62 protein-coding genes, 1 pseudogene and 1 riboswitch (2 of these 64 running past the window's edge) are annotated in these 54542 nt (G+C 72.9%); of the genes and pseudogenes, 51 read left to right on the forward strand and 12 right to left on the reverse strand.

Annotated elements, in window-relative coordinates; genetic code table 11:
• From tuf to truA, 34 genes are all read left to right on the forward strand, one after another.
• Positions 1 to 1101: the 3' portion of an elongation factor Tu gene (gene tuf, locus GA0070622_RS06355; RefSeq protein ID WP_091570050.1), read on the forward strand. Its footprint begins 93 nt before the window's first position; 1101 of the gene's 1194 nt are visible here — the last part of the coding sequence; its start codon lies off the left edge, out of view; the stop codon is at positions 1099 to 1101.
• A 355-nt stretch (positions 1102 to 1456) separates the two neighbouring features.
• The gene (gene rpsJ, locus GA0070622_RS06360; RefSeq protein ID WP_007073037.1) at positions 1457 to 1765 is read left to right on the forward strand and encodes a 30S ribosomal protein S10; all 309 of its coding nucleotides are present in this window, start codon (positions 1457 to 1459) and stop codon (positions 1763 to 1765) included.
• An 11-nt stretch (positions 1766 to 1776) separates the two neighbouring features.
• Positions 1777 to 2442 carry a 50S ribosomal protein L3 gene (gene rplC, locus GA0070622_RS06365; protein ID WP_091570055.1) on the forward strand — a complete coding sequence of 222 codons (666 nt, stop codon included), beginning with the start codon at positions 1777 to 1779 and terminating at the stop codon, positions 2440 to 2442.
• Entirely contained in the window at positions 2439 to 3104 is a 666-nt protein-coding gene (gene rplD / locus GA0070622_RS06370) for a 50S ribosomal protein L4 (RefSeq protein ID WP_091570060.1), read from the forward strand. The genes rplC and rplD overlap by 4 nt, the downstream gene beginning before the upstream one ends.
• Positions 3101 to 3403, forward strand: a complete 303-nt coding sequence (gene rplW / locus GA0070622_RS06375) for a 50S ribosomal protein L23 (protein ID WP_091317975.1) — start codon at positions 3101 to 3103, stop codon at positions 3401 to 3403. Before rplD ends, rplW begins: the two co-directional genes overlap by 4 nt.
• A gap of 12 nt (positions 3404 to 3415) precedes the next feature.
• Entirely contained in the window at positions 3416 to 4255 is an 840-nt protein-coding gene (rplB, locus tag GA0070622_RS06380; protein ID WP_091570064.1) for a 50S ribosomal protein L2, read from the forward strand.
• A 12-nt stretch (positions 4256 to 4267) separates the two neighbouring features.
• Positions 4268 to 4549 (forward strand): 30S ribosomal protein S19, encoded by a 282-nt coding sequence (gene rpsS, locus GA0070622_RS06385; RefSeq protein ID WP_007073032.1) that lies wholly within the window; start codon positions 4268 to 4270, stop codon positions 4547 to 4549.
• 40 nt (positions 4550 to 4589) lie between these two features.
• Positions 4590 to 5042, forward strand: coding sequence for a 50S ribosomal protein L22 (rplV, locus tag GA0070622_RS06390; protein WP_091570068.1), 453 nt, complete (start codon positions 4590 to 4592; stop codon positions 5040 to 5042).
• Positions 5042 to 5923, forward strand: coding sequence for a 30S ribosomal protein S3 (gene rpsC, locus GA0070622_RS06395; RefSeq protein ID WP_091570073.1), 882 nt, complete (start codon positions 5042 to 5044; stop codon positions 5921 to 5923). The genes rplV and rpsC overlap by 1 nt, the downstream gene beginning before the upstream one ends.
• 3 nt (positions 5924 to 5926) lie before the next feature.
• Positions 5927 to 6352, forward strand: a complete 426-nt coding sequence (gene rplP, locus GA0070622_RS06400) for a 50S ribosomal protein L16 (RefSeq protein ID WP_073834927.1) — start codon at positions 5927 to 5929, stop codon at positions 6350 to 6352.
• Positions 6352 to 6588 carry a 50S ribosomal protein L29 gene (rpmC, locus tag GA0070622_RS06405; RefSeq protein WP_013288628.1) on the forward strand — a complete coding sequence of 79 codons (237 nt, stop codon included), beginning with the start codon at positions 6352 to 6354 and terminating at the stop codon, positions 6586 to 6588. The genes rplP and rpmC overlap by 1 nt, the downstream gene beginning before the upstream one ends.
• Complete coding sequence (gene rpsQ / locus GA0070622_RS06410; RefSeq protein ID WP_091570077.1) at positions 6585 to 6866, forward strand: 30S ribosomal protein S17; 282 nt, start codon at positions 6585 to 6587, stop codon at positions 6864 to 6866. The genes rpmC and rpsQ overlap by 4 nt, the downstream gene beginning before the upstream one ends.
• A gap of 97 nt (positions 6867 to 6963) precedes the next feature.
• Entirely contained in the window at positions 6964 to 7332 is a 369-nt protein-coding gene (gene rplN, locus GA0070622_RS06415; RefSeq protein ID WP_007073026.1) for a 50S ribosomal protein L14, read from the forward strand.
• Positions 7329 to 7649 (forward strand): 50S ribosomal protein L24, encoded by a 321-nt coding sequence (rplX, locus tag GA0070622_RS06420; RefSeq protein ID WP_172836497.1) that lies wholly within the window; start codon positions 7329 to 7331, stop codon positions 7647 to 7649. The genes rplN and rplX overlap by 4 nt, the downstream gene beginning before the upstream one ends.
• Positions 7649 to 8218: a 50S ribosomal protein L5 gene (gene rplE / locus GA0070622_RS06425; RefSeq protein WP_091065804.1), complete on the forward strand. Its 570-nt coding sequence runs from the start codon at positions 7649 to 7651 to the stop codon at positions 8216 to 8218. Before rplX ends, rplE begins: the two co-directional genes overlap by 1 nt.
• A gap of 1 nt (position 8219) precedes the next feature.
• A complete protein-coding gene (locus GA0070622_RS06430) occupies positions 8220 to 8405 on the forward strand; it encodes a type Z 30S ribosomal protein S14 (protein ID WP_007073023.1) in 186 nt (61 codons plus the stop codon).
• A 98-nt stretch (positions 8406 to 8503) separates the two neighbouring features.
• Entirely contained in the window at positions 8504 to 8911 is a 408-nt protein-coding gene (gene rpsH, locus GA0070622_RS06435) for a 30S ribosomal protein S8 (protein ID WP_013288624.1), read from the forward strand.
• Positions 8912 to 8927: 16 nt separating this feature from the next.
• A complete protein-coding gene (rplF, locus tag GA0070622_RS06440; RefSeq protein ID WP_091570082.1) occupies positions 8928 to 9470 on the forward strand; it encodes a 50S ribosomal protein L6 in 543 nt (180 codons plus the stop codon).
• Positions 9467 to 9856, forward strand: a complete 390-nt coding sequence (gene rplR, locus GA0070622_RS06445) for a 50S ribosomal protein L18 (protein WP_091570085.1) — start codon at positions 9467 to 9469, stop codon at positions 9854 to 9856. Before rplF ends, rplR begins: the two co-directional genes overlap by 4 nt.
• A gap of 33 nt (positions 9857 to 9889) precedes the next feature.
• The gene (gene rpsE / locus GA0070622_RS06450) at positions 9890 to 10504 is read left to right on the forward strand and encodes a 30S ribosomal protein S5 (protein ID WP_013288621.1); all 615 of its coding nucleotides are present in this window, start codon (positions 9890 to 9892) and stop codon (positions 10502 to 10504) included.
• The gene (gene rpmD / locus GA0070622_RS06455; protein WP_013473693.1) at positions 10504 to 10686 is read left to right on the forward strand and encodes a 50S ribosomal protein L30; all 183 of its coding nucleotides are present in this window, start codon (positions 10504 to 10506) and stop codon (positions 10684 to 10686) included. Before rpsE ends, rpmD begins: the two co-directional genes overlap by 1 nt.
• Entirely contained in the window at positions 10686 to 11129 is a 444-nt protein-coding gene (gene rplO, locus GA0070622_RS06460; RefSeq protein WP_091570089.1) for a 50S ribosomal protein L15, read from the forward strand. Before rpmD ends, rplO begins: the two co-directional genes overlap by 1 nt.
• A gap of 234 nt (positions 11130 to 11363) precedes the next feature.
• A complete protein-coding gene (secY, locus tag GA0070622_RS06465) occupies positions 11364 to 12689 on the forward strand; it encodes a preprotein translocase subunit SecY (protein ID WP_091570092.1) in 1326 nt (441 codons plus the stop codon).
• Complete coding sequence (locus GA0070622_RS06470) at positions 12690 to 13343, forward strand: adenylate kinase (RefSeq protein ID WP_091570097.1); 654 nt, start codon at positions 12690 to 12692, stop codon at positions 13341 to 13343.
• Positions 13344 to 13438: 95 nt separating this feature from the next.
• Positions 13439 to 14290: a type I methionyl aminopeptidase gene (gene map, locus GA0070622_RS06475; RefSeq protein WP_091570100.1), complete on the forward strand. Its 852-nt coding sequence runs from the start codon at positions 13439 to 13441 to the stop codon at positions 14288 to 14290.
• Positions 14291 to 14723: 433 nt separating this feature from the next.
• Positions 14724 to 15359 carry a DUF1707 SHOCT-like domain-containing protein gene (locus GA0070622_RS06480; protein WP_245666133.1) on the forward strand — a complete coding sequence of 212 codons (636 nt, stop codon included), beginning with the start codon at positions 14724 to 14726 and terminating at the stop codon, positions 15357 to 15359.
• 260 nt (positions 15360 to 15619) lie between these two features.
• Complete coding sequence (gene infA, locus GA0070622_RS06485; RefSeq protein WP_007073013.1) at positions 15620 to 15841, forward strand: translation initiation factor IF-1; 222 nt, start codon at positions 15620 to 15622, stop codon at positions 15839 to 15841.
• A gap of 92 nt (positions 15842 to 15933) precedes the next feature.
• Complete coding sequence (rpmJ, locus tag GA0070622_RS06490) at positions 15934 to 16047, forward strand: 50S ribosomal protein L36 (protein WP_012184307.1); 114 nt, start codon at positions 15934 to 15936, stop codon at positions 16045 to 16047.
• A gap of 151 nt (positions 16048 to 16198) precedes the next feature.
• Entirely contained in the window at positions 16199 to 16579 is a 381-nt protein-coding gene (gene rpsM / locus GA0070622_RS06495; RefSeq protein WP_013288614.1) for a 30S ribosomal protein S13, read from the forward strand.
• 18 nt (positions 16580 to 16597) lie between these two features.
• Entirely contained in the window at positions 16598 to 17005 is a 408-nt protein-coding gene (gene rpsK / locus GA0070622_RS06500; protein ID WP_014440747.1) for a 30S ribosomal protein S11, read from the forward strand.
• A 14-nt stretch (positions 17006 to 17019) separates the two neighbouring features.
• Positions 17020 to 17646 (forward strand): 30S ribosomal protein S4, encoded by a 627-nt coding sequence (gene rpsD, locus GA0070622_RS06505; RefSeq protein ID WP_091570104.1) that lies wholly within the window; start codon positions 17020 to 17022, stop codon positions 17644 to 17646.
• A 95-nt stretch (positions 17647 to 17741) separates the two neighbouring features.
• Positions 17742 to 18764 carry a DNA-directed RNA polymerase subunit alpha gene (locus GA0070622_RS06510; protein WP_007073009.1) on the forward strand — a complete coding sequence of 341 codons (1023 nt, stop codon included), beginning with the start codon at positions 17742 to 17744 and terminating at the stop codon, positions 18762 to 18764.
• 34 nt (positions 18765 to 18798) lie between these two features.
• Positions 18799 to 19359: a 50S ribosomal protein L17 gene (gene rplQ / locus GA0070622_RS06515; RefSeq protein WP_091570109.1), complete on the forward strand. Its 561-nt coding sequence runs from the start codon at positions 18799 to 18801 to the stop codon at positions 19357 to 19359.
• 73 nt (positions 19360 to 19432) lie between these two features.
• Positions 19433 to 20266: a tRNA pseudouridine(38-40) synthase TruA gene (gene truA, locus GA0070622_RS06520; protein WP_091570112.1), complete on the forward strand. Its 834-nt coding sequence runs from the start codon at positions 19433 to 19435 to the stop codon at positions 20264 to 20266.
• A gap of 58 nt (positions 20267 to 20324) precedes the next feature.
• On the opposite strand, the gene GA0070622_RS06525 is transcribed toward truA, so the two are convergent.
• The gene (locus tag GA0070622_RS06525; protein WP_245666134.1) at positions 20325 to 21473 is read right to left on the reverse strand and encodes a hypothetical protein; all 1149 of its coding nucleotides are present in this window, start codon (positions 21471 to 21473) and stop codon (positions 20325 to 20327) included.
• Between the two features lie 126 nt (positions 21474 to 21599).
• Here GA0070622_RS06525 and GA0070622_RS06530 point away from each other — a divergent pair, with 126 nt between their 5' ends.
• From GA0070622_RS06530 to GA0070622_RS06545, 4 genes are all read left to right on the forward strand, one after another.
• Entirely contained in the window at positions 21600 to 22205 is a 606-nt protein-coding gene (locus GA0070622_RS06530; protein ID WP_091576944.1) for a class I SAM-dependent methyltransferase, read from the forward strand.
• Between the two features lie 41 nt (positions 22206 to 22246).
• Positions 22247 to 23926, forward strand: coding sequence for an ABC-F family ATP-binding cassette domain-containing protein (locus GA0070622_RS06535; protein ID WP_091570116.1), 1680 nt, complete (start codon positions 22247 to 22249; stop codon positions 23924 to 23926).
• Complete coding sequence (locus GA0070622_RS06540) at positions 23923 to 24720, forward strand: nucleotidyltransferase domain-containing protein (protein WP_091570120.1); 798 nt, start codon at positions 23923 to 23925, stop codon at positions 24718 to 24720. The genes GA0070622_RS06535 and GA0070622_RS06540 overlap by 4 nt, the downstream gene beginning before the upstream one ends.
• Positions 24721 to 24988: 268 nt before the next feature.
• A complete protein-coding gene (locus GA0070622_RS06545) occupies positions 24989 to 25951 on the forward strand; it encodes an aldo/keto reductase (protein WP_176710427.1) in 963 nt (320 codons plus the stop codon).
• 613 nt (positions 25952 to 26564) lie between these two features.
• Here GA0070622_RS06545 and GA0070622_RS06550 read toward each other — a convergent pair.
• Positions 26565 to 27476, reverse strand: coding sequence for an endonuclease domain-containing protein (locus tag GA0070622_RS06550; protein ID WP_091576947.1), 912 nt, complete (start codon positions 27474 to 27476; stop codon positions 26565 to 26567).
• A gap of 119 nt (positions 27477 to 27595) precedes the next feature.
• Positions 27596 to 27707: riboswitch (TPP riboswitch) on the forward strand.
• Between GA0070622_RS06550 and GA0070622_RS06555 the strand changes: the two genes are divergently transcribed.
• From GA0070622_RS06555 to thiC, 7 genes and pseudogenes are all read left to right on the forward strand, one after another.
• On the forward strand, positions 27702 to 28328 hold the full coding sequence (locus tag GA0070622_RS06555; RefSeq protein WP_091570130.1) for a thiamine phosphate synthase: 627 nt from the start codon (positions 27702 to 27704) through the stop codon (positions 28326 to 28328). (Overlaps the previous riboswitch by 6 nt.)
• Positions 28322 to 29452 (forward strand): glycine oxidase ThiO, encoded by a 1131-nt coding sequence (gene thiO / locus GA0070622_RS06560; RefSeq protein ID WP_176710428.1) that lies wholly within the window; start codon positions 28322 to 28324, stop codon positions 29450 to 29452. The genes GA0070622_RS06555 and thiO overlap by 7 nt, the downstream gene beginning before the upstream one ends.
• Positions 29443 to 29643: a sulfur carrier protein ThiS gene (thiS, locus tag GA0070622_RS06565; RefSeq protein ID WP_013288601.1), complete on the forward strand. Its 201-nt coding sequence runs from the start codon at positions 29443 to 29445 to the stop codon at positions 29641 to 29643. Before thiO ends, thiS begins: the two co-directional genes overlap by 10 nt.
• 4 nt (positions 29644 to 29647) lie before the next feature.
• Positions 29648 to 30421 (forward strand): thiazole synthase, encoded by a 774-nt coding sequence (locus GA0070622_RS06570; protein ID WP_091570139.1) that lies wholly within the window; start codon positions 29648 to 29650, stop codon positions 30419 to 30421.
• A 62-nt stretch (positions 30422 to 30483) separates the two neighbouring features.
• Positions 30484 to 31080 (forward strand): annotated as a pseudogene (locus GA0070622_RS06575) (thiamine phosphate synthase); the annotation flags it as partial.
• A gap of 194 nt (positions 31081 to 31274) precedes the next feature.
• On the forward strand, positions 31275 to 32063 hold the full coding sequence (thiD, locus tag GA0070622_RS06580) for a bifunctional hydroxymethylpyrimidine kinase/phosphomethylpyrimidine kinase (RefSeq protein WP_091570148.1): 789 nt from the start codon (positions 31275 to 31277) through the stop codon (positions 32061 to 32063).
• A 17-nt stretch (positions 32064 to 32080) separates the two neighbouring features.
• Positions 32081 to 33673 carry a phosphomethylpyrimidine synthase ThiC gene (gene thiC / locus GA0070622_RS06585; protein ID WP_091570151.1) on the forward strand — a complete coding sequence of 531 codons (1593 nt, stop codon included), beginning with the start codon at positions 32081 to 32083 and terminating at the stop codon, positions 33671 to 33673.
• 38 nt (positions 33674 to 33711) lie between these two features.
• Here the strand turns inward: thiC and GA0070622_RS06590 are convergent, their stop codons facing one another.
• The 4 genes from GA0070622_RS06590 to GA0070622_RS06605 all read right to left on the reverse strand — a co-directional run bounded on the left by GA0070622_RS06590 (position 33712) and on the right by GA0070622_RS06605 (position 38590).
• The gene (locus tag GA0070622_RS06590) at positions 33712 to 36411 is read right to left on the reverse strand and encodes a hypothetical protein (protein WP_091570154.1); all 2700 of its coding nucleotides are present in this window, start codon (positions 36409 to 36411) and stop codon (positions 33712 to 33714) included.
• Positions 36412 to 36486: 75 nt separating this feature from the next.
• The gene (locus GA0070622_RS06595; RefSeq protein WP_091570158.1) at positions 36487 to 36795 is read right to left on the reverse strand and encodes a cupin domain-containing protein; all 309 of its coding nucleotides are present in this window, start codon (positions 36793 to 36795) and stop codon (positions 36487 to 36489) included.
• Complete coding sequence (locus GA0070622_RS06600) at positions 36792 to 37742, reverse strand: LLM class F420-dependent oxidoreductase (RefSeq protein WP_091570161.1); 951 nt, start codon at positions 37740 to 37742, stop codon at positions 36792 to 36794. Before GA0070622_RS06600 ends, GA0070622_RS06595 begins: the two co-directional genes overlap by 4 nt.
• 2 nt (positions 37743 to 37744) lie before the next feature.
• Positions 37745 to 38590 carry an ABC transporter ATP-binding protein gene (locus GA0070622_RS06605; protein ID WP_245666136.1) on the reverse strand — a complete coding sequence of 282 codons (846 nt, stop codon included), beginning with the start codon at positions 38588 to 38590 and terminating at the stop codon, positions 37745 to 37747.
• A 287-nt stretch (positions 38591 to 38877) separates the two neighbouring features.
• On the opposite strand from GA0070622_RS06605, the gene GA0070622_RS06610 reads away from it, so the two are divergent.
• Both GA0070622_RS06610 and GA0070622_RS06615 read left to right on the forward strand, forming a co-directional pair.
• Positions 38878 to 39906, forward strand: a complete 1029-nt coding sequence (locus GA0070622_RS06610; RefSeq protein WP_091570164.1) for an ABC transporter substrate-binding protein — start codon at positions 38878 to 38880, stop codon at positions 39904 to 39906.
• 102 nt (positions 39907 to 40008) lie between these two features.
• Complete coding sequence (locus GA0070622_RS06615; protein WP_091570168.1) at positions 40009 to 40851, forward strand: ABC transporter permease; 843 nt, start codon at positions 40009 to 40011, stop codon at positions 40849 to 40851.
• Positions 40852 to 40904: 53 nt separating this feature from the next.
• Here the strand turns inward: GA0070622_RS06615 and GA0070622_RS06620 are convergent, their stop codons facing one another.
• A complete protein-coding gene (locus GA0070622_RS06620) occupies positions 40905 to 42086 on the reverse strand; it encodes an ABC transporter substrate-binding protein (RefSeq protein ID WP_091570173.1) in 1182 nt (393 codons plus the stop codon).
• Between the two features lie 447 nt (positions 42087 to 42533).
• Between GA0070622_RS06620 and GA0070622_RS06625 the strand changes: the two genes are divergently transcribed.
• The 4 genes from GA0070622_RS06625 (at position 42534) to GA0070622_RS06640 (ending at position 47049) form a co-directional block, all read left to right on the forward strand.
• Entirely contained in the window at positions 42534 to 45620 is a 3087-nt protein-coding gene (locus GA0070622_RS06625) for a sensor histidine kinase (protein WP_091570178.1), read from the forward strand.
• A complete protein-coding gene (locus tag GA0070622_RS06630; RefSeq protein WP_013288588.1) occupies positions 45617 to 46024 on the forward strand; it encodes a roadblock/LC7 domain-containing protein in 408 nt (135 codons plus the stop codon). Before GA0070622_RS06625 ends, GA0070622_RS06630 begins: the two co-directional genes overlap by 4 nt.
• A 64-nt stretch (positions 46025 to 46088) precedes the next feature.
• Complete coding sequence (locus GA0070622_RS06635) at positions 46089 to 46451, forward strand: DUF742 domain-containing protein (RefSeq protein ID WP_030501578.1); 363 nt, start codon at positions 46089 to 46091, stop codon at positions 46449 to 46451.
• Positions 46432 to 47049, forward strand: coding sequence for a GTP-binding protein (locus GA0070622_RS06640; RefSeq protein ID WP_091570183.1), 618 nt, complete (start codon positions 46432 to 46434; stop codon positions 47047 to 47049). Before GA0070622_RS06635 ends, GA0070622_RS06640 begins: the two co-directional genes overlap by 20 nt.
• A 13-nt stretch (positions 47050 to 47062) precedes the next feature.
• Here the strand turns inward: GA0070622_RS06640 and GA0070622_RS06645 are convergent, their stop codons facing one another.
• The 5 genes in view from GA0070622_RS06645 to GA0070622_RS06665 are tightly spaced (each overlapping or abutting the next) and all read right to left on the reverse strand, a layout consistent with a single transcriptional unit that may run on beyond the window.
• The gene (locus GA0070622_RS06645; protein WP_091570188.1) at positions 47063 to 48151 is read right to left on the reverse strand and encodes a uroporphyrinogen-III synthase; all 1089 of its coding nucleotides are present in this window, start codon (positions 48149 to 48151) and stop codon (positions 47063 to 47065) included.
• Positions 48151 to 48498, reverse strand: coding sequence for a nitrite reductase small subunit NirD (gene nirD, locus GA0070622_RS06650; RefSeq protein WP_091570192.1), 348 nt, complete (start codon positions 48496 to 48498; stop codon positions 48151 to 48153). Before nirD ends, GA0070622_RS06645 begins: the two co-directional genes overlap by 1 nt.
• A complete protein-coding gene (gene nirB, locus GA0070622_RS06655) occupies positions 48495 to 51014 on the reverse strand; it encodes a nitrite reductase large subunit NirB (protein WP_091570196.1) in 2520 nt (839 codons plus the stop codon). Before nirB ends, nirD begins: the two co-directional genes overlap by 4 nt.
• Positions 51011 to 52594, reverse strand: coding sequence for an FAD-dependent oxidoreductase (locus tag GA0070622_RS06660; protein ID WP_091570200.1), 1584 nt, complete (start codon positions 52592 to 52594; stop codon positions 51011 to 51013). Before GA0070622_RS06660 ends, nirB begins: the two co-directional genes overlap by 4 nt.
• On the reverse strand, positions 52591 to 54542 hold the 3' portion of the coding sequence (locus tag GA0070622_RS06665) for a molybdopterin oxidoreductase family protein (protein ID WP_091570205.1). 157 nt of this gene lie beyond the right edge of the window; the window shows 1952 of its 2109 coding nt (coding positions 158-2109); the start codon falls outside the window, past its right edge; its stop codon occupies positions 52591 to 52593. The genes GA0070622_RS06660 and GA0070622_RS06665 overlap by 4 nt, the downstream gene beginning before the upstream one ends.

Raw genomic sequence — 54542 nt, forward strand, 5'->3', positions numbered from 1 at the left:
ATCACCAAGGTCCTGCACGACCAGTTCCCGGACCTGAACCCGTACACGCCGTTCGACGAGATCGACAAGGCGCCGGAGGAGAAGGCCCGCGGCATCACGATCTCCATCGCGCACGTCGAGTACCAGACCGAGGCGCGTCACTACGCGCACGTCGACTGCCCCGGTCACGCCGACTACATCAAGAACATGATCACCGGTGCCGCGCAGATGGACGGCGCGATCCTGGTGGTGGCGGCGACCGACGGCCCGATGCCGCAGACCCGCGAGCACGTGCTGCTGGCCCGTCAGGTCGGCGTGCCGTACATCGTCGTGGCGCTCAACAAGAGCGACATGGTCGACGACGAGGAGCTCCTGGAGCTCGTCGAGCTCGAGGTCCGCGAGCTGCTCTCCTCGCAGGAGTACCCGGGTGACGACCTGCCGGTCGTCCGGGTCTCGGCGCTGAAGGCCCTCGAGGGCGACCCGGAGTGGACCGGGAAGCTCATGGACCTGATGAACGCCGTGGACACCGCGATCCCGCAGCCGGAGCGCGAGACCGAGAAGCCGTTCCTCATGCCCATCGAGGACGTCTTCACGATCACCGGCCGTGGCACCGTGGTGACCGGTCGCGCCGAGCGCGGCATCCTCAAGCCGAACGAGGAGGTGGAGATCGTCGGCATCCGCGAGAAGTCGATGAAGACCACCTGCACCGGCATCGAGATGTTCCGCAAGCTGCTCGACGAGGCCCGCGCGGGTGAGAACGTCGGTCTGCTGCTGCGCGGCATCAAGCGCGAGGACGTCGAGCGCGGCATGGTCGTCATCAAGCCGGGCACCACGACCCCGCACACGGAGTTCGAGGCGACGGTCTACATCCTCTCCAAGGAGGAGGGTGGCCGCCACACCCCGTTCTTCCAGAACTACCGCCCGCAGTTCTACTTCCGGACCACGGACGTCACCGGCGTCGTCACGCTGCCCGAGGGCACCGAGATGGTCATGCCGGGCGACAACACCTCGATGTCGGTGAAGCTGATCCAGCCCATCGCCATGGAGGAGAACCTGAAGTTCGCGATTCGCGAGGGTGGTCGTACGGTCGGCGCGGGTCGCGTCACCAAGATCGTCAAGTGAGCTGGGTAACCCCGATTAGCGTCGCCGCCGGTCGTGCGGCATACTAGTCAGGTTGCGTAACGACGGTCGGTCGCCCGCGTCCGGTTGAGGCTGGACCTCCGGGAGTCAGACTGTCTCGCGTTGGGTGGTTGACCGCCATCGGCGGTCAACCACCCTCGCGCGGCGTTCAGGTCGCGGTCCCCGCGATCGGCGCCATGACCCACCGCGTGGTCAGAGAATCGCTCCGGAGTCCCGGGGCGGAGCCTGGCCCACGGGCGCGACACGCCCGACCGCGGGGGTCGGCGGAAGTGGGCCTGTGCCAGCCGGTACAGGCGCCCGCAACACAGCGGCATCGAGAGAAGGAACAGAAGCCACCATGGCGGGACAGAAGATCCGCATCCGGCTCAAGGCCTATGACCACGAGGTCGTCGACTCCTCGGCTCGGAAGATCGTCGAGACGGTGACGCGTACCGGGGCGCAGGTCGCTGGCCCGGTGCCGCTGCCCACGGAGATCAACCGTTTCTGCGTCATCCGCTCGCCGCACAAGTACAAGGACTCGCGCGAGCACTTCGAGATGCGCACGCACAAGCGTCTGATCGACATCATCGACCCGACCCCGAAGACGGTCGACTCGCTCATGCGCCTCGACCTGCCGGCTGGCGTCGACATCGAGATCAAGCTGTAGGGATCGATCAAATGGACAGGCAAGTCAAGGGGATCCTGGGCGCCAAGCTCGGCATGACCCAGGTCTGGGACAACAACAAGGTTGTCCCCGTGACCGTGGTGCAGGCCGGCCCGTGCGTCGTGAGCCAGGTTCGTAGCGCCGACAAGGACGGTTACTCCGCGGTCCAGCTGGCGTACGGGGCCATCGACCCGCGCAAGGTCAAGAAGCCGGTCGCCGGGCACTACGCCAAGGCGGACGTCGCGCCGCGCCGGCACATCGTCGAGCTGCGCACCTCGGACGCCGCGGACTACTCCGCCGGCCAGGAGGTCACGGTCGAGGAGTTCCCGGCCGGCGTCGTGATCGACGTGACCGGCAAGACCAAGGGCAAGGGCTACGCCGGCCCGATGAAGCGGCACGGCTTCCACGGCCTGCGCGCGAGCCACGGTGTCGAGCGCAAGCACCGCTCGCCCGGCTCGATCGGCGCCTGCGCCACCCCGGGTCGCGTCTTCAAGGGCACCCGGATGGCGGGCCGGATGGGTGGCGTGCGCTACACCGTCCAGAACCTGACCGTCCAGGCGGTCGACACCGAGAACAACCTCCTGCTCGTCCGTGGCGCCATTCCCGGCCCCAAGGGCGCGCTCGTCCTGGTCCGTACCGCGGCCAAGGCGAAGGTGAAGAAGGGCGGTGCGGCCAAGTGACCACCGTTGACGTCCTCAACGTCGAAGGCGGCAAGAGCGGCTCCGTCGAGCTGCCGGCCGACATCTTCGACGCGCAGGCGAACATCGCGCTGATGCACCAGGTCGTGGTGGCTCAGCTCGCGGCGGCCCGGCAGGGCACGCACAAGACCAAGACCCGCGGCGAGGTCTCCGGTGGAGGCAAGAAGCCGTACAAGCAGAAGGGCACCGGTCGTGCCCGCCAGGGTTCGACCCGCGCGCCGCAGTTCGCCGGCGGTGGCGTGGTCCACGGCCCGGTGCCGCGCGACTACAGCCAGCGCACCCCGAAGAAGATGAAGGCCGCCGCCCTGCGTGGCGCCCTCTCGGACCGGGCCCGCGCCGGCCAGGTGCACGTCGTCGAGGCGTTCGTCTCGGGCGAGAAGCCGTCGACCAAGGCGGCTCTGACCACGCTGGCGAAGCTGACCACGGCCCGTCGGGTCCTGGTCGTGCTGAGCAGCACCGACGAGCTGAACTGGGTGTCGCTGCGGAACCTGCGCAACGCGCGGGACAGCCGGGTGCACCTGATCGAGGCCGGCCAGCTCAACACGTACGACGTGCTGGTGGCCGACGACGTGGTCTTCACCAAGGAGGCCCTGGACGAGTTCCTGGGCGTTCCCGCCGAGACCACCGAGGAGGGTGGCAAGTGAGCACGATCGCCGATCCGCGCGACATCATCGTCGCTCCGGTCGTCTCGGAGAAGAGCTACAGCGAGCTGAACCGCAACTGGTACACCTTCCTGGTGCACCCGGACGCCAACAAGACCGAGATCAAGATCGCTATCCAGCAGATCTTCAACGTCCGCGTCCTGACGGTCAACACGCTCAACCGTGAGGGCAAGCGCAAGCGCACCAAGACCGGCTTCGGTCAGCGCAAGTCCACCAAGCGGGCGATCGTGAAGCTGGCTGACGGAGACCGTATCGAGGCCTTCGGCGGCCCGGTCAGCTGAGGGGTGTAGACAATGGCTATCCGTAAGTACAAGCCGACGACGCCGGGCCGGCGTGGCTCGAGCGTTGCCGACTTCGCCGAGATCACCCGGTCGACGCCCGAGAAGTCGCTGCTGGCTCCGCTGCCGAAGAAGGGCGGACGCAACGCCCACGGCCGGATCACCACGCGGCACCACGGTGGCGGCCACAAGCGCCAGTACCGTCTGATCGACTTCAAGCGGGTCGACAAGGACGGCGTGCCGGCGAAGGTCGCCCACATCGAGTACGACCCGAACCGCACCGCGCGCATCGCGCTGCTGCACTACGCCGACGGCGAGAAGCGCTACATCCTCGCGCCGAAGGACCTGAAGCAGGGCGACGCCGTGGAGTCGGGCCCGGGCGCCGACATCAAGCCGGGCAACAACCTGCCGCTGCGCAACATCCCGGTCGGTACCACCATCCACAACGTGGAGCTGCGTCCGGGCGGCGGCGCCAAGCTGGCCCGCTCGGCCGGCGTCGGCATCCAGCTGCTCGGCCGTGAGGGCGCGTACGCGACCCTGCGTATGCCGTCCGGCGAGATCCGGCGGGTGGACGTGCGCTGCCGCGCCAGCATCGGCGAGATCGGCAACGCCGACCAGTCGAACATCAACTGGGGCAAGGCCGGCCGGATGCGGTGGAAGGGCAAGCGCCCGACCGTCCGTGGTGTCGCGATGAACCCCGTCGACCACCCGCACGGTGGTGGTGAGGGTAAGACCTCCGGTGGTCGCCACCCGGTCAACCCGCAGGGTAAGCCCGAGGGCCGCACCCGTCGTAAGGGCCAGCCGAGCGACCGGCTGATCGTCCGCCGCCGCTACGCCACGCGTAAGCGCGGCTGAGGGAGATAAGACATGCCTCGCAGCCTGAAGAAGGGCCCGTTCGTCGACGACCACCTGCTCAAGAAGGTGGAGACGCAGAACGACAAGGGCTCGAAGAACGTCATCAAGACCTGGTCGCGACGCTCGACGATCATCCCGGAGATGCTGGGTCACACGATCGCCGTGCACGACGGACGTAAGCACGTCCCGGTCTTCGTGACCGAGGCCATGGTCGGGCACAAGCTCGGCGAGTTCGCGCTGACCCGCACGTTCAAGGGTCACGAGAAGGACGACCGGAAGAGCCGCCGGCGCTGACGCCGCGGGCATACGGATAGAGGAACAAGGGGTTACAGCGATGCCAGGAAAGGGCGACGCTCCGGTGCTTCCGGGCGCGCGGGCGGTTGCGCGGCACGTGCGCATCTCGCCGATGAAGGCGCGCCGGGTGGTCAACCTCGTCCGCGGCCTGCCCGCGAAGGAGGCGCTCACGGTGCTGCAGTTCGCGCCGCAGGCGGCGAGCGAGCAGGTGTACAAGGTGCTCGCTAGCGCGATCGCCAACGCGGAGAACAACGAGCGGCTGGACCCCGATGCGCTGCTCGTCAGCGAGGCGTTCGTCGACGAGGGCCCGACGATGAAGCGGTTCCGGCCGCGGGCGCAGGGCCGGGCCTACCGGATCCGCAAGCGGACCTGCCACATCACCGTGGCGGTCGAGGCCGTGGCTGCGGCCGCGCCGAAGAAGTCGGCCAAGAAGGCCGCTCCGGCCAAGCAGGCCGAGCCGGCGCAGCAGAGCACGACGGAGGGTGCCGAGTAATGGGTCAGAAGGTTCACCCCACCGGGTTCCGGCTCGGCATCTCGACCGACTGGAAGTCCCGCTGGTTCGCGGACAAGCTCTACAAGGACTACATCGGCGAGGACGTCAAGATCCGCCGGATGATGTCCAAGGGCCTCGAGCGCGCCGGGATCTCCAAGGTCGACATCGAGCGCACCCGGGACCGGGTCCGCGTCGACATCCACACCGCCCGGCCGGGCATCGTCATCGGCCGTAAGGGTGCGGAGGCCGACCGGATCCGCGGCGAGCTGGAGAAGCTCACCGGCAAGCAGGTCCAGCTGAACATCATCGAGGTGAAGAGCCCCGAGTCGGACGCGCAGCTGGTCGCCCAGGGCGTCGCCGAGCAGCTGTCCAGCCGGGTCAGCTTCCGTCGGGCCATGCGCAAGGCGATGCAGTCCGCGATGAAGAACCCGGTCTGCAAGGGCATCCGGGTGCAGGTCTCGGGTCGTCTCGGCGGCGCCGAGATGAGCCGGACCGAGTTCTACCGCGAGGGCCGGGTCCCGCTGCACACGCTGCGGGCCAACATCGAGTACGGCTTCTTCGAGGCCCGTACCACGTTCGGCCGGATCGGCGTGAAGGTCTGGATCTACAAGGGCGACGCCGTCCCGGGCCGCGAGGCCCCGGCCGAGGCCGCCCCGTCGCGCGGCCCGCGCCGTGACCGTGGCGACCGGCCGGACCGGCCGCGCCGTGGTCGGTCGGGCTCGTCGGGTACGACCGCCGGTGGCACCGAGGCCGGCCGCGCTGCCGCGACCACCATCGCGCAGCAGGCGGAGACGCCGGCCGGTGAGCCGGTCGACAGCAGCGCTGTCGCCGCAGCCGCCTCGGCTCCGAACCAGCCGGCAGAACAGCAGCAGGAGGGCTGACAGATGCTGATGCCGCGCAAGCCCCCGAAGGGCTTCCGCAAGCCGCACCACCCGGACCGCCACGGCGCGTCCAAGGGCGGTAACCGGGTGGTGTTCGGCGAGTTCGGGATCCAGGCTCTCGAGCCGGCGTACGTGACCAACCGTCAGATCGAGTCGGCGCGTATCGCGATGACCCGTCACATCAAGCGTGGCGGCAAGGTCTGGATCACGATCTTCCCGGACCAGGCCCTCACCAAGAAGCCGGCCGAGACCCGGATGGGTTCCGGTAAGGGTTCGCCCGAGTGGTGGGTCGCCAACGTCAAGCCGGGGCGGGTCCTCTTCGAGATGTCCTTCCCCAACGAGCAGATCGCGCGAGAGGCGATGCGTCGCGCGATCCACAAGCTCCCGATGAAGTGCCGCATTGTTACGCGCGAAGTGGGTGAATCCTGATGGCAGCGGGCGTCAAGCCTTCCGAGCTGCGTGAGCTCTCCGAGGAGGAGCTGGTCACGAAGCTGCGCGAGGCCAAGGCGGAGCTGTTCAACCTCCGCGTGCAGGCCGCAACCGGGCAGCTGGACAACAACCGGCGGCTGCAGGTCATCCGTCGGGAGATCGCCCGGATCTACACGATCATGCGTGAGCGTGAGCTGGGTCTCTCGGCCGCGCCGACTGAGGTGACTGCATCATGAGTGAGAACACCACCACCACCGCCGCCGCGCGGTCCCGCCGCAAGGTCCGCGAGGGCCTCGTGGTCAGCGACAAGATGGACAAGACCGTCGTGGTCGAGGTCGAGGACCGGGTCAAGCACGCGCTGTACGGCAAGATCATGCGCCGTACGAGCAAGCTGAAGGTGCACGACGAGCAGAACTCGGCCGGCATCGGCGACCGGGTCCTGATCATGGAGACCCGGCCGCTCTCCGCCACCAAGCGGTGGCGGCTCGTGGAGATCCTCGAGAAGGCCAAGTAGCGAAGGCTCGAGCTCGGCCGGTATCGGTCGGGCGCAGGTTCCGCCAGGCTCCGGCCGCCCCCGGCGGCCGGAGAACCGGCAGACATAGGAGATAGACGTGATTCAGCAGGAGTCGCGACTGCGCGTCGCCGACAACACGGGTGCCCGGGAGATCCTGTGCATCCGGGTTCTCGGTGGCTCCGGTCGGCGCTACGCGAGCATCGGCGACGTCATCGTGGCCACGGTCAAGGACGCGATCCCCGGTGCCGGTGTGAAGAAGGGCGACGTCGTCAAGGCCGTCGTCGTTCGGACCGCCAAGGAGAAGCGGCGGCCGGACGGGTCGTACATCCGCTTCGACGAGAACGCCGCCGTCATCATCAAGGACGGTGGGGACCCGCGCGGTACCCGCATCTTCGGCCCGGTGGGCCGGGAGCTGCGGGACAAGCGGTTCATGAAGATCATCTCTCTCGCGCCGGAGGTGTTGTGACCGTGAAGGTCAAGAAGGGCGACACGGTCGTCGTCATCGCCGGCAAGGACAAGGGTGCCAAGGGCAAGGTCATCGCGGCCTACCCGCGGCAGGACAAGGTCCTGGTCGAGGGCGTGAACCGGGTCAAGAAGCACACCCGCATCAGCACCACCCAGCGTGGCGCCAAGACCGGTGGCATCGTCACCCAGGAGGCCCCGATCCACGTCTCGAACGTGATGGTCCTGGACTCCGACGGCAAGCCGACCCGCATCGGCTACCGGATCGACGACAACGGCCAGAAGGTCCGCATCGCGCGTAGCACCGGTAAGGACCTGTGATGACCACGGCTACCGAAACCAAGACCCTGCCGCGCCTCAAGGAGCGGTACCGCAACGAGGTCGTGGCGAAGCTGCAGGAGCAGTACGCCTACGGCAACCCCATGCAGGTGCCCGGCCTGGTCAAGATCGTCGTCAACATGGGTGTCGGCGAGGCCGCTCGGGACGCCAAGCTGATCGACGGCGCGGTCCGCGACCTCGCCACGATCACCGGTCAGAAGCCGCTGGTCCGGCGGGCGACCAAGTCCATCGCGCAGTTCAAGCTCCGCGAGGGCATGCCGATCGGCGCGAAGGTCACCCTCCGCGGCGACCGGATGTGGGAGTTCCTGGACCGGCTGCTGTCGATCGCGCTGCCGCGTATCCGTGACTTCCGCGGTCTGGACGGGCGCAAGCTCGACGGGCACGGCAACTACACGTTCGGTCTGACCGAGCAGTCGGTGTTCCACGAGATCGACCAGGACAAGATCGATCGCCAGCGGGGCATGGACATCACGGTGGTCACGACCGCCACGACCGACGACGAGGGCCGGGCGCTGCTCAAGCTCCTGGGCTTCCCGTTCAAGGAGAACTGAGATGGCCAAGAAGGCGCTGATCCTCAAGGCGGCCGCGAAGCCGAAGTTCTCGGTTCGCGCGTACACCCGCTGCCAGCGGTGCGGGCGTCCGAAGGCGGTCTACCGCAAGTTCGGTCTCTGCCGGGTGTGCATCCGGGAGATGGCCCACCGCGGTGAGCTGCCCGGCGTGTCCAAGGCTTCCTGGTAATAGCCCGGCGCGCTCCGGCGCGTCAGCTGAACTGTCTCTTCGCCGTAGGCCCCGGGCCTGGCCCGGGGAACCCCGGCGAGAAAGGTTGACGAGTTTTCATGACGATGACCGACCCGATCGCAGACATGCTCACGCGTCTGCGTAACGCCAACCAGGCGTACCACGACCGGGTGACGATGCCCTACTCGAAGATCAAGGCGAACATCGCCGAGGTCCTCAAGGCCGAGGGTTACATCGCCACCTGGTCGGTCGAGGAGCCCGAGGAGGGCGCCGTCGGCAAGCGACTGGTCGTCGAGCTGAAGTACGGCCAGAACCGCGAGCGGAGCCTGGCCGGCATCAAGCGCGTGTCCAAGCCCGGTCTCCGGGTGTACGCCAAGTCGGACGGGCTCCCGCGGGTGCTCGGCGGGCTGGGCGTGGCGATCATTTCGACGTCCCAGGGGCTGCTCACCGACCGGCAGGCCCGCAAGCGGAGCGTTGGCGGGGAAGTCCTCGCCTTCGTCTGGTAACGGGAGACAGGTAGAAATGTCGCGTATTGGACGTAAGTCGATCCCGGTGCCATCCGGCGTCGACATCACGATCGACGGCCAGACCGTCAAGGTCAAGGGCCCCAAGGGCGAGCTGAGCCACGTGCTGGCCGAGCCGATCACGGCGGAGCGGGGCGAGGACGGCGCGCTGCACGTCAACCGGCCCAACGACGAGCGCAGGGCCAAGGAGCTGCACGGCCTGAGCCGTACGCTGGTGGCCAACATGATCGTCGGTGTGACCGAGGGCTACCGCAAGAGCCTGGAGATCGCCGGCACCGGTTACCGCGTGACCGCCAAGGGCAAGGACCTGGAGTTCGCGCTCGGGTTCTCGCACCCGGTGCTCGTGCCGGCGCCGGACGGCATCACGTTCACGGTGGAGCGGCCGACGCTGTTCCACGTGGCCGGCATCGACAAGCAGCAGGTCGGCGAGGTCGCCGCCAACATCCGGAAGATCCGCCCGCCGGAGCCCTACAAGGGCAAGGGCGTGAAGTACCAGGGCGAGGTCATCCGCCGCAAGGCTGGAAAGGCAGGTAAGAAGTGAGCGCCACGCTGCTCAAGCGCCGCCGCGGCGTCGCCGCCAAGCGTGCCGTCGGGCGTGCGCGTCGGCACTTCCGGGTCCGCAAGAACGTCAACGGCACGGCCGAGCGTCCCCGCCTGGTCGTCACCCGCTCCCTGCGGCACATGGTCGCCCAGGTCGTCGACGACACCAAGGGTCACACCCTGGCGTCGGCCTCGACCATGGACGCCTCGCTGCGCGGCGCCGAGGGCGACAAGAGCGCCCTGGCCGGCAAGGTCGGCGCCCTGCTCGCCGAGCGCGCCAAGGCCGCCGGCGTCTCGAAGGTCGTCTTCGACCGCGGTGGCAACCGGTACGCGGGGCGGGTCGCCGCGCTTGCCGACGCCGCCCGCGAAGCCGGGCTCGAGTTCTAGAAACCCCGTCACGAGAGAGAAGGAAGGCTGCTGATGCCAGGTCAACAGCGCCGTGGCGGCGGGTCCGGTGGCAACGAGGGTGGTCGCCGCGACAACCGCCGTGAGGGCGGCCGCGGAAACGCGCCCGTCGAGAAGACCCCGCACCTCGAGCGGGTCGTCGCGATCAACCGCGTCGCCAAGGTCGTGAAGGGTGGTCGTCGCTTCAGCTTCACCGCCCTGGTGATCGTGGGCGACGGCGACGGCACCGTCGGTGTGGGCTACGGAAAGGCCAAGGAGGTGCCCGCGGCGATCGCCAAGGGTGTCGAGGAGGCCAAGAAGCACTTCTTCAAGGTGCCGCGGATCGGTCAGTCGATCCCGCACCCGGTGACGGGTGAGGACGCGGCCGGTGTGGTGCTGCTCAAGCCGGCCTCGGCCGGTACGGGTGTCATCGCCGGCGGTCCGGTACGCGCCGTGCTGGAGTGCGCGGGCATCCACGACGTGCTCTCCAAGAGCCTCGGCTCGTCCAACCCGATCAACATCGTGCACGCCACCGTGGCGGCCCTGAAGGGGCTCGAGTCCCCCGAGCAGGTCGCGGCGCGTCGTGGTCTGCCGGTCGAGGACGTCGCGCCGGCCGCCATGCTGGCGTCGCGGGCGGGGGTGGCGTCCTGATGGCACGCCTGAAGGTCACCCAGGTCCGGTCCGAGATCGGGACCAAGAAGAACCAGCGTGACTCGCTGCGTTCCCTCGGTCTCAAGCGGATCAACGACGTGGTGGTCAAGGAGGACCGGCCGGAGATCCGCGGCATGATCTTCACGGTCAACCACCTCGTGAAGGTCGAGGAGGTCGAGTAATGACGATCAAGGTGCACCACCTGCGTCCGGCTCCGGGTGCCAAGACCGACAAGACCCGTGTGGGTCGCGGTGAGGGCTCGAAGGGCAAGACCGCCGGCCGTGGTACCAAGGGTTCGAAGGCCCGCAAGAACATCTCGGCGGCGTTCGAGGGTGGGCAGATGCCCATCCACATGCGCCTGCCGAAGATGAAGGGCTTCAAGAACAAGTTCAAGGTCGTGTTCCAGGTGGTCAACCTGGACCGGCTCGCCGAGCTCTTCCCGAACGGCGGCCAGGTCGGCCCCGTCGAGCTGGCCGAGGCCGGTGCGGTCCGCAAGGGCCACCCGGTCAAGGTGCTCGGCACCGGCGACCTCGGCGGTGTGTCCCTCCAGGTGACGGCGCACGCGTTCAGCGCGTCGGCCAAGGAGAAGATCACCGCGGCCGGTGGCTCGGTCACCGAGCTGTAAGGCATGTTCGTGGCGCCCGCTCAGTTGTTCGCAACTGGGCGGGCGCCATGGTCTACCGGCGACGTGTGCGCCGGGTAACATCGGATTCGTTTTATGTAGCCGGGCACATCTGCCCGGACCGGGATCGGGCTGTTAGAGTCCGTTCCCAGCCATGGATACCGGGCGCTCGCCCGGCACCCACCCCGCCCCGCCAGGGATCGTCACCGGCGGCCCGCGTCGCGCAGGAGGAAGAAGTTGCTGTCCGCCTTTCTCAGTGCGTTCCGTACGCCTGACCTGCGCAAGAAGCTGCTGTTCACAGTAGGCATCATCGCGGTCTACCGGCTGGGCGCCACGCTGCCCAGCCCGGGCGTCTCGTACGGCAACGTGCAGAAGTGCCTCGACACCATCCAGGGCAGCACCGGCGTGCTCAACCTGCTGGATCTCTTCTCCGGCGGCGCGCTGCTCCAGCTCTCGGTCTTCGCGCTGGGCATCATGCCCTACATCACCGCGTCGATCATCCTGCAGCTGCTGACGGTGGTGATCCCGCGGCTGGAGCAGCTCCGCAAGGAGGGCCAGGCCGGCCAGGCGAAGATTACCCAGTACACCCGCTACCTGACGCTGGGCCTGGGCATCCTCCAGTCCTCGGCGTTCGTGGCGCTGGCCCGCTCCGGGCAGCTGTTCAACAACCAGTGCGACCAGTTCCCGATCGTGCCCAAGGGCACCGGCATCCCGGACTGGCTGACGCTGACCATCCTGGTCATGACGATGACCGCCGGCACCGGCGTGGTGATGTGGCTCGGTGAGCTGATCACCGACCGGGGCGTCGGCAACGGCATGTCGGTGCTGATCTTCACCTCGATCGCGGCCCGCCTTCCCAGCGAGGGCTGGAAGATCAAGACCACCAAGGGCTGGGGGATGTTCCTCCTCGTCATCGCCCTGGTGCTCCTGGTCATCACCGCGGTGACCTTCATCGAGCAGGCGCAGCGCCGGATCCCGGTGCAGTACGCCAAGCGCATGATCGGCCGGCGGATGTACGGCGGCACCTCGACCTACATCCCGCTCAAGGTGAACCAGGCCGGCGTCATCCCAGTCATCTTCGCCTCGTCGCTGCTCTACCTGCCGCAGCTCGCGCTCCAGTTCTTCGATCCGAACGACCCGGGCAAGGTCCAGGCGTGGATCCAGAACCACATCGTGAAGGCGAGCGCGCCGGAGCACATCGCGATCTACTTCCTGCTGATCATCTTCTTCACCTACTTCTACGTGTCCATCACGTTCAACCCGACCGAGGTCGCGGACAACATGAAGAAGTACGGCGGCTTCGTGCCGGGCATCCGCCCCGGCAAGCCGACCGCCGAGTACCTCGACTTCATCCTCAGCCGGATCACCCTGCCGGGTGCGCTCTACCTGGGCATCATCGCGATCCTGCCGAACTTCTTCTTCATCTGGCTGGACAACCAGCAGTTCCAGAACTTCCCGTTCGGCGGCACCGCTGTGCTCATCATGGTCGGCGTCGGTCTGGAGACCGTGAAGCAGATCGAGAGCCAACTCATGCAGCGGAACTACGAAGGGTTCCTGCGGTAGATGCGACTCGTTCTGGTTGGCCCGCCGGGCGCGGGCAAGGGCACACAGGCGGAGTTCATCGCCGCCCACCTCTCGGTGCCGAAGATCTCGACCGGTGACATCTTCCGGGCCAACGTCACCCAGGGCACGCCCCTGGGTGTCGAGGCCAAGCGGTACATGGACGCGGGCAAGCTGGTCCCGGACGACGTCACCATCAATATGGTGCGCGACCGGCTCGCTGAGCCGGACGCCGGCGAGGGCTTCCTGCTCGACGGCTTCCCGCGCACCACGCCGCAGGCCGCCGAGCTGGACAAGCTCCTCGCCGACCTGGGCTCCGCGCTGGACCTGGTGCTGGAGCTGGTCGTCGACGACGACGAGGTGATCCGGCGGCTGTCCGGCCGGCGCACCTGCCGGGGCTGCGGCAAGATCTGGCACGTCGAGTTCGACGCGACCACCCGTGAGGGCATCTGCGACCGCTGCGGCGCGGAGCTGTTCCAGCGGGACGACGACAAGCCGGAGACCATCGCGGCGCGGCTGCGGGAGTACGCCGAGAAGACCGCGCCACTGGTGGACTACTACGGCGCCCAGGGCAAGCTGGTCGGCATCGACGCGACCGGGCCGGTGGAGGACGTCACCGTCCGCGCCATCGACGCGCTGCGCTCCTACGGCGGCTGACGACCCACCGCCGTCCGGCGGATAGAGTGCGAACGGCGGGGTACGCGCGACGTGCCCCGCTGTTCCGCGTACGCGCGACGAAAGGTTAGACCGCCATGCGCCGTCCCCAGCTGGACATCCAGCTGAAGACCCCCGAGCAGATCGAGCTGATGCGGGCCGCCGGTCTGGTGGTCGCCCGTGCCCTGCGCCGGATGCGTGAGGCGGTCGCCCCCGGCGTGACGACGGCCGACCTCGACGCGATCGCCGAGGCCACCATCCGGGAGGCGGGCGCGGTCCCGTCGTTCAAGGGCTACCACGGGTTCCCGGCGTCGATCTGCTCCTCGGTCAACGAGCAGGTGGTGCACGCCATCCCGTCGGCCCAGCAGGTGCTGCGCGAGGGCGACCTGATCTCGATCGACTGCGGCGCGGTGCTCGACGGCTGGCACGGCGACGCGGCCGTCACGGTGGCGGTGGGGGAGGTCGACCCGGCACTGCTGCGGATGGCCGAGGTGGCCGAGGACGCGATGTGGGCCGGCATCGCCACCGCCGCCCGGGGCGCGGCCTCCGGCAGGGGACGGCTCACCGACATCTCCCACGCGGTGGAGAGCGCGGTCCGCAAGGGCGGCCGGTACGGGATCGTCGACGGCTACGGCGGCCACGGCATCGGCACCGAGATGCACCAGGACCCGCACGTGCTGAACCACGGCCGCCCCGGCAAGGGCCCGCGCCTGGTTCCCGGCCTGGCGCTCGCCATCGAGCCGATGATCACGATGGGCTCCCCGCGCACGGCGGAGCTGGCCGACGGCTGGACCGTGGTGACGCGGGACGGCTCGATGGCGGTGCACGTCGAGCACTCGATGGCGCTGCTGGACGACGGCGTCTGGGTGCTGACCGCCGAGGACGGCGGCCGGGCCCGCCTCGGTGACCTGGTCACCGCCCGCCAGCCCGCGGACTCCCCGGCCCGCTGACCCGTCCGTCGCCCGGCCGAGCCGCCGCTCACCCTGGCGCCGCCGGCCGTCCCGGTGCCTGTCGGGCCGGGCGGCCGGGCAGCCGCGGTGTGTGTCGGGCCGGGCGGCCGGGCGGCCGCGGTGTGTGTCGGGCCGGGCGGCCGGGCGGCCGCGGTGTGTGTCGGGCCGGGCGGCCGGGCGGCCGCGGTGCTTGTCGGGGGCGGCGGTTGCGGTGCCGTCGGGCTCGGCGACTCGGCGGGTGTGCGATGTTCGGCCAGGCGGGGCCAGGCAACCCGACGTTCCGTGGGCCATCCGGCATTCCCAGGGCCGGTGGGCCACGGCGATTTCCCGGGCGGGCGGGTCGTCACTTCACCCCGATATACCTCTGAGTCATATTTATGACCAGGCGGTATATCGGCGCGGGGTCGCATCTGTGTCAGCCCGGTCACGCCACGTGACGGGCGTCGACAGGCTGGAGGGCGCGGTCCGGGTGCGGGCCGGGCGGCGGGTTTTCGTCCGGTGGCGGGCCGGTGGCATCCTTGCCGTCATGGACGGGCAGCGGGAGATGCGGGCGGCCGACCGTGACCGGGAGGCCACGGCGGAACGGCTCCGGGTGGCGCTGGAGGAGGGCCGGCTCGGCCTGCACGAGTACGACGAGCGGCTGGCCCGCGCGTACGGCGCCCGCACCTACGCCGACCTGGACGAGGTGGTGGCCGACCTGCCGGGCCCGGCGTCGGCCGAGCGGTCCGCCGTGGTGCCCGCCACCCCGACGCCGCCGCCCGCGACGCCGCCACTCGCGCCGGCGCCACCCGCGCCCGCGGCGGCCGTTCCGAGCGGCGAGCCGGCCGCCGGGGCCGGGACGCCGGTCGCGCCGGACACCCGCTCGCGGCTGCTCGGCCTCTGGATGCCCTGGCTGCGGGTGGCCGCGCTGCTGCTGCCGATCTGGCTGATCAGCGTGATCGCCACCGGCCACACCGCCGGTGTCTGGCCGCTCTGGGTGCTGGGGCCGTGGGGCGGCCTGGTGCTGATGCAGTCCGTCGGGCTGATCGGCGTCGACCACGGTCGGAAGCGACACGACCGCCGCCGCTGAGGCGGCCGGAGCTGTGCCGCTGGTCACAGCCGCGCCGGAAATCCCCCGTCGGGGGGACCGGACGGCCGGCCGGTTTGGCGACGGTGCGCGTGCGGGCGTACACTTTCAGATCGGCGCACAGCGTCCACTCCGCCATGCCCACCCTGCGCTTCGGTGGGAGTCGGAGCCGCGGCTGGCGCGGGTTATCTGATCTTGGTCAGTTCACCCGTGTAAGACGTTGTGGGCCGTCCGGAGTAACCGACGTCAGGACAGCGGAGTACATGCCGAAAAAAGACGGAGCCATCGAGATCGAGGGTCGGGTCATCGAGCCCCTGCCGAACGCCATGTTCCGGGTGGAGCTCGCGAACGGCCACAAGGTGCTGGCTCACATCAGCGGCAAGATGCGGCAGCACTACATCCGCATCCTGCCGGAGGACCGGGTCGTCGTCGAACTGTCGCCGTACGACCTGACCCGCGGGCGCATCGTCTACCGCTACAAGTAAGCCTGACGACGGCCGGGACGTCCCCGTGTCCGTCTTCGACGTCCGGGTCGCGCTCCGTCGCGTCTCCGGGCCAGATGGGAAGTAAGGCAACCGTGAAGGTCAAGCCGAGCGTCAAGAGGATCTGCAACAAGTGCCGGGTGATCCGCCGGCACGGCCGGGTCATGGTCATCTGCACCGACCCGCGCCACAAGCAGCGCCAGGGCTGACGCCCCACACGTCACCAGCTCGTCCCAGCCGCGGACGGTGCGCAGCGCGTACCTCTCGTGGTTGACCCCCGGTCGGAGGCCGGGGCCCGCTCGGGCAGCGGGGTGGGACGGGTCCACACCTCCGCCACAATCATGAGGAGTACGCCCGCACATGGCACGTCTAGTCGGCGTGGATCTCCCCCGCGAGAAGCGGATGGAGATCGCGCTCACCTACATCTTCGGGGTCGGTCGCACCCGCGCCCTGGAGACGCTCGCCGCGACCGGCATCTCGCCGGACAAGCGCGTTCGCGACCTCACGGACGAGGAGCTCGTCGAGCTCCGGAACCACATCGAGGGCAACTACAAGGTTGAAGGCGACCTGCGCCGCGAGGTCGCCGCTGACATCCGCCGCAAGGTCGAGATCGGCTGCTACGCCGGTATCCGGCACCGCCGCGGTCTGCCCGTGCGTGGCCAGCGCACCAAGACCAACGCGCGGACCCGGAAGGGCCCGAAGCGGACCGTGGCCGGCAAGAAGAAGCCCGGCAAGAAGTAACTAGGAGCGCACAGACTTATGCCACCGAAGGCTCGTGCCGGAGCCGCCGTCAAGAAGGTCCGGCGCAAGGAACGCAAGAACGTCGCCCACGGGCAGGCGCACATCAAGAGCACCTTCAACAACACCATCGTGTCCATCACGGACCCGACCGGTGCGGTCATCTCCTGGGCCTCGTCCGGCCAGGTGGGCTTCAAGGGCTCCCGCAAGTCGACCCCGTTCGCCGCGCAGCTGGCCGCCGAGGCCGCCGCGCGTCGGGCCATGGAGCACGGCATGCGCAAGGTCGACGTGTTCGTCAAGGGCCCCGGCTCCGGCCGGGAGACCGCCATCCGTTCGCTGCAGGCCGCTGGGCTGGAGGTCGGGCAGATCTCCGACGTCACCCCGCAGCCGCACAACGGGTGCCGTCCGCCGAAGCGTCGCCGGGTCTGAGAGGTTAGAGAGAGATGGCTCGTTACACCGGTGCTGACTGCCGCCGTTGCCGGCGGGAGAAGATGAAGCTGTTCCTCAAGGGCAGCAAGTGCGATGGTCCGAAGTGCCCGTTCGAGTCCCGGCCGTTCCCGCCCGGGCAGCACGGCCGCGGTCGGACCAAGGAGACGGAGTACCTGCTCCAGCTCCGTGAGAAGCAGAAGGCCCGTCGGGTCTACGGCGTGCTCGAGAAGCAGTTCCGCGGCTACTACGAAGAGGCCGTGGGCAAGAAGGCGAAGACCGGTGAGGTCCTCCTTCAGATCCTCGAGTCGCGGCTCGACAACGTGGTCTACCGGGCCGGCTACGCCAAGTCCCGGGACATGGCCCGTCAGCTGGTCAAGCACGGTCACTTCATGGTGAACGGCAAGAAGGTCGACATCCCGTCGTACCGCGTCAAGGAGCACGACATCATCGAGGTCCGGGGCAAGAGCAAGGAGCTCACCCCGTTCATCGTCGCGCAGGCCGAGGCCGGCTCCAAGACCGTTCCGGCGTGGCTCGAGGCCATCCCCAGCCAGATGAAGGTCCTCGTGCACTCGCTCCCGGCCCGTCAGGTGATCGACACCCAGGTCCAGGAGCAGCTGATCGTCGAGCTCTACTCCAAGTAAGGGCTCGCTGCGGTGGCCCGCCCTGCGGGGCGGGCCACCGGAACAGTTGTGTCGTGGGCGTCAAATAGCGGGCGCCCCGGAAGAGAAGAGAAAAGATGCTCATCAGCCAGCGACCGTCTCTCTCCGAAGAGTCGATCAACGAGACCCGCTCCCGGTTCACCATCGAGCCGCTGGAGCCCGGCTTCGGCTACACGCTGGGCAACTCGCTGCGGCGCACGCTGCTGTCGTCCATCCCGGGCGCGGCGGTCACCTCGATCAAGATCGACGGTGTGCTGCACGAGTTCACCACGATCCCCGGGGTCAAGGAGGACGTGGTCGAGCTCGTCATGAACATCAAGGAGCTGTGCGTCAGCTCCGAGCACGACGAGCCGGTCAGCATGTACCTGCGCAAGCAGGGCCCGGGCGACGTGACCGCCGGTGACATCCAGCCCCCGGCCGGTGTCTCGGTGCACAACCCGGACCTGAAGCTCGCCACCCTCAACGGCAAGGGCCGGCTCGACATGGAGCTGACCGTCGAGCGGGGTCGGGGCTACGTCACCGCGGCGCAGAACAAGCAGGCGGGCGCCGAGATCGGCCGGATCCCGGTCGACTCGATCTACTCGCCGGTGCTCAAGGTGACGTACCGCGTCGAGGCGACCCGGGTCGAGCAGCGGACCGACTTCGACCGGCTGATCATCGACGTCGAGACCAAGCCGTCGATGGGCCCGCGCACCGCGCTGGCCTCGGCCGGCTCGACGCTGGTGGAGCTGTTCGGGCTCGCCCGCGAGCTGGACGAGACCGCCGAGGGCATCGACATCGGGCCGTCCCCGCAGGACGCCCAGCTGGCGGCGGACCTGGCTCTGCCGATCGAGGAGCTGGACCTCACCGTCCGCTCCTACAACTGCCTCAAGCGCGAGGGCATCAACTCCGTTGGTGAGCTGATCGGGCGTACCGAGGCCGACCTTCTCGACATCCGCAACTTCGGTCAGAAGTCGATCGACGAGGTCAAGATGAAGCTCGCCGGGATGGGCCTGGGGCTGAAGGACTCGGCTCCGAACTTCGACCCGGCGCACGTCGTGGACGCCTTCGGCGAGGCCGACTACGACACCGACGACTACCGCGAGACCGAGCAGCTCTAGTCCGCGCTGCCGCCACACCTGAGGAGCACCAAGCATGCCCACGCCCACCAAGGGCCCCCGCCTCGGCGGCAGCCCCGCGCACGAGCGGCTGATGCTGGCCAACCTGGCCACCGCGCTGTTCCAGCACGGCAAGATCCAGACCACCGAGACGAAGGCCCGGCGGCTGCGTCCGCTGGCCGAGCAGCTCATCACCAAGGCCAAGCGCGGCGACCTCGCCTCGCGTCGGCGGGTGCTGGGCGTCGTCAAGGACAAGGACGTGGTCTACTCCCTGTTCGACCAGATCGCGCCCCGGTACGCCAACCGCAACGGTGGCTACACCCGGATCGTGAAGACCGGCCCGCGCAAGGGTGACGCCGCTCCGATGGCGATCATCGAGCTGGTGGAGGAGCTTCAGGTCGCCGAGCCGAAGGCGAACAAGAAGACCGCCGCCCGCAAGGCCGCCCAGCAGGACAAGGTCGAGGCCCTGGCCCCGGCCGAGGAGGCCCCGAAGTCCAGCGCCGGTGACCAGGACGCCGAGGCTCCGGTCTCCGCGTCGGGCGACACCGCCGCCGCCCGTGAGGACAGCGACGAGGCCACCGAGAACGACAAGGCCTGATCGCAGGCAGCATCGTCGGGCCCGGCACCCCCTCGTGGGGTGCCGGGCCCGACGCCGTCAACGGAGGTACGAGGTGAGCGAGCGGACCCGGCTGCGGCTGGACGTCTCGTACGACGGCACGGAGTTCTCCGGCTGGGCGCCCCAGCCCACCCGGCGCACGGTGGCCGGGGTGCTCATGGAGGCCCTGGACCTGGTGCTCGGCGCGGGCACCGCGACCGGGCTGACCGTGGCCGGGCGCACCGACGCCGGGGTGCACGCCACCGGGCAGATCTGCCACCTGGACCTGCCCACCGAGGTGTGGCGCGAGCACGACGGGCGGCTGCTGCGCCGGTTGGCCCGCCTCCTCCCGCCGGACGCCCGGGTCCGCGCGATGACCGAGGTCCCCGCCGACTTCGACGCCCGGTTCTCGGCCACCTACCGGCGCTACGAGTACCGGGTCACCGACGCGCCCTGGGGCGCCGAACCGCTGCGCCGCCGGGACACCCTGGCCTGGCCGAAGCCGCTGGACCTGACCGCGCTCAACGCCGCCGCGGCCGGGCTGGTCGGCGAGCACGACTTCGCCGCGTACTGCCGGCGCAAGGAGAACGCCACCACGCTGCGCGAGGTGACCCGGCTGGATTGGCGGCGCGACCCGGACGGGATCCTGGTCGCCACCGTGCAGGCCGACGCGTTCTGCCAGAACATGGTGCGCAGCCTGGTCGGCGCCATGCTGGTCGCCGGGGACGGGCGGCGGCCGGTGGAGTGGCCGGCCGGCCTGCTGAGCCGCCGGGAGCGGTCCAGCGAGGTGACCGTGGCGCCGGCACACGGCCTGGCGTTGGTCGAGGTCGGCTACCCGACCGACCCCGCCGAGTACGCCCGCCGCGCCGACCTCACCCGCCGGCTGCGCGTGCCCGTCGCGGAGGGCTGAGCGGACACGGAACGGCCCGCCGCCCCGCGTGGGGTGACGGGCCGTCGACGGGGCGGGGTCAGTCGTCCGAGCCGCGTTGTCCGGCGCTGTCCTCGGTCGGACCGTCGGTGGGCTGGCCGGCCGTCCCGCCGGCGGCCCGGCGGTCCAGCACGCTCCGGTTCAGGTGCAGCTCGATCAGGTCGTACATGATCTCGCGGGCGGTGGTGTCGTCGGTCGGGATGCGCTCCCCGTCGGCGCGGGTGACGAGGCAGTACGCGACGTAGTGGCCGCGTACCTGCCAGCCGACCCGGGCGGCGGCCTTCTCCACCGCCTCGGTGTCGTCGCCCGCCTTCATGCCGCGGAAGCGGCCCTGCCGCTCGTCCAGCAGCGGCCGGATCCGGTCGCGCACCCGCTGGGCGCTGGCCACGTCGGTCAGGTTGAACAGGCCGGCGGTGAGCAGGTGGTCGCCGTCGGGGGAGCGGAGCGTGCCCCGGACCACCTGGTTGCAGCCGAGCCGGACCAGCAGGTCGGCGATCTCGCCGGTGGCGGCGGAGGCGCAGTTGCCGCTCGCCTGGGTCTTGAGCACCCGGTAGGCCGGCTTGCCGTCGGTGATCACCAGGCTCTTGGCCGGGAAGACCTCCTTGGCGGTCAGCGCCGCCTGGTCGGTGTCCCGGGAGTCCAGGTCGGACCCGGCGGGCGCGGTGGTCTGCTCGACCGTCGGTTGCGGCGTCGGCTGGCCGGCCGGTGGGGTGGTGGCCCGCTCGTCGAGCAGCGCCGCGACGGCCAGCCCGGTCAGCGAGAGCAGGAGCAGCACGGCGGCGCCGCCGATCAGCGTCTGCAGGACCCGGCCGCCGCGCCGGCGGTCGGTGTGCCGGGTCCGCGGCGGGTCCCACACGTCGCCGGTACGTGCGGTCGGGCTGGCCGGGATCGGCACGGTCGGCCGGGTGGTCGCGGCCGGCACGGGCTGCGGGACCGGCGGCGCGGGCTGTGGCACCGGGGACGGCTCCCGGGGCGGCGCGGGGCGGCCTGGCGTCGGCGCCGGCGGCGCGGGCGCGGGGGCGCGGGCGGCGTCGCCGGCCGGCCGGGCCGGTGGCAGCGACGGGGTGGGGAAGCGGGAGGGCGACGGGCCCGCGGGCGGCGGCGTCGCGGCTCCGGACCCGGTGGGGGCCGACCCGGGCTTCGGGTACTCCAGGAAGGCGTCCTCGTCGGACTCGTACCGGTACACCATGTGGGATAGAGTAGGGCCGATTGTCCCTTTCAGGGGTAATATCGGGAAATTCTGGCGGAGTGGCGTCCGATGCTCCCCGCCGCACCGTCGCCGGGCCCGCTGCCGGCCGGTGCGACAATGCCGGACGTGACCGGCGACCACTACTTCACCGCTGAACCGACGACCCCGGCCCGCCCGCGCGAGGTCGAGTTCAACGTCGCCGGGCGCGACTACACCCTCACCTCGGCCGGCGGCGTCTTCTCCGCCGACCGGCTCGACCCCGGCACCGCGGTGCTGCTGCGCAAGGCGGCACTGCCCTCCGCGGGCGAGACCGGTCCGCTGCTCGACATCGGCTGCGGGTTCGGCCCGATCACCTGCGTCCTGGCCACCGTCGCGCCGGCCGCCACGGTCTGGGCGGTGGACGTCAACGAGCGGGCCCGCGCCCTCACCACCACTAACGCGGCCCGGGTGGACGCCGCCGACCGGGTCCGCGCCGTCGCCCCGGACGGGATGCCGGCGGACGTCACGTTCACCCAGATCTGGTCCAACCCGCCGATCCACATCGGCAAGGCGGAACTGCACGACCTGCTGCTGCGCTGGCTGCCCCGGCTCACCCCGGACGGCGTCGCCTGGCTGGTCGTCGCCCGCCACCTCGGCGGCGACTCGCTGCACCGCTGGCTGGTCGAGCAGGGATGGCAGGTCGACCGGCACGCCAGCCAGAAGGGCTACCGGGTGCTCCGGGTCACCCGGTAATCGGGTGTCGCCCGCGTGCCCCGCTCGGGCAGGATGCCCGCGTGGGATACGTGGACGTGGCAGGGGTCGGGCACATCCTCCCGGACGGCCGGGAGTTGTTCGGCGACGTGTCGTTCCGGGTCGGTGAGGGCGCCAAGGTGGCGCTCGTCGGCCCCAACGGCGCCGGCAAGACCACGCTGCTGCGGATGGTCGCCGGCGACCTGCCGGTCAAGACCGGCGCGATCGCCCGCAGCGGCGGGCTCGGCGTGATGCGGCAGTTCATCGGCATGATCGGCGACGAGTCGACGCTCGCCGACCTGGCCCTGTCGCTGGCGCCGCCGGCGCTGCGCGACGCCGGGCGGCGGCTCGCCGAGACCGAGGCGGCCATGCGGTCGGCCGAGGTCCGCGGCAAGTACAGCTCCGCCGCCGCCAGGACCCAGCTCGCGTACGCGGACGCGCTGGCCGCCTGGGGCGAGACCGGCGGGTACGACGCCGAGGTGCTCTTCGACACCGTCGCCACCGTCGTGCTGGATCTGCCCTGGGACAGCGCCCGGGAGCGGCCGGTGCGGACGCTCTCCGGCGGCCAGCAGAAACGCTTCGCGCTGGAACTGCTGCTGCGCGGCCCGGACGAGGTGCTGCTGCTCGACGAGCCGGACAACTTCCTCGACGTGCCCGGCAAGCGGTGGCTGGAGGCGCGACTGCGCGAGTCCGGCAAGTCGGTGCTCTACGTCTCGCACGACCGCGAGCTGCTGGCCCAGACCGCCGACCGGGTGGTGGCCGTCGAGGGCGGCAGCGCCTGGGTGCACCCGGGTGGCTTCGCGAGCTGGCACTCCGCGCGGGTGGCCCGGCACGACCGCCTCGACGAGCTGCGCAAGCGCTGGGACGAGGAGCACGAGAAGCTGCGCGAGCTGATGCTGATGTACAAGCAGAAGGCCGCGTACAACTCGGGAATGGCCTCGCGGTACCAGGCCGCGCAGACCCGGTTGCGCAAGTTCGAGGAGGCCGGGCCGCCGCCCGTACCCCCGAAGGACCAGGACATCCGGATGCGGCTGACCGGCGGGCGGACCGGCAAGCGGGCGGTGATCGCCGAGCAGTTGGAGCTGGACGGCCTGACGTACCCGTTCGACCTGGAACTCTGGTACGGCGACCGGGTCGCCGTGCTCGGCGCGAACGGCACCGGCAAGTCGCACTTCCTGCGGCTGCTGGCCCGCGGCGGCACCGACCCGGACCCGGGCAACACGCCTGTCGACGGCGCCGCCGCGCTCGCGCCGGTCGCGCACGGCGGCGTGGTCCGGCTGGGCGCGCGGGTCCGGCCGGGTCACTTCTCGCAGACCCACGACCGGCCCGAGCTGATGGAGAAGACGCTCGTCGAGGTGCTGTGGCGGGGCGACGAGCACCGGGCCGGGATGGACCGGCACGCGGCCATGGGGGCGCTGTCCCGCTACGAGCTGGCCGGCCAGGGCGACCAGCGGTTCGGGACGCTCTCCGGCGGCCAGCAGGCCCGGTTCCTGGTGCTGCTGCTGGAGCTGTCCGGCGCGACGCTGCTGCTGCTCGACGAGCCCACCGACAACCTCGACCTCGCCTCCGCCGAGGCGTTGGAGGCCGGGCTGACCGCGTTCGAGGGGACGGTGATCGCGGTGACCCACGACCGCTGGTTCACCCGGACCTTCGACCGGTTCGTGCTGTTCCGCGGCGACGGCGACGTGGTGGAGACGTCGGAACCGGTCTGGGACGTCGGATGATCGACCAGGGACTGGTCGACCGGCTGTGCGCGGTCGACGGCGTGGTCGCGGTGGCGCTCGGCGGCAGCCGGGCCCGCGGCGACCACCGGCCCGACTCCGACTGGGACCTCGGGCTCTACTACCGGGGCGAGCCGGACCTGGCCGCGCTGCGCGCGGTGGCCGCCTCGGTCGCCGACGGGCCGGTGGACCTCACCTCGCCCGGCAACTGGGGGCCCTGGGTCGACGGCGGCGGCTGGCTGCGCGTCGGCGGGGCGGCGGTGGACTGGATCTACCGGGACCTGGACCGCGTGCGGCGGATCTGGGCGGACTGCCGGGCCGGCCACTACACGGTGCAGGTACAGGCCGGTCATCCGCTCGGCTTCTACTCGCACGCGTACGCGGGGGAGGTGGCGCTCGGGCAGGTGCTCGGCGACCCGACCGGTGAGCTGACCGCGTTGCGCGCCGAGACCGTCGACTACCCGCCCGCGCTCGGCGCCGCGCTGGTGGCCGGCGGCTGGGAGACCGGGCTGCTGCTCGACGGCGCGGCGAAGGGGGCGGCCGGGGGCGACGCCGGCTACGTCGCCGGGTGCCTGTTCCGCGTCGTCGGGGTGCTGGCGCACGCGCTGCACGGCCGGGCGGGGCGGTGGCTGGTCAACGAGAAGGGCATGATCACCTCGGCCGGCCGGTTGCCGGACGCGCCGCTGGCCTTCGCCGACCGGGCGCACGCGCTGCTCGGCGCGGTGGGGCGTACCCCGGTGGAGCTGGCGGCGACGGTCGCCGACGCCCGCGCGCTGGCCGCCGACGTGCTGGGCTGAGCGGTCAGCGGCGGTCGAGCGGCGTGGCGCGTGGGCGGGCGGACGTTCGGTGCTGGTCGTGCGGCGTGGCGCGTGGGCGGGCGGACGTTCGGCGATGGTGACGCGGCGGCGGCGTGGCGTGGCGGCGGCGTGGCGGCGGCGTGGCGGTGCGGCGCGGCGTGGCGCGGGGCGTCCGCCGGAGGCCTATGGAGCTGATGCCGCGGACGACTCACCTCGGCGGTGACCCGGCCCGGCGCTCGCCCGGTGGCGGCACGGGCGCGGGCATAGGGTGGATCTCGTGAGTGAGATGACCTACCGCCGGCTGGGCGACTCCGGACTCGTGGTGTCCGTGGTCGGCATCGGCTGCAACAACTTCGGCCGCAAACTCGACACCGACGGCACCCGGGCAGTGGTGGACGCCGCGCTCGACGCCGGGATCACCTTCTTCGACACCGCCGACATCTACGGCGAGCCGCAGGGCGGCTCCGAGGAGCTGCTCGGGCAGGCGCTCAAGGGACGTCGCGACGACGTGGTGGTCGCCACCAAGTTCGGCATGGACATGCACGGCGCGAACGGGCCGGATCACGGCGCCCGGGGCGCCCGCCGCTACATCGCCCGCGCGGTCGAGGCGTCGCTGCGCCGGCTCGGCACCGACCACATTGACCTCTACCAGATGCACGAGCCGGACCCGGGTACGCCGATCGACGAGACGCTCGCCGCGCTGGACGACCTGGTGACCGCCGGCAAGGTGCGCTACCTCGGCAACTCCAACTTCGCCGGGTGGCAGATCGCCGACGCCGACTGGACCGCGTCGTCGCAGGGCCGCACCCGGTTCATCTCCGCGCAGAACCACTACTCGCTGCTGGAACGCGGCGTGGAGGACGAGGTGATCCCCGCCTGCGAGCGGTTCGGCCTCGGCATGCTGCCGTTCTTCCCGCTCGCCAACGGGCTGCTCACCGGCAAGTACAAGCGGGACGAGGCGCCCCCGGCGGGCAGCCGGCTGGCCGGCGGCGGCCGGTACGCCGAGCGGCTGGCCGCCGCGCGCTGGGACACCATCGAGGCGATCGAGGCGTACGCGGCCGAGCGCGGGATCAGCATGCTCCAGGTGGCCATCGGCGGGCTGGCCGCCCGGCCCGCGGTGACCTCGGTGATCGCCGGTGCCACCACGCCCGAGCAGGTACGCGCCAACGCCGAGGCGGGCACCTGGCAGCCCTCCGCCGAGGATCTGGACGCCCTCGACGCTCTCCTCTGACGGATCCCCGCCGGCGTGGCCGCCTCCGCGGTCCGCCGGCGTGGTCGCTCGTTGGCGTGGTGGTCCGCCAGCGAGACGGCGTGGCCGTTCCTCGCGTGGCGGTCCTGGTGCGGGCTGACCTTCCAGCGTGGCAGCCTTCGGCGGCCACCCTCCAGCGTGGCAGCCTTCGGTGGCCACCTTCCAGCACGGCGGCCTGCGCCGTGGCCACCCGCGACGCGTCACCTCTCGTGGCGATCCACCGGCGAGTGCCGCCAGGCAGACACCCATGGTGTTCCACTCAGCGCCAGCGCTCACCGTGAGTGGAACGGCATGGGTGTCAAACGAGCGCTGAGGCACCCATGGTGTTCCACCCACGGCCGGTCCTGGCGGCGGGTGGAACGTTGTGGGTGTCTGCGGGCGGGTCTGACGTCCGTGGCGCCTCAGGTCCGAGGAGTGCGACGACCGCCCGGACGACTTCGACCTGGCCGCCTACCGCGGGGCGGGGGCGTCGGGCGGGGCGGGCCCGGCGGGCGGGGCAGAGCTGACGGGCGGCGGCGGCACGTCGGGTGGGGCGGCACGTCGGGCGGGGCCGAGGGGCGGGGCATTCGGGTGTGGGCGCGTGGGGGACACCGGGTCAGTGCGGCGGTGCGGTGGCGAGGCGTTCGGCGAGTGCCTGGCGGACCAGGGCGACGGTGGCGTCCGGACGGCGCAACACGTCGTCGGCGGTGAACCGGAGCACCACCCAACCGGCCGCGCGGAGCGCGTTCAGGCGCGCCACGTCGCGACGGAAGTGAGCTCGCTCGCGGTGGTGGTCGCCGTCGTACTCGATCGCGAGGCGGAGCGCCGGCCAGGCCAGGTCGACCCGGGCCACGAAGCGCCCGCCCGCGCGTACCTCGTGCTGCGCGACGAGCGGGCCGAGGCCGGCGTCGAGGAGGAGCAGCCGCAGGCGGGTCTCCATCGGGGACTCGCTCGACGGCTCGGCCAGGGCCAGCACCTCGCGCAGCAGCGGAGCGCCCGGCCAGCCCGGTCGGTCGGCGGCGTAGGAGCGCAGGGCGGGCAGCGTCACCACCCGGCGGCGGAGCAGCGCTTCGACGGCGACCAGCGCGTCGGCGCGTGACCCCTGCCGACCAAGGTCGAACGCGGTGCGCAGCGTGGTGGTGACCGGGAGCCCGCCGAACCGGGTCCGATCCCCACCGGGCAACGGGGACCGGGCGACCGACAGACGCGGGTGCGGGCGCAGTCGGGCGGGGCGCGGCAGCAGCACCGTCACCGGCGCGTCCCGGCCCAGCAGGTCCACCCGGAACAGCCAGGCGGCGCTGCGTCCCGCCAGTGCGGCACCCGGCGGCAGGCGCAGCGCCACCGCCTCGCACCACATCCGGTGGTCGTCGGCGCGGTGTCCGTCCCGGTGCACGTACACGTCAGGCAGCAGACGGACCCATGTCGGCCCGCGCAACATCGTCCAGGTCAGCAGCCCTTCGGAGACGGCACGGCTGCCCCGGAACGGCAGGGCGGACAGGCCGCCGGGCGCTCGGGCGTGAGCGGGCATCCGCACAGCGTGTCGTGACGCGACGGTCACCGTACGCCCCGATCCGGCGCGCGGCGGGTTCCTGGGAAAAACGTCACCCGGTCTTCCGTCCGGCGGGGGAGGCGTCGTACGGTAGGCCGCAAGTGACCCACGGGAGCCCGGTGTGGACCGGGCTGAGAGGGGGGCTGGGAGCCCCCGACCGTCGAACCTGATCCGGGTAATGCCGGCGCAGGGAGGAGCGTTGCCGTGCCGTCCCTGGGACGACTGCATCTCATCACCGACACCCGGCCGGGGCGTGACCCGCTCGCCGTGCTGCGCGCCGCCCTGCCGGTGGCCCGCGCCGACCTCGTCGTGCAGGTCCGGGTGGAGGACGACGCCACCGACCGGGAGGCGTACGAGCTGGCCCGCCTGGTGGTCGACGCCTGCCGGCCGTACGGGGCGCGGTGCCTGGTCAACGACCGGTTGCACGTGGCGGTGGCGGTGGTGGCTGCCGGGGGCCACGTCGGGGCGGACGACCTGCCGGTGGCCGCCGCGCGTCGGGTGCTCGGCCCGGACGCCGTGCTCGGCGCCACCGCCCGCGAGCCGGGCGGCGCCCGAGCGGCCGTCGCCGCCGGCGCGAGTTACCTGGGCGTCGGCCCGTGCCACGCCACCACCACCAAGTCCGGCCTGCCCACGCCGATCGGCCCGGCGGGGGTACGCGCCGTCGCCGGGGCGGTGGACGTGCCGGTGATCGCCATCGGCGGGGTGACCGCCGCCACCGTGCCGGCGCTGCGGGCCGCCGGGGCGTACGGGGTGGCGGTGGTGGGGGCGGTCAGCGGGGCGGCCGACCCGGCCCGGGCCACCGCCGAGCTGCTCGGTGCGCTGACGTGTTAAGCAGGGGCCCTTCCTCTACCGGAGGCGTTAACAGGGGGCCCTTCCTTACCGACGTGGCGGTGGTGGGTGGCGGGCCGATCGGGTGGGCGATCGCGTGGCGGTGCGCCCAGCGCGGGCTGCGCGTGGTGGTGCACGACGACCGGCCCGGGTCGGGTGCCTCCTCGGTGGCCGCGGGGATGCTCTCGCCGGTCGCCGAGGCGTACTTCGGGGAGCACGAGTTGACCGGGCTGCTGGTCTCGTCCGCCGCCCGCTGGCCCGCGTTCGCCGCGGAGCTGACCGCGGCGAGCGGCGTCGACCTCGGGCATCGCACCGAGGGCACGCTCGTCGTCGGGCTCACCGCCGACGACCTGGCCGAGGCGCGGCGGCTGTGGTCGTACCAACAGGGTCTGGCACTGCCGATCACGCCGCTGCGCCCCTCGGAGCTGCGCGACCGTGAGCCGGCGCTGGCCACCCGGGTGCGCGGCGGCGCCGTGGCGCCCGGCGACCACCAGGTCGACCCGCGCCGGCTGGTCACCGCGTTGCGCGCGGCGGCCGGGCGGGCCGGCGTCGCGCTGCGGCCGGTGCGGGTCGGCGCGCTGTCCGAGGTGGACGCCCGGGTCACCGTGGTCGCGGCGGGCTGCGGCGCGGCGGCGTTGACCGGCCTGCCGGTCCGGCCGGTCAAGGGCCAGGTGCTGCGACTCCGCGCGCCCGCCGGCGGCCCGCCGGGCTTCCGGCACGTGATCCGGGGGTACGCCGACGGCGAGGCGGTCTACCTGGTGCCCCGGGACAGCGGCGAGGTGGTGGTCGGCGCGACCGTCGAGGAGCGCGCGGACACCGAGGTCACCGCCGGAGGCGTGCTGACGCTGCTGCGCGCCGCCGCCGAGCTGGTGCCGGAACTCGTCGAGTACGAGCTGGTGGAGGCCGTCGCCGGGCTGCGCCCCGGTACGCCGGACAACGCCCCGGTCATCGGGCCGCTGCCCGGCCTGCCCGGTGTGGTCGTGGCGACCGGCCACCACCGGCACGGCATCGTGCTCACCCCGGTCACCGCCGACCTGGTCGCCGAGCTGATCGTCACCGGCGAGCCGGATCCCGCGCTCGCCCCCTTCACCCCGGACCGCTTCGGGAAGGAGCGCACGTGGAACTGATCGTCAACGGCACGGGCCGGACGCTGCCCGAGGGCGTCACCGTCGCCGAGGTGGTCCGCACCGTCACCGACCGGGAGCGCGGGCTCGCGGTCGCGGTGAACGGCGAGGTGGTGCCGCGCGGCGGCTGGTCGGCAAGCGTGCTGCGCGACGGCGACCGGGTCGAGGTCCTCAGCGCCACCCAGGGCGGGTGAGCGGATGTCCACGTTGGAGATCGGCGGGGTCTCGTTCGGCTCCCGGCTCGTCCTCGGCACCGGCGGCGCGGCCAACCTGCATGTGCTGGAGCAGGCGATCCGCGCCTCCGGCACCGAGCTGGTGACACTGGCGCTGCGCCGGGTGGACACCGCGCCCGGCGGGTCGGTCGGGCTGCTGGACCTGGTGGAGCGGTGCGGCGTACGGCTGCTGCCGAACACGGCCGGCTGCCGCACCGCCGTCGAGGCGGTGAAGACCGCGCACCTGGCCCGGGAGGCGTTCGACACCGACTGGGTGAAGCTGGAGGTGATCGGCGACGAGCGCACGCTGCTGCCCGACGGGGTGGAGCTGCTGCGCGCCGCCGAGGAGCTGGTCGCGGACGGGTTCACCGTGCTGCCGTACACCTCGGACGATCCGGTGCTGGCCCGGCGGCTGGCCGACGTGGGGTGCGCGGCGGTGATGCCGGCCGGGTCGCCGATCGGCTCCGGTCTGGGCATCGGCAACCCGCACCACATCCGGCTGATCCGGCAGGCCGTCGACGTCCCGGTGGTGCTCGACGCGGGCATCGGCACCGCCTCCGACGCCGCGCTCGCGATGGAGCTGGGCTGCGACGCGGTGCTGCTGGCCAGCGCCGTGACCCGGGCCGCCGACCCGGTGGCGATGGCCACGGCGATGCGGTACGCGGTCGAGGCCGGCCGCCTGGCGTACGGCGCGGGCCGCATCGCCCGCCGCTTCCACGCCCTCGCGTCCACGCCGGACGAGGGACGGCCCGACCTGTGACCGCCGTACGCGCTGCGGATCTTGGTACGGATGCGCCCCTGGAGGGGCGGCCGCGTACCAGGATCGAGGGCTGCCCGAGTGGGCTTGTGCTGCTCACCGATCGGCGCGTCGCGCGGGGGGCGCTCGTCGACGTGGTGGCGGGTGCCGTGGGCGGGGGAGTGCGGTGGGTGGTGCTGCGGGAGAAGGACCTGCCCCGCGCCGAACGCCTCGCGCTCGCTGTCGACCTGCGCGCGATCCTCGCCGAGGCGGGCGGCACGCTCGTCGTGGCCGGACCGGATCCGCTCGACGGGGACGCGGTGCACCTGCCCGCCGCCGGCCCCTACCCGCCGCCCGCCGTCGGACTGGTCGGCCGCTCCTGCCACGACACCGCCGAGCTGGCCCGGCTCACCACCGAGCACTACGCGACGCTGTCCCCGGTCTACGAGACGAAGACGAAGCCCGGCCACGGCCCGGCACTGCGCCCGGCCGGACTCGCCGTGCTGGTGAAAGCCAGCCCGGTCCCGGTGCTCGCCCTGGGCGGCATCGAAACCCCGGATCAGGTCACCGCATGCGTCGAGGCGGGCGCCGCCGGCGTAGCCGTGCTGGGCGCGATCATGCGCGCCCAGGACCCCACCGAAACCGCCACCACGCTGGGCAGAGCCTTCCAGGAGGCGGCCACCCGCCTTGTCACCAGCCCTGCGCGTCGCGGCGAACGTCCCCCCGAGACAGGGCTGCGGCCGACCGTGACCACGGAGGGATCAAGCCTGACCGCCCGGAGTGGGCACGGTCGGCCGCAGCCCCGACCGCAACCACCGAAGAACGCCAGTGGGCACGGTCGGCCGCAGCCCTCAACCGTAACCACCGGAGAAGACCAGTGACGCCGAGAACAGTTCTCACCATCGCCGGCTCCGACTCCGGGGGCGGCGCCGGCATCCAGGCCGACCTGAAGACGTTCGCCGCGCTCGGCGCGTACGGCACGAGCGTGCTCACCGCCGTCACCGCGCAGAACACCCGGGGCGTCGACGCGGTCCTGCCGCTGCCCCCGCAGACCGTGCGCGACCAGCTGGACAGCGTGCTCGGCGACTTCGCCGTCCGCGCGGTGAAGACCGGAATGCTCGGCACCCCGGCCGTCGCCGACGCGGTGGCCGACGCGGCCCGGGCCGGGCGGCTGCCGCACCTGGTCGTCGACCCGGTGCTGGTCGCCACCAGCGGGCACCGGCTCGGCGTGGTGGAGGCGGTCGAGCGGCTGCTCCCGTACGCCGAGGTGGCGACGCCGAACTGCGCGGAGGCCGCGGCCCTCACCGGAGGCCCGGTGGGCACCGTCGAGGAGATGGTCGCGGCGGCCGAGGCGCTGGCGGCGCGCGGACCGGCGTTCGTGGTGGTGACCGGCGGCGACGTGGACGCGGCCGGCGAGTCGGTGGACGTGCTGGCGGGCGGGGGGACTACGCGGCTGCTGCGCGCGCCCCGGGTGGACACCCGGCACAACCACGGCACCGGCTGCTCGTTCGCGGCCGCCGTCGCGGTCCGGTTGGCCGCCGGCGACCCGGTGCCGGTCGCGGTGGAGGCCGCCAAGGAGTACGTCACCCGCGCGCTGACCGGCGCGCGGAGCTGGGAGCTGGGCGCGGGACGCGGCCCGCTGGACCACTTCGGCTGGTCCGCTTGACCGACAGGGAGGCTGTCATGCAGGCACGTCGCAAGGTGTACGTGGAAGGGTCCCGGCCGGACGTCCGGGTGCCGTTCGCCGAGGTGGCGCTGACCGGGGACAACCCGCCGGTCCGGCTCTACGACACCTCCGGCCCCGGCTCCGACCCGGAGGTCGGGCTGCCCGCGCTGCGCGGGCCGTGGATCGCCGAGCGCGGCGACGTGGCGCCGGTCCGGGGCGCCGGCACCCCGCTGGCCGGGGTGGACGGGAAGCGGCCGACGCAGCTCGCGCACGCCCGGGCCGGGATCGTCACCCCGGAGATGGAGTTCGTGGCGATCCGGGAGTCGGTGACGCCGGAGTTCGTCCGGGACGAGATCGCGGCCGGGCGGGCGGTGCTGCCGCTGAACGTCAACCACCCGGAGTGCGAGCCGGCGATCATCGGCAAGGCGTTCCTGGTCAAGGTCAACGCGAACATCGGCACCTCGGCGGTGACCTCGTCGGTGGCGGAGGAGGTGGAGAAGCTCACCTGGGCGACCCGGTGGGGCGCGGACACCGTGATGGACCTGTCCACCGGCAAGCGGATCCACGAGACCCGCGAGGCGATCGTGCGCAACGCCCCGGTGCCGATCGGCACCGTGCCGATCTACCAGGCGCTGGAGAAGGTCGGCGGCGACCCGGTGAAGCTGAGCTGGGAGGTGTTCCGCGAGACGGTGATCGAGCAGGCGGAGCAGGGCGTCGACTACATGACGGTGCACGCCGGGGTGCTGCTGCCGTACGTGCCGCTCGCGGTGGACCGGGTCACCGGCATCGTGTCCCGGGGTGGCTCGATCATGGCGGCCTGGTGCCTGGCGCACCACGAGGAGAACTTCCTCTACACGAACTTCGCCGAGCTGTGCGCGATCCTGGCCCGCTACGACGTGACGTTCTCCCTCGGTGACGGCCTGCGCCCCGGCTCCATCGCGGACGCCAACGACGAGGCGCAGTTCGCCGAGCTGCGCACGCTCGGCGAGCTGACGAAGGTCGCCTGGGAGCACGACGTCCAGGTGATGATCGAGGGCCCGGGGCACGTCCCGATGCACAAGATCAAGGAGAACGTGGACCTCCAGCAGGAGTGGTGCCACGAGGCGCCGTTCTACACGCTCGGGCCGCTGACCACCGACGTCGCGCCCGCGTACGACCACATCACCTCCGCGATCGGCGCGGCGATGATCGGCATGTTCGGCACCGCGATGCTCTGCTACGTCACGCCGAAGGAGCACCTCGGGCTGCCGGACCGGGACGACGTGAAGGCGGGCGTGATCGCCTACAAGATCGCGGCGCACGCGGCCGACCTGGCCAAGGGGCACCCCGGCGCGCAGGCGTGGGACGACGCGCTCTCCAAGGCCCGGTTCGAGTTCCGCTGGGAGGACCAGTTCAACCTGGCGCTCGACCCGGAGACCGCACGGGCCTACCACGACGCGACGCTGCCGGCGGAGCCGGCGAAGACCGCGCACTTCTGCTCGATGTGCGGGCCGAAGTTCTGCTCCATGAAGATCACCCAGGAGCTGAAGGACTACGCGGCGCGCGGCATGCGCGGCAAGTCCGAGGAGTTCGTCGCCTCCGGTTCCCGGGTCTACCTGCCGCTGGCCTGAGCGTTTCCGGGGCCGGGGAGAGCCCGGCCCCGGACGGCTCAGTCGCGGTGGTGCCGGCCGGTCCGCAGCGAGCGGGCGTCGTCGGCGTTGTCGTCCGAGGCGAGACCGGCGACCCAGTCGACGTACTCGTCGTCGGTCGTGGCGTCCGGCTCGACCGTCCGGTCGGCCGGCTCCGGCTCGCCCTTGGCCCGGTTGCGCCGGAACAGGCCCCGCCGGGCCCTGGTCTTCCCGCCGACCGCGTCGGCGTCCTCCGGACCGGCGTGCCGCCCCCGCTCCCCGGTCGGGTCCGGCTCGGCGCCGTCCGGACCGGGACCGGCCTGCGCCGGCACGGTCGTCTCGGCGGCGGCGGTCCGGGGCGGCTCCGGAGCGGTCGGGCCGGCGGGCTTGGCGTTGGTGGCCAGCGCGTCCCAGCCGGTGCTCCGGCCCGGCTCGGGCAGTCCCTGGTGCCGGGGGCGGGGGGCCGGCTCGGCGCGGGCGGCCCGATCGTCGCCGTCCCGGCCGATGGCCGGCCCGCTCGGCCCGGTCGCGCTGTCCGGACGCGGCGGCCGGCTGGCGATCGGCCAGGCCGGCCGCACCTCGCCCGGCCGTTCGGCGACGTCCTCGAAGATGGGGAACCGGGGCCGGGGCGACGGGGGCGCGGCGGGTGGGCCGGCCGGCTCGGCGTCGTCGAAGAAGAAGCTCCGGGCGCGAGCCAGCTTCGGCTCGACCGGTGACTCGGCGGCCGGCGGGGCGATCGGCATGTCCGCGTCGCCCGGCGTCGCCGCGCCTCCCGGCTTCTCCGTGGCGGCCGGCGCCGGGTCGGCCGGCGTTCCCGTGGCGGCTGGCGCCGAGGCGGTCGGTGCCGGGTCGGTCGGTGTCGGGCCGGGCGGTGTCGGGTCGGCGGTGTCGCGCGGGGCGGAGGCGGTGGCCGCGGCGATCGGGCCCGCCGGCGGGACGTCCCCGGCCGGTGGCGTGGTGGCGGACACCGGCGCGGCGTCGCTCCGGCTGGTCCGGGCGGCGCGCGTGCGGCGCGACCGGGTGGGCCGGCCGGTGCCCTCGTCACCCGGTACGGCAGCGTCCACCGCCGGTACGGCGGCGTCGCGCGTCGGGCTCCGCGTCGCGTCGGGCACCGTGACCGGCTCGGGCGTATCGCTCCCGGCGACGGGGCTGTCTCCGGTCGGCGTCCGGTCGTCGGTGGACCGCTCGGCCGCCCGGCCGCGTCGCGCCCGCGCGCCGCGTGCCGGGGCGGAGGGCGTCTCGGCCGGGCGGGGGGCGGACGCCGCCGGGTCGGTCCGCGGCTCGGGTTCCGGCCCGACGGCCCCGGTGGTCGAGGCGGTAGCCCCGCCGGTGGCCGCCGGCGCGTCGGCGGCCGCGCTGCCGGCGGTCGCGGTCCCCGCGACCGCCGGGGCCGGCTCGGTGACCGGCACCGGCTCGGTGAGCGGGGCCGGCTTGGTGAGCGGGGACGGCGCGGTGAGCGGGGACGGCGCGGCGGCGGCATCGGTCCGGGGACGCGGTGGGGTGTGGTCCGGGTCCGGCCCGGCCGACGGCTGCGGCCCGGGCCGGCCGGCGGCCAGCACGTCGATGGCCGAGGTCCGCCGGCCCGGGGACAACAGGCCGGACACCGCGCGGGTGCGGGCGTGGTCCTCGTCGTCCGGCTGGCCCGGCGCGGTGGGCGGCCCGGGAACGGTGGGCTGTTCCGGGGCGACGTGCCGAGGGCCGGGGGACGCGCCGGCGGCGCCGCCGGTCTCCGGCCAGTCCCAGTGCGCGGGTGCGGGCCCGCCGGGCGCGGCCGGGGACGCCGCCGCGCCGGTGGCCGCGACCGTGGTGCCGGTGGCCGGCGCGGCGCCGGTCGCCGTGGGCGGCAGCGGCGCCAGGATGTCGGTCGGTTCCACGGCGTCGCCGGCCGCGCCGATCGGCCGGGGAAGCACCGTGGTGGCGGTCGAGCCGAGCGCTCCGGCGACAACCGCGATCAGCGCGCCGTAGTAGGGCGCGAGCTGGTAGCGGTCGGTCGCGGTGCCGGGGCCGGCGGTCAGGTAGGCGAAGGCGACCAGCACCGGGCCGGCCGCCCCGGCCGCGCCGCCGACCAGCGGCGGGTGCCCGGCCCGGCGGGCCCGCACGCCGACCGCGCCGCCCGCGAGCAGGGCCAGCACCGGTAGCAGCAGCATGGCCAGCCGCTGCGCCGCGGCCGGGTCCAGCCAGGACGGTTCGAGGACCCCCAGCCGTACGGTGGCCAGCGGGCGGTTGGCGACGATCGTCGGCGCGACGGAGAGCAGGGCGAGCAGCCAGACGATCCCGGCGGTGCCCGCGACGCCCCAGCCGAACGGCGGCTTGAGCAGCACGGTGATGGCCGCGCCCGCGCCCACCACCGCGCCGAGGGCGGCGCAGATGCCGGCGGCCCACACCGGGTCGACCGAGCCGCCCAGTTCGGCGGCGCGGGCCGGCTGCATGCAGAGCGGGGCGACCACGATCGCGCCCAGCGCGCTGACGCCGGCGATGGAGAGCAGCTCGGTGGTGCCGGCGGGGACCTCGTCCCGGCGGGCGAAGCGCTCGGTGAGGACGGCCCCGGCGACCGTGGCGACCGCGGCGAACCAGCCGACCCAGGCGAGCTGGGCGGGCCACCGGTTGACCGAGGCATCGACGAACGCGCCGTCGAGACGGACGACGCCGAAGCCGTACGCGATGCCGAGCTGGCCGGCACCGGCGAGCACACTCACCCCGAGCGCCGTGAGCAGCAGCCTGCCCCACGTCCGAAAGGCCATGTCGGGCACGTTACGGCCCGGTGGGGTGGTTCGCCACCTTGCCACCGCGCGGCGCGGCGAACCCCGCCGGCGTGGCTACGTCAACTCGACCAGACGGGCGAGGTAGGTGGTGTCACCGACGTTGGTCAGCATGTGCACCGCGCCCGGGTCGCGGTAGACCACCCCGCCGGTGGGCTCGTCGGCGTCGATCGTGACGCCGTCGATCGTCTGCACCACGTTCTTCGCGCCCTGGACCGCCACCACCAGGTACGGGTGGTCGTGCCGATGCAGCGGCTGCCGCTCGCCCGGCTCCAGCCGGATGTGCCAGACGCGTACCCGGTCGTTCTCGAAGACGATCTCCTGGCCCACCGGGCCGAGTTCGGGTTCGGCGGAGAGGTCGGTCATCGTGGTCCGTCCAGTTGGGGGAGCACCTCGGCGGCGATCAGCTCCACGTGGTCGAGGTCGTCGAAGTCGATCAGCCGCAGGTGGACCCGGGTGGTCCCGACCGCGGCGAACTCGCCGAGCCGGTCGACGAGCTGGGCCGGGGAGCCGACCACCGGGTCCTCCGGCGGGAGCGCGCTGGTGACGTGCAGCGGCGCGGCCCGGCGCCGTGCCTCGGCGTCGGTGCGTCCGATCGCCACCACGACGCCGGCGGAGAGCGTCAGCGGCGCGCGGCCGGAGGCGTCACGGCCGGTGCGGTCGCACGCCTCGCGGACCCGCTCGTACGCGGCGGCCGTCTCGGCGACGCTCTTGAACGGCATGTTGAACTCGTCGGCGTACCGGGCGGCCAGCTCGGGGGTGCGCTTCGGGCCGCGGCCGCCCACGATCACCGGCGGGCCGGGCTGCTGCACCGGCTTGGGCAGCGCGGGCGCGTCGGCCAGCCGGTAGTGCTCGCCGGTGAAGCTGTACGTCTCGCCGAGCGGGGTGCGCCACAGCCCGGTGACGATCTCCAACTGCTCGGCCAGGCGGTCGAACCGCTCGTTGACCGGCGGGAACGGGATGCCGTAGGCGGTGTGCTCGCGCTCGAACCAGCCGGCGCCGATGCCCAGCTCGACCCGGCCGCCGCTCATCCGGTCGACCTGGGCGACCATGACGGCCAGCGGTCCGGGCAGGCGGAAGGTCGCCGAGGTGACCAGCGTGCCGAGCCGGATCCGGGAGGTCTCCCGGGCCAGCGCGGCGAGCGTGAGCCAGGCGTCGGTGGGGCCGGGCAGCGCCGGCTCGTCTCCCATGGCCCGGTAGTGGTCGGCCCGGAAGAAGCCCTCGAAGCCGGTCTCCTCGACCAGGCGGGCGAACCGGAGCTGGTCGTCGTAGTCCGCTCCGCGGTGGGGTTCGGTGAAGACCGAGACCCGCATGGTCACCGTCCTCCCGCCGCCGCGGCCCGCGGCGGCGTCTCGGTCGACGCGGCCGGCGAGTCCGCCGGGCCGGCCGACGCGGGTACGCCCGGGGCGTCCCGCTCCATCAGCAGTTCGTGCAGCTCGGCGCTGATCCGCGCGACGTCGGCCAGGTGCGCGTGCCGGCCCAGGGTGCGGGGCCGGGGCACGGTCACCTCGACCACCTCGCGGATCCGGCCGGGGCGGGGGCTGAGCACGACCACGCGATCGGCCAGCAGCACCGCCTCGTCGATCGAGTGGGTGACGAAGACGATGGTGGCCTTCGTGTCCATGTGCACCCGCTGCAGCTCCCCGGAGAGCTCCTCCCGGGTCAGCGCGTCGAGCGCGGAGAACGGCTCGTCCATCAGCATCACCCGGGGTGAGCCGATCAGCGACCGGCAGAGCGAGACGCGCTGCTGCATGCCGCCGGACAGCTCGTGCGGCAGGCGCTTCTCGAAGCCGCCCAGCCCGGCCATCTCCAGCAGCTCGCGGGCCCGGTCGCGGTGCTTGGCCCGGCTCCAGCCGAAGATCTCCACCGGCAGCAGGACGTTGTCGAGCACCGTGCGCCAGGGCAGCAGGGCCGGCCGCTGGAACAGCATGGCCACGTCCCGCCGCGGCTTCGTGATCGGCGTGCCGGCGACGGTGATCTCGCCGGCGGTGACCGGCAGCAGACCGGCGATCATGCGCAGCAGCGTGGACTTGCCGCAGCCGGACCGGCCCAGCACGGCGACGAACTCACCCTCGGCGACGTCGAGGTCGATGCCGCGCAGTGCCTCCACCCGCCCCGAACGGCCGTCGAAGGTGCGGGACACCCCGGACAGTCGGATCATCTCCCGCCGGCTCCCTTCCACCGTCGTCGCGAACGTGAGCCGGGTTAGCGTAGCGGGGATCGTGCTTATAGCACCGTCCGGGGTGGACGTCAGTCCGCTTTCCGTCACGCAACTTCGTTTCCTTTCCGCAACCCGGACGGTTGCGGCGCGTCATCAGCCTTCTCGTACGCTGTTGCGCGCGAAGAGTCCCCTCACGACGGTCCAGTCGGCTGCCCCTCCTGCCGACCCCGTCGGACCCACGACCCGACCGGCGAAGAAGTCCTGGTCGGAAAGGACATGGTGCACTGATGAGAAGGTTGACCCGTACGGTCGCCGCCGCGGCGCTGGCGACCGCCCTCGCCCTCGTCGGCGGCTGCAGCAGCGACTCGGACAAGTCCGAGGGCGGCGGCGGCAACGGCGCGGCGCTGGAGAAGGTGACCTACCTCACCTCGTTCGGCAACTTCGGCCGTGACTCCTACGCCTGGGTGGCGAAGGACAAGGGCTTCTTCAAGGAGGCCGGCTTCGACGTCGACATCAAGCCCGGCCAGGGCACCGGTTCCGTCATCCAGACCATCACCGGCGGTCAGGCCGACTTCGGCCCGATCGACCTGACCGGCGGCATCCTGCAGCTCGGCAACGGCCAGGCCAAGGACTTCGTCGCGGTGGCCGCGATCCAGCAGCGCACCATGGCGGCCATCGTCACGGTCGAGGGCAAGAACATCGCCACCCCGAAGGACCTCGAGGGCAAGAAGCTCGCCGACACCCCGACCTCCGTCGTGCGCAACCTCTTCCCGACGTACGCCCGGCTGGCCGGCATCGACGGCAGCAAGGTGACCTGGGTCAACGGTGAGGCGCAGGGCCTGATCGGCATGCTCGGCTCGGGCTCGGTGGACGGCATCGGCCAGTTCGTCGTCGGCCAGCCGACGGTCGAGGCGGTGGCCAAGAAGAAGCCGGTCGTGCTGCCTTACAGCAACGTGATGCAGGACCTCTACGGCAACGCGCTGATCACCTCCACGAAGATCGCCAAGGAGAAGCCGGAGATGGTCAAGAAGTTCACGGCCGCTCTGCTCAAGGGCCTGGAGTACTCCCTGGAGCACCCGGAGGAGGCGGGCGAGATCCTGAAGAAGAACGTGCCGGCCGCGAACCCGGGCGCGTCCGCCGCGGAGCTGCAGCTGATGGCCGCGTACGTCCGGTCGAGCAACTCCGGCACCGCGATCGGCACGCTGGACAGCGGCCGGGTGGCCAAGAGCATCGCGCTGCTGCAGGGCGCGGGCGCGCTCAAGCAGAACCTCACCCCGGACCAGATCATCGACTTCAACCTCGCGCCGAAGGCCTGACCGGTCGGCTCGGGTCACGGGGGTGCGCCCCGCCGGAACACCCGGTGGGGCGCACCCCCTTCGCGTGCCGGTCGTCCTGACCGGCCGAGAGAGGAGGACACGTTGACGCAGTTGACCGAGGCCCGGCCGGGGGCGCCGGAGGAGCCGGCCCCGACCGCGCGGCCCCGTCGCGGCCCGGCGGTACGCCCGGCGGCGGTCGGGTTGCCGGCGCTGGGGCTGGTCATCGCGGTGGCCGCCTGGTGGCTGGTCACCTCGGGGCTGCACCTGGTGCACCCGGTGGCGTTGCCGCCGCCGCAGGACGTGGCCCGCTCGCTGGCCGCCACCACCGACGTGCTGCTGCCGGCGCTGGGCATCACCACCTGGATGACCCTCGCCGGCTTCCTGCTCTCGGCGGCCGTCGGCGTGCTGATCGGGATGGCGCTGGCCGCGTCCCGCCGGGTGGAGCGGATGTTCGCGCCGCTGCTGGTGGCGGTGAACGCGGTCCCGAAGATCGCCTTCGGTCCGCTGCTCGTGGTGGCCGTGGGTTTCGGCCAGAAACCCATCCTGACGATGGTGTTCCTGCTCTGCTTCTTCCCGATCGTGCTCTCCACCGCCACCGGGCTGACCACCACCCCGGCCGACCTGGCGGAGCTGGGCCGGTCGCTCAACGCGTCCTGGTGGCAGTCGTTCCGCAAGGTGCGTTTCCCGGCCGCCCTGCCGCAGATCTTCGTCGGCCTCAAGGTGGCCATGCCGCTGGCCGCGATCGGCGCGGTGATCGGGGAGTTCTACTCGGACCGGCCCGGCCTGGGCTACCAGATCCTGCAGTACAACGGCGTCGGCGACACCGCGACCGCCTGGGCGGCCATCGTGCTGGTGGCGCTGATGAGCATCGTGCTCTACGCGGTGCTGAGCCTGATCGAGCGCCTCGCCCTGCCCTGGGTCCGGGCCACCACCTCCGCCCGCTGACCCACCCCGAGGGGAGGTGGGCCCCGGCGCCGGGGCCCACACCCCCACGGTGACTACCCGGCGAGCCGCCAGCGACCACCACGAGCGACAAGCGTCGTCAACGCCTGCGGCATCAGCCCGGAGTGGTTGTCCGGGGTCATCCGGATCGGCCCGGAGAGGCCGTCGAGCTGTGCGGTCTCCAGGACGTCGCGCAGCGCGTCCCGGTTCACCTCGCCCGGCTTCCCGCCGGCGCGCTGCTCGGCGTCGGCGATGAGCTGCACCGCGTCCGCGGCGAACGAGGAGAAGCCGTTGTAGCCACCGAACCGGGCGGTGTAGTCCTGGAACCACTGCCGGCGGGCGGCCTTGGCCGGGGTGGTGGCGATGACGTCGTCGATCACCATCGTCTGGGTGAAGATGAGCGTGGCCTGCTCGGTGGAGCGGGCCGACGGGCCCAGGAACAGGTCACCGGCGGCCGAGGCGTCGAAGAAGAACGAGCCGCCGAACTTGCTCTGCCGGGCGGTGGTGGCGGCCAGCGTCGCCTGCTCCGGCGTGGTCCAGAGGACCAGGGCCTGCGGCTTCTTGGCGATCAGGTCGCTGATCTGGGTGCTCACCTCGGTGTCGGTGGTGCGCACCGACTCGGCGCCGACGAGCCGTACCGAGGTCTTGCCGAACTCGCGCCGCAGCGCGGTCAGCCCCTCCTGGCCGTAGCCGTCGGCGCTGTGCAGCACGGCCACCTTGCGGATCTGACGCCGGCTCAGTTCGGTGGTGAGCGCCGCCGCGCTGTCGGCCGCATTCGGCGCGAGCTTGAAGACGTATCGGCGCTGGCCGACCGGCTCGGTGACCGCGCCGGCGGAGGCGAGCGCGATGGTGGGAATGCGCTTGTCGCCGATCGTGCGGGCGGCGCCGACGGCGCATTCGTTGCAACTGCCCATGATGACGGCGCTCACCTGTGCGTCACCACTGAAATCGTTGATGTTCCGCAAGGACTCGGCCGCGTCGGAGCGGTTGTCCTTCACCCTCAGCTTGATCTGCCGGCCACCCAGCGCGCCCGAGGCGTTCAACTGGTCGACCTTCAGTTCCAGAGCCCTTTGGTAGACCTTGCCGATCGGCGCGGAAGCGCCGGAGAGTTCGAGGTCGGCGGCGATCACGATCGGGCTGGTGTCCTGCGGTTCCCCGCCGATCCCACAGCCGGTGAGCGTGGTGGCCAGCACGGCCGATGCGAGCACCGCGATGCGCGCGGAGCGGATGGGGCTCAACTCAGTCCTCCAGGTGCGGCGCGGGTCGACGCCCGATCACCGCCGCTCGTCCGTCCTCAGTGGAGGAACGGGATTGGTGTGCCGTACGGTGTGCGCGAAGCCTGCAAAACCTTGCCAATGCCGGGCCCTGTGGTCAAGCGCGGACGCCGGAAGCCGTTTCGGGACGCTCATCCCACATGCTGGGGACACGAAACGTTAACCGACAATTACTGCCCAGATGCGCGTGACCACTCTGGAGTGACATCCCCTGTTCAGGGGGTTGGAGAAAAGAAGGTATTAGGTGATCGGATCTCGGGTTGAGTCGACCCCGACCGTTTCCTGCCTCACTGCGGCTTCCCAAACAGGATCTCGTCTGATGAAATCGCGGCCGTGCCGCGCGTGGCGCTGGCCGCTGCACCAGGCACGGGTCAGCGGGTCGCGCGTGGAAGAAACGACGGAGGCGATGTCGTGAGCACCGGACCTACGACCCTGCCCGGGAGCCCCAACGCCGAACAGCGGAACCGGCGACGGCGCCTGCCCAGGCTGCGCGACGCGCGGATCCGCTCCAAGCTCGCCCTCATCCTGGTCGTTCCGGTAGCCGCTGTCATCGCACTGGCAACTATCCGACTCATTTCCGTGGGCCAGGGCGCGTACGAGGCGGACCAGGTCCGCGCGCTCACCGCGGTCTCGGTCGACGTCTCGGCGCTCACCCAGGACCTGCACAAGGAGCGGATGGCGGCGGCGGCCTTCCTGGCCGACCCGGAGCAGAAGCCCGACGACTACAACCTGCGGGTGCGCCGCACGGACGAGCGGATCGCGGCGTACCGCGAGGAGCGCGACAAGCTCGGCGACGTGTCGGCCGCGATCCGGGACCGGCTGAAGGTGATCGACGACCACCTGGCCACGCTCAACGGCACCCGCCAGGAGGTGCTCGACCGCCTGCAGATGCCGGTGGCCGAGGCGAGCCTGCGTTACGGGATCGTCCTCGACGACCTGGTCTCGTACGGCGACGCGCTGGCCCAGCAGCCCGGCGCGGAGAGCCTCGCCGACGCCCGCCGGGCGGTGGCCGCGTTCGCCCACGCCAAGGCCGAGGTCGCGGAGGAGCAGGCGGTCGCGTTCACCGCGCTCGCCGCCGGCGGCCGGATCGACGAGGAGCAGTTCTCCTCCTTCGTCGCCACCCTGACCGGCCAGCAGGAGGCGCTGCTCGCCTTCTCCCGGGCCGCCGCGCCGGAACAGCGGGGCCTGGTGGACCGCACCGTCTCCGGCGACGCGGTCCAGCTCGCCGACCGGGTCGCCAACGACCTGTCCCGGTCGGTCGGCAAGCCCACGCAGGTCACCCGGGACGAGGCGTCCGCCGCCATCGGCGCGGTCGACGACCTGATGCGGTGGGCGGAGATCCAGCTCCTGGACGAGCTGCTGGCCGACGCCGACGCGGTGCGCGCGGACGTGATCCGGCAGGCCTTCGTGGAGAGCCTGCTCGTGCTGCTCACCCTGGCCGTCGCCGTCACGCTCGCGGTGGTGCTCGCCCGCTCGCTCAACGACTCGCTGCGCCGGCTGCGTGAGGGCGCGCTCTCGGTGGCCAACCACGACCTGCCGGACGCGGTGAGCCGGCTGCAGAACGTCAACGCCATCGGCGACGGCGGCGTGGACGAGATCGTCCAGCAGGTCCGCGACCCGATCAAGCTGTCCAACCGGGACGAGGTCGGCCAGGTGGCGGTGGCCTTCAACGTGGTCCACCGCGAGGCGGTCCGGGTCGCGGCCGAGCAGGCCGCGCTGCGGACCAGCGTCTCGGCGATGTTCCTCAACCTGGCCCGCCGCTCGCAGAGCCTGGTCGACCGGATGATCGGCGAGCTGGACGCGATCGAGCGCGGCGAGGAGGACCCGAAGCGGCTGGCCCAGCTCTTCGAGCTGGACCACCTGGCCACCCGGATGCGCCGCAACGACGAGAACCTGCTGGTCCTGGCCGGGGCCGACTCGGCGGTGCCGCGCCGCGACGACGCGCTCCTGGTCGACGTGCTGCGCGCCGCCCAGTCCGAGGTGGAGCTCTACAACCGGATCGAGTTCGGCACGGTCGACACCGACATCTCGGTCGCCGCGCACGCCGTCAACGACGTGGTCCGCCTGGTGGCCGAGCTGCTCGACAACGCCACCCGGTTCTCGCCGCCGAACACCTCCGTGGTGGCCGACGGTCGCCGGATCCGCGACTACGTGCTGATCCAGATCGAGGACCGGGGTCTCGGCCTCAGCGACGAGCAGCTCGACTCGCTCAACCGACGCCTGGCCGCGCCGCCGACCGTCGACGTGGCCGCGTTCCGGCTGATGGGCCTGGCCGTGGTCAGCCGGCTCGCCTCCCGCTACGGGATCCGGGTCGAGCTGCGCCGCAACGTCGAGGGCGGCACGGTCGCCCAGGTGACGCTGCCGAACCCCACCGTGGTGCTGCCGGTCAACCGGGGCCAGGCCCCGCTGACCCGGCCGCGTCAGCCGCTCGCCGTGGAGCAGTCGCCGTTGAGCCAGGTCGGCGCCGCCGACGCGCTGGCCGGCGCCGGCCGGGGCGCGACCGCGACCCTCGCCGAGCAGTGGCGCGGGGCGACCACCCCACCGCCCGCCCGCTGGCAGGCCCCGGCCGAGGCGCGGGACACCGCCGCGCCGGTCGTGCACCTCGGCGGGGCGACCGGCGCGATGCCCACCGTCTCCAGCCCGGTTGCCGCCGCGCCGACGACCGCGCCCACGCCGGTGTCCGGCGCCGGCTGGTCGGCGGGTGGGCCGACGGTCGCGTACCCCGCTCTGGACCCGCTGCCGCAGCGGGCACCGAGCAGCGACACGGCGGCCACCGCGGCACCGCCGGCCTACCAGCCGCTGGCCGTGCCGCCACCGGCGGAGCCCACCCCGGCCGCACCGGTGGTGGCCCGGCCGGAACGGCCGGCCGAGGCGCCGATATTCCGGGAGATGGAGGCGGTCTGGTTCCGCTCACACGGAGAGGACGAGACCACCATCTTCACCCGGCCCCGGTTCGACGAGCCGCCCGCACCGACGCAGCCGGCGGCGCCGTCACCCGCACCGGTGCCGCCCGCAGTGCCGGAGCCGGCCGCGTCGATGCAGCCCACTGCCGCGACGCGACCGCCGCTGCCCACCCGCACCCCCGGCGCCCAGGCGGCCGGGATCACCACGCCGCCGCCGTACAGCCCGCCGCCGGTGCCGCCCACCCGGCCCGCCGCGGCGGCCCCGCCGCCGGCGAACCCGGTGTCGCCGGCCCCCGCGCCCGCCTCGCCCGTCGACCCGGAGGCCTGGCGGACGGCGGCCGACGAGGGGTGGACCCGGGCCAGCCGGGCCGCCGAGCCCACCACCGGCGGCACCACCCGCTCCGGCCTGCCCAAGCGCGTGCCGCAGGCCCAGCTCGTGCCCGGTGGGATCGAACCGAAGAGCGGGCGGGACCGCAGCCGACGTACCCCGGACGAAGTGCGGGGGCTGCTCTCCGCGTACCACCGCGGCGTCCAGCGGGGCCGTACGGCCGGCGCCGACCCGACCAGCACCTCGACCAAGGAGACGAACCGATGAACAGGCCGGCTGCCATGCAGGACATGGGTTGGCTGCTCACCAACTTCGCCGACAGCGTGGCCGGCATCGCCCACGTGGTGGCGGTGTCCGCGGACGGGTTGCTGCTCGCCTCCTCCCGGGACCTCCCCGGGGACCGGGCCGACCAGCTGGCCGCGATCACCTCCGGCGTGGTGAGCCTGACCGAGGGCGCGGCGCGGATGTTCAGCGCCGGCGGGGTGTTGCAGACCGTGATCGAGATGGACAGCGGATACCTGTTCCTGATGTCCATCAGCGACGGCTCGTCGATGGCCGTGCTCGCGGCGCGCAGCTGCGACGTCGGTCAGGTGGGCTACGAGATGGCACTGCTGGTGGAGCGGGTCGGCCAGGCGTTGGTCCCGTTGCCGAGGGACGCCGTCCGGTCCTGACCGGGCCGGTCGACCTGGTGATCCGGAGCCGCTTCGGCTCCGTACGAGGGGAGGTGATCGCGAGTTGGAACCGCGACGTGATCCGCGTGGCGCGCTGGTGCGACCGTACGCGGTCACCCGGGGCCGCACCGAGCCGTTGCAGAACATCGCGCTCGAGGCGGTGCTGTCCAGCACGCCGACGCAGTCGGCCGAGGCGCGCTTCGCCGGGCACGACAAGTACCGCATCTCCTCGGTCTGTGAGGGCCGGGCACAGTCGCTGGCGGAAATCGCCGCTTACACCCGGATGCCGCTGGGCGTCACCCGGGTGCTGGTCGCCGACATGGTGGCCGAGGGCCTGCTGACGCTACACACTGCCGCTCCCGCGACGGGCTTCGCGGCGCGCATGAACCTGCTTGGAAGGGTGCTAAGTGGACTTCGCGAACTATGACCCCGACGGGGCGAACCGCGGCCGGGAGATCATCTCCGCGAAGATCGTGATCGCGGGCGGCTTCGGGGTGGGCAAGACCACCCTGGTCGGGGCGATCTCCGAGATCCAGCCGCTGACCACCGAGGCCCTGATGACCGCGGCCGGGGTGGGCATCGACGACCCGTCGAAGGTGCCGGGCAAGGAGACCACCACGGTCGCCATGGACTTCGGGCGTATCACCATGGCCGAGGACCTGATCCTCTACCTCTTCGGCACCCCCGGCCAGACCCGGTTCTGGTTCATGTGGGACGAGATCATCCGGGGCGCGGTGGGCGCGGCGGTGCTGGTGGACACCCGCCGGATCACCGACGCGTTCGCGCCGCTGGACTACTTCGAGAACCGCAAGCTGCCGTACGTGGTGGCGCTGAACCGCTTCGACGACGCGCCGCACTACGAGCTGGAGGAGATCCGGGAGGCGCTGGCCATCTCGCCGGACGTGCCGCTGGTGATGTGCGACGCCCGGCGGCGGGAGTCGGTCAAGCAGGTGCTGGTCACGGTGGTGGAGCACGCCATGCTCCGGCTCCAGGCCGAGCACGGCTTCCCGGCCTCGGTCGGCTGAGACCGCCTGCGGGTCAGTCGACCCGCAGGCGGTAGCCGCGCTTGACCACCGTCTGCACCACGCGGGGGGCCTTCAGGCCGACCCGCAGGCGGGCGACCGCCATCTCCACCGCGTGCTCGTCGGCGCCGCGCGGCAGCGTGCGCAGCAGCGCGGTGCGCGACAGCACCTTCCCGGGCGACGCCGCGAGCGCCCGCAGCACCGCCATCGGAGCCGGCGCCAGCGGGCGCAGCTCGCCGTCGACCACCGCGGCGTGTCCGCGCAGCGTGAGCACGTGCCCGGCCGCCTTCACCGAGACGGTACGCCGGGGCAGCTCCTCGACGATCGTGCGCACCAGGGCACCCAGCCGGGCCCGGCTCGGCGCGCTCACCGGCACCCCCCGCCGCACCAGCGGCTCGGCGGTGACCGTGCCGACGCATCCGGCCAGCACGTCGCCGCGCAGCGCCTCCAGCACCGTCTCGGCGCGGTCCCCGGCCGCCCGCAGCAGGGCCTCGGCCGCCGGCGCGGAGGTGAACGTGACGGCGTCGACCAGCCGTCCCGCGACCAGGTCGATGAGCCGGTGCAACGGCGCCGGGTCGGCCGGCGGCGCCCAGCGGTAGACCGGCACCTCGATCACCGTCGCCCCGGCCGTGACCAGCGCCTCGGTGCACTCCGGCTGCCGGTCACCGTGCAGTTGCAGCGCCACCACCTGGCCGGCGACGCCGCGCCGGACCAGGTGCTCGACCACCTCGTCGCAGCTCTCCGACGCGGGCGACCAGTGCTCGCGCAGCCCGGCGGCACGGATCGCCCCGGTCGCCTTGGGTCCGCGGGACACCACGTAGGCGCGGGCGAGGGTGGCGCGCAGCGGCTCGGCCAGCCCCCACCCCTCGGCGGCCTCCAACCAGCCCCGCATCCCGATGCCCGTGTTGGCCATCAGCACGTCCGGCGGGTGCGCCAGGCAGGCCCGGGTGGCCTCACGCAGGTCGGTGTCGTCGGCGAGCGGCACGATCCGCAGCGCCGGGGCGAGGACCACCCGCGCGCCGCGCCGCTGGAGCAGGGCGGCCAGCTCGTCGCGGCGCCGGTCCGCGGTGACCCCGATGGTGAAGCCGGCCAGCTCGTCGCGCATCATTCCTCCTGCCGCAACCGCACCTCGACCAGGCCGTCCCGGCAGCGCGCCCGGTGCCGCCGCAGCGTCACCCCGGGCAGGTCCAGGCAGCGCCCGGTGGTGAGGTCGTACACCTGCTTGTGCAGGGGGGAGGCGAGCGTCGGCACCCCGCCCCGGCTGCCGACCAGGCCCCGGGACATCACGTACGCGCCACCGACCGGGTCCAGGTTGTCCACCGCGAACAGCCCGGCGGCGGTGCGGAAGAGCGCGACCTGCACGCCGTCGACGAGCGCGGCGACGCCCCGGTCGAGGTCGAGCCGGTCCGGCGGGCAGACCGGCGTCCAGCCGAGCGTCACGGTCGGGCTCATCGCCGCACCTCCGGCAGGCCCAGCACGACCGGTTGCCGGTGGCCGCCCGGCGGCGCGCCCCGGGCCGGCACCGGCTGGCCGCGTTCGACCGCGAAGGTGATGGACGGGTCGGGCACGTCCGGCGCGTTGACGAACGAGGTGAAGCGGCGCAGCCGGTCCGGGTCCTCCAGCACGTCCCGCCACTCGTCGGAGTAGCCGGCGACGTGCCGGGCCATGGCCGCGTCGAGGTCGGCGCAGAGGCCCAGCGAGTCGTCCACGAGCACCGACCGGAGGTGGTCGAGGCCGCCGTCCATGGCCTCGATCCAGGCGGCGGTGCGCTGCAACCGGTCGGCGGTGCGGACGTAGTACATGAGGAACCGGTCGATCAGCGTGACCAACTCCCCGGTGCCCAGGTCGGTGGCGAACAGGTCGGCGTGCCGGGGCCGGAAGCCGCCGTTGCCGCCGACGTAGAGGTTCCAGCCGGTTTCGGTGGCGATCACGCCGAAGTCCTTGCTCCGCGCCTCGGCGCACTCGCGGGCGCAGCCGGAGACCGCCGACTTGAGTTTGTGCGGGGCACGCAGGCCCCGGTAGCGCAGCTCCAGCGCGACGGCCAGCCCGACCGAGTCCTGCACCCCGTACCGGCACCAGGTGTCGCCGACGCAGGACTTCACCGTGCGCAGCGCCTTGCCGTACGCGTGACCGGACTCGAAGCCCGCGTCGACCAGCCGGCGCCAGATCTGCGGCAGCTGGTCGACCCGCGCGCCGAACAGGTCGATCCGCTGCCCTCCGGTGATCTTGGTGTAGAGCCGGAAGTCCCGGGCCACCTCGCCGATCGCGATCAGCTTCTCCGGGGTGATCTCGCCACCGGGTATCCGGGGCACCACCGAGTAGCTGCCGTCGCGTTGCAGGTTGGCCAGGAAGTGGTCGTTGGTGTCCTGCAGCGACGCCGCCTCGCCGTCGAGCACGTGGCCGGTGCCGAGGGAGGCCAGGATCGAGGCCACCACCGGCTTGCAGATGTCGCAGCCGCGCCCGCGCCCGTGCTCGGCGACGAGCCGGGAGAACGTGCGGATGCCGCGCACCCGGATGAGGTCGAACAGCTCCTGCCGGGTGAGGTCGAAGTGCTCGCAGAGCGCGCGGGACTGGCGTACCCCGGCGGCGTCCAGCAGCTGCTTGAGCATCGGCACGCAGGAGCCGCAGCTGGTGCCCGCCCGGGTGCACGCCTTCAGCGCCGGCACGTCGGTGGCCCCACCGGCGATCGCCGCGTCCAGGTCGGCCCGGGTGACCGCGTTGCAGGAGCAGACCTGGGCGGCGGCGGGCAGCGCGCCGGCGCCCGCGCCGCCGGTGGGCGCGAGCAGCGCCAACGGGGGAGCGGGCAGCGGCCCGCCGACGCTCGCCCGCAACGTCGGGTAGGCGCTCGCGTCCCCGACCAGCACGCCGCCGAGCAGCGTCCGCGCGTCGTCGGAGAGGACCAGCTTCGCGTACGAGCGGGTGACCGGGTCGGTGAACGTCACGTCGAGGCAGCCGGGGGTGACCCCATGGGCGTCGCCGAACGACGCCACGTCCACGCCGAGCAGCTTGAGCTTGGTCGCGGTGTCCGCGCCGGGGAACGTGGCCGCCCCACCGAGCAGCCGGTCGGCGACCACCTCGGCGGTCGCGTAGCCGGGCGCGACCAGGCCGTGACAGGCGCCGTCCACCGCGGCGCACTCGCCGACCGCCCAGATCCGCTCGTCGGCGGTCCGGCAGGCCGCGTCCACCAGCACGCCGCCGCGCGGGCCGACCGGCAGCCCGGCCGCCCGGGCCAGCTCGTCCCGGGGCCGGATCCCGGCGGCCACCACCACCAGCTCCGCGTCGACCGTGCGGCCGTCCGCGAGCGACAGCGCGGCCACCGTGCCGTCCGGCCCGGGACGCAGCGCCGTGGTGGCCACCCCGAGGTACGACGTGACGCCCAGCTCCTCGACGTACCGGCGGAGCATGGCCCCGCCCGCCTCGTCCACCTGCACCGGCATCAGCCGGGGCGCGAACTCGACCACGCTGGTGGCGAGCCCGAGCAGCCGCAGCGCGTTGGCCGCCTCCAGGCCGAGCAGGCCGCCACCGATCACCGCGCCGGTCCGCCGGCCCCGGGCGTGCTCCCGGATCGCGGCCAGGTCGTCCAGCGTCCGGTAGACGAAGACCCCCGGCAGGTCCGTGCCGTCGACCGGCGGGACGAAGGGGTACGACCCGGTGGCCAGCACCAGCGCGTCGTAGGGGTACTCGCCGTCCGCCGTCGTCACCACCCGGCGGGCCCGGTCGACGCCGGTGACCGGTTCGCCCAGCCGCAGCTCCACCCCGTCGTCGGGGGTGTGCAGGCTCAGCTCGTCCGCGTCCACCCCGTCGAAGAGCGCGGAGAGCCGCACCCGGTCGTACGCCGGACGGCGCTCCTCGGCGAGCACCGTGACCCGCCACCGCCCGTCCCGGTCGCGGGTCCGCAGCGCCTCGACGAAGCGCTGCCCGACCATGCCGTTGCCGACGACCACCAGCCTGCCGATCCGCTCGCTCATCGCGTCGCCTCCACCGTTTCGCGGTCCGTCACCGAGTTCCGTTCCCGGCCGGACCCGCCGCCGTCCGTGCCCCGGGTGTGGGGATGATCGGTCCCGGCCGCGCCGCGGCCCCGGTCACCGGCCGCGTCGACGGGTGCGGGGTCCGAGCCGGGCGGGTCCGCCTCGGCGAGCCAACCGGCGATGCCGGCGACCGCGTCCCGGCAGCCGCCGCAGCCGGTGGCGGCGCGGGTCGCGGCGGACAGCGCGGTGACGCTCCGGGCGCCCGCGCGCCAGCAGGCGACCAGCGCACCCTTGCTCACGTCGTTGCACCGGCAGACGACGGCGGCGTCCGGCATCAGCGCCGGGGACGCGGCCGGTTCGGCCGGGGCGGCGCCGACCGCGCGGCCGAGCAGCAGCGCGCGCCGGTCCGTCGGCACCGGCGCGCCCCGGTCGAAGAGCTGCACCACCGTGCCGACCGTCGGGTTGTCGCCGAGCAGGATCGCCCCGGTCAGGCGCTCGTCGCGGATCCGCAGCCGGGCGTAGGTGCCCCGCGCGGGGTCGGTGAACGTCAGCTCCTCGACCGGCCCGGTCCCGGTCGGGACTCCGGCCACGTCGCCCATCGAGGCCAGGTCGATGCCGGCGGCCTTGAGCCGGGTCACCACCGGTCGGGGCCGGTAGCGGACCAGCGGGTCGCCGCCGGTCAGCAGGTCGGCGACCACCCGGGCCTGCGCCCAGGCCGGCGCGACGAGCCCGGTCGGCGTGCCGTCGTGCTGGGCGCAGTCGCCGATCGCCGAGATGCGCCGGTCGTCGGTCCGCATCCGGTCGTCCACCACCACGCCCCGGTCGACGGCCAGCCCGGCGGCCGCGGCCAGCGCGGTGTCGGGGCGGACGCCGCAGCAGAGCACCAGCAGGTCGGCGGCGACCGACTCGTCGTCGCCCAGGCGCAGGCGGACGCCGTCGGCGTCGGCGGTGACCCCGGTGGCGGGGACGCCCAACCGGACCCGGACGCCCAGCGCGGCGAGGGTGTCCACGAGGACCGCTCCGGCCGGCGGGTCGAGCTGGCGTTCCATCAGGTGGCCGACCGGGTGGACCACGGTCACGGCGACGCCCCGGGCGGCGAGCCCGCGGGCCGCCTCCAGCCCGAGCAGCCCGCCGCCGAGCACGAGGGCGTGGCGCGCGTCCCGGGCGGCGGCGAGGATCCGCCGGCAGTCGGCCAGCGTGCGGAACGGGACCACCCGGTCCGGCAGCGGGTCGAGCCCGGGCAGCGGCGGCACCACGGACCGGCTGCCGGTGGCGAGCACCAGGTGGTCGTAGCCGTGCCGGGCGCCGTCGGCGGTGCGCACCTCCCGGGCGGTCCGGTCGATCGCGGTGACCGGCGCGCCGGTCCGCACGTCCACGCCCGGGCCGACGGCCTCGACCAGTTCCAGGTCCGGCTCGTCGATCCGGCCGGCGAGCAGGGTGGAGAGCATGATCCGGTTGTACGCGCGGTGCGGCTCCGCCCCGAGCACGGTGACCCGGTGGTCGCCGTCGCGCGCGTGCAGCTCGGCGACGAGGCGGGCCCCGGCCATGCCGTACCCGACGACCACGATCCGGGCGGTCATGCCGGCTCCACCCGGACCGCGCAGATCTTGAACTCGGGCATCCCGGAGACCGGGTCGAGCGCGTCGTTGGTGACCGAGTTGGCCCGGGCCGCGCCGGGCCAGTGGAACGGCGCGAAGACGGTGTCCGGCCGGATCGTCGGGGTGAGCCGGGCCGGCGCGCGCAGCTCGCCCCGGCGGGAGACCACGCGGACCGGCGTGCCGTCGGCCACGCCGAGCCGGGCGGCCAGGTCGGGGTGCAGCTCCACGAAGCCACCGGGGGCGGCCCGGCGCAACGCGGAAACGCGCCTGGTCTGGGTGCCGGACTGGTACTGGGCCAGCACCCGCCCGGTGGTGAGGTGCAGCGGGTAGTCGGCGCAGACCGGCTCGGCGGCCGGGCGGTGGGCCACCGGGTGGAACCGGGCCAGGCCGTCCGGGGTGGGGAACCGGTCGGTGAAGAGCCGGGGGTGGTCCGGCCCGTCGGGGTCCGGGCAGGGCCAGAAGACGCCGGTGTCGGCGTCGATCCGGTCCCAGGTGATCCCGGCGTAGTCGGCCGGGCCGCCGGCCGAGGCCCGGCGCAGTTCCTCGAACACCTCGCGCGGATCGCTCGGCAGCGGTGTCGCGCCGGGCAGCCGGTCGGCGAGCGCGGCGAGGATCTCCAGGTCGCTGCGGACGCCGACGGGCGGTTCCCGCAGCGCGCGGCGGCGCAGCACCCGACCCTCCAGGTTGGTCATCGTGCCGTCCTCCTCGGCCCACTGGGTCACCGGCAGCACCACGTCGGCCAACTCGGCCGTCTCCGAGCGGAGCAGGTCGGCGACCACGAGCAGGTCCAGGTCGCGCAGCCGGGACTCGATCCGGGCCGCGCGCGGGGCGGAGACGACCGGGTTGGAGCCGAAGACCAGCAACGCCCTCGGCCCGGCCGGGGTGCCGAGCGAGTCGAGCAGTTGGTAGGCCGGCACGCCCGGTCCCGGCAGCGTGGCCGGGTCGACGCCCCACACCCGGGCCACGTGCTCCCGGGCCGCCGGGTCGTCGATCCGCCGGTAGCCGGGGAGCTGGTCGGCCTTCTGCCCGTGTTCCCGTCCGCCCTGCCCGTTGCCCTGCCCGGTCAGGCAGCCGTAGCCGGAGCCGGGACGCCCGGGCAGGCCCAGGGCGAGCGCCAGGTTGACGAAGGCGGTGACCGTGTCGACGCCCTTGGCGTGCTGCTCGGCGCCCCGGGCGGTGAGGATGATCGCCCGGTCCACCGTGGCCAGTGCGCGGGCGGTGGCCTCCAGGTCGGCCGCCGGCACGCCGGAGAGCCGTTCCACAGCCGCCGGCCAGTAGCCGGCCACGGTCCGCCGGACCTCGTCGAAACCGGTGGTCCGGGCCGCCACGTACGTCCGGTCGACGAGGCCCTCGGTGAGTGCGACGTGCAGCAGCGCGTTCGCCACCGCCAGGTCGGTGCCGGGCAGCGGTTGCAGGTGCAGGTCGGCCTGGCGGGCGGTGGCGGTGGCCCGGGGGTCGACCACGATCAGCCGGCCGCCGCGTTCCCGCAGCTCGGTGACGTGGCGCATGAGCGGCGGCATGGTCTCGGCCGGGTTCGCGCCGACCAGCAGCAGCGTGTCCGCCCGGCCGAGGTCGGCGAGCGGGAACGGCAGTCCCCGGTCGACGCCGAAGGCGCGGTTGCCGGCGGCGGCGGCCGACGACATGCACCAGCGGCCGTTGTAGTCGATGTGCCGGGTGCGCAGCGTGACCCGGGCGAAGCGGCCCAGCGCGTACGCCTTCTCGTTGGTCAGCCCGCCGCCGCCGAAGACCGCGACCGCGTCCGGCCCGTGCCGGTCCCGGACCGCTCCCAGCCCGGCGACGATCCGGTCCAGCGCCTCGTCCCACCCGGCCGGGCGCAGCGCTGCGCCGGGCCGGTCCCGCAGCAGCGGGGTGGTCAGTCGCTCCGGGTGGTCGAGCAGCTCGGCGGCGGTCCAGCCCTTCTGGCACAACC

The sequence above is a fragment of the Micromonospora sediminicola genome (assembly GCF_900089585.1).
Classification (GTDB): Bacteria; Actinomycetota; Actinomycetes; order Mycobacteriales; family Micromonosporaceae; genus Micromonospora; species Micromonospora sediminicola.

What these genes read in the sequence shown, in the direction of transcription:
- rpsH (WP_013288624.1), top strand. Translation starts at nt 8,504, where the DNA reads ATGACGATGACCGACCCGATCGCAGACATGCTCACGCGTCTGCGTAAC.
- nirB (WP_091570196.1), bottom strand. Translation starts at nt 51,014, where the DNA reads ATGAGCGAGCGGATCGGCAGGCTGGTGGTCGTCGGCAACGGCATGGTC.
- GA0070622_RS06525 (WP_245666134.1), bottom strand. Translation starts at nt 21,473, where the DNA reads ATGGTGTACCGGTACGAGTCCGACGAGGACGCCTTCCTGGAGTACCCG.
- rplF (WP_091570082.1), top strand. Translation starts at nt 8,928, where the DNA reads ATGTCGCGTATTGGACGTAAGTCGATCCCGGTGCCATCCGGCGTCGAC.
- GA0070622_RS06630 (WP_013288588.1), top strand. Translation starts at nt 45,617, where the DNA reads ATGAACAGGCCGGCTGCCATGCAGGACATGGGTTGGCTGCTCACCAAC.
- rplP (WP_073834927.1), top strand. Translation starts at nt 5,927, where the DNA reads ATGCTGATGCCGCGCAAGCCCCCGAAGGGCTTCCGCAAGCCGCACCAC.
- rpsE (WP_013288621.1), top strand. Translation starts at nt 9,890, where the DNA reads ATGCCAGGTCAACAGCGCCGTGGCGGCGGGTCCGGTGGCAACGAGGGT.
- rplQ (WP_091570109.1), top strand. Translation starts at nt 18,799, where the DNA reads ATGCCCACGCCCACCAAGGGCCCCCGCCTCGGCGGCAGCCCCGCGCAC.
- nirD (WP_091570192.1), bottom strand. Translation starts at nt 48,498, where the DNA reads ATGAGCCCGACCGTGACGCTCGGCTGGACGCCGGTCTGCCCGCCGGAC.
- GA0070622_RS06660 (WP_091570200.1), bottom strand. Translation starts at nt 52,594, where the DNA reads ATGACCGCCCGGATCGTGGTCGTCGGGTACGGCATGGCCGGGGCCCGC.
- GA0070622_RS06610 (WP_091570164.1), top strand. Translation starts at nt 38,878, where the DNA reads ATGAGAAGGTTGACCCGTACGGTCGCCGCCGCGGCGCTGGCGACCGCC.
- GA0070622_RS06510 (WP_007073009.1), top strand. Translation starts at nt 17,742, where the DNA reads ATGCTCATCAGCCAGCGACCGTCTCTCTCCGAAGAGTCGATCAACGAG.
- rpsS (WP_007073032.1), top strand. Translation starts at nt 4,268, where the DNA reads ATGCCTCGCAGCCTGAAGAAGGGCCCGTTCGTCGACGACCACCTGCTC.
- thiC (WP_091570151.1), top strand. Translation starts at nt 32,081, where the DNA reads ATGCAGGCACGTCGCAAGGTGTACGTGGAAGGGTCCCGGCCGGACGTC.
- GA0070622_RS06600 (WP_091570161.1), bottom strand. Translation starts at nt 37,742, where the DNA reads ATGCGGGTCTCGGTCTTCACCGAACCCCACCGCGGAGCGGACTACGAC.
- GA0070622_RS06645 (WP_091570188.1), bottom strand. Translation starts at nt 48,151, where the DNA reads ATGCGCGACGAGCTGGCCGGCTTCACCATCGGGGTCACCGCGGACCGG.
- rpmC (WP_013288628.1), top strand. Translation starts at nt 6,352, where the DNA reads ATGGCAGCGGGCGTCAAGCCTTCCGAGCTGCGTGAGCTCTCCGAGGAG.
- rplC (WP_091570055.1), top strand. Translation starts at nt 1,777, where the DNA reads ATGGACAGGCAAGTCAAGGGGATCCTGGGCGCCAAGCTCGGCATGACC.
- map (WP_091570100.1), top strand. Translation starts at nt 13,439, where the DNA reads ATGCGCCGTCCCCAGCTGGACATCCAGCTGAAGACCCCCGAGCAGATC.
- GA0070622_RS06605 (WP_245666136.1), bottom strand. Translation starts at nt 38,590, where the DNA reads ATGATCCGACTGTCCGGGGTGTCCCGCACCTTCGACGGCCGTTCGGGG.
- rplO (WP_091570089.1), top strand. Translation starts at nt 10,686, where the DNA reads ATGACGATCAAGGTGCACCACCTGCGTCCGGCTCCGGGTGCCAAGACC.
- rpsK (WP_014440747.1), top strand. Translation starts at nt 16,598, where the DNA reads ATGCCACCGAAGGCTCGTGCCGGAGCCGCCGTCAAGAAGGTCCGGCGC.
- GA0070622_RS06430 (WP_007073023.1), top strand. Translation starts at nt 8,220, where the DNA reads ATGGCCAAGAAGGCGCTGATCCTCAAGGCGGCCGCGAAGCCGAAGTTC.
- GA0070622_RS06570 (WP_091570139.1), top strand. Translation starts at nt 29,648, where the DNA reads ATGTCCACGTTGGAGATCGGCGGGGTCTCGTTCGGCTCCCGGCTCGTC.
- infA (WP_007073013.1), top strand. Translation starts at nt 15,620, where the DNA reads ATGCCGAAAAAAGACGGAGCCATCGAGATCGAGGGTCGGGTCATCGAG.
- rplV (WP_091570068.1), top strand. Translation starts at nt 4,590, where the DNA reads ATGCCAGGAAAGGGCGACGCTCCGGTGCTTCCGGGCGCGCGGGCGGTT.
- GA0070622_RS06595 (WP_091570158.1), bottom strand. Translation starts at nt 36,795, where the DNA reads ATGACCGACCTCTCCGCCGAACCCGAACTCGGCCCGGTGGGCCAGGAG.
- rpmD (WP_013473693.1), top strand. Translation starts at nt 10,504, where the DNA reads ATGGCACGCCTGAAGGTCACCCAGGTCCGGTCCGAGATCGGGACCAAG.
- rpsJ (WP_007073037.1), top strand. Translation starts at nt 1,457, where the DNA reads ATGGCGGGACAGAAGATCCGCATCCGGCTCAAGGCCTATGACCACGAG.
- rplB (WP_091570064.1), top strand. Translation starts at nt 3,416, where the DNA reads ATGGCTATCCGTAAGTACAAGCCGACGACGCCGGGCCGGCGTGGCTCG.
- rplE (WP_091065804.1), top strand. Translation starts at nt 7,649, where the DNA reads ATGACCACGGCTACCGAAACCAAGACCCTGCCGCGCCTCAAGGAGCGG.
- rpsC (WP_091570073.1), top strand. Translation starts at nt 5,042, where the DNA reads ATGGGTCAGAAGGTTCACCCCACCGGGTTCCGGCTCGGCATCTCGACC.
- GA0070622_RS06590 (WP_091570154.1), bottom strand. Translation starts at nt 36,411, where the DNA reads ATGGCCTTTCGGACGTGGGGCAGGCTGCTGCTCACGGCGCTCGGGGTG.
- GA0070622_RS06540 (WP_091570120.1), top strand. Translation starts at nt 23,923, where the DNA reads ATGATCGACCAGGGACTGGTCGACCGGCTGTGCGCGGTCGACGGCGTG.
- rpsD (WP_091570104.1), top strand. Translation starts at nt 17,020, where the DNA reads ATGGCTCGTTACACCGGTGCTGACTGCCGCCGTTGCCGGCGGGAGAAG.
- rpsM (WP_013288614.1), top strand. Translation starts at nt 16,199, where the DNA reads ATGGCACGTCTAGTCGGCGTGGATCTCCCCCGCGAGAAGCGGATGGAG.
- GA0070622_RS06470 (WP_091570097.1), top strand. Translation starts at nt 12,690, where the DNA reads ATGCGACTCGTTCTGGTTGGCCCGCCGGGCGCGGGCAAGGGCACACAG.
- rpsQ (WP_091570077.1), top strand. Translation starts at nt 6,585, where the DNA reads ATGAGTGAGAACACCACCACCACCGCCGCCGCGCGGTCCCGCCGCAAG.
- GA0070622_RS06550 (WP_091576947.1), bottom strand. Translation starts at nt 27,476, where the DNA reads ATGCCCGCTCACGCCCGAGCGCCCGGCGGCCTGTCCGCCCTGCCGTTC.